Source organism: Stenotrophomonas maltophilia group sp. msm4, assembly GCF_032025605.1.
GTDB classification, from domain to species: domain Bacteria; phylum Pseudomonadota; class Gammaproteobacteria; order Xanthomonadales; family Xanthomonadaceae; genus Stenotrophomonas; species Stenotrophomonas sepilia.
Genome location: NZ_JAVSKK010000001.1, coordinates 1,360,238 through 1,417,908, shown reverse-complemented (window position 1 = coordinate 1,417,908; position 57,671 = coordinate 1,360,238). Strand labels below are relative to the sequence as shown.

Sequence of the window (57,671 nt, the reverse complement as noted above, 5' to 3'; positions counted from 1 at the left end):
CGCCGTCGAACAGCGGTTGCACGGTGGTGTCGACCACGTAGAGCACGCCGCCCTTGCCGAGGTTGGGCACGATGCCGGTCCAGGTCTTGCCGGCCTTGATGGTGTCCCACATGTCCTTGTAGACCGCCTTGGGCACGTCCGGGTGGCGCACGATGCTGTGCGGCTGGCCGATCAGTTCCTCGCGGGCGAAGCCGGTGAGCGTGCAGAACAGGTCATTGGCGTAGGTGATGTTGCCCTGCAGGTCGGTGGTGGAGATCACCATGACGTTCTGCAGCGCATTCACGAGCTGGGCGTTGTCGGGGGAGTAGCTCATCGCAGGGTCCTTGTAGAGGCCGGCTGCGCCGGCGTGTTCGGGTTCTGCATAGGAATACGCCCGCGTGGCAGCGGGCGGTTTGACATTGGTCAAGCGCGTAGCGCGAAGGCCTGCGACCGGGTGTCGCAGGGTGAGTCTCTTTAGAGATCAACCCAGCCCGGCTCAGGCGGCACGCGGGATTGCCAGCAGCCGGGCGTGGGCTCGGCCCCATCGCAGGAGACACGGGCAGGAGGCGGGCGCATGTCATGTGTACTGAGCTCATGACGTGTTGTCACAAAGAAATCGCCATGGCTTCACGGTTGATTGATCGCATGCAGGGCTATTGTCGTCCTGAGCCTCTCGCTGGCGTCCCCCACGTCCTGCGTCGACTTCCTTCCCAGCATCAGCGCCTGTCCGGGCGCCGCTGGCGTCTGTCTGCCTGAAGCATCCGAGATCATCCCCATGGCCCGCGCCGCCCAGTCCGCTTCACCCGTTGCGATCTCTCCCGTCACGCCCGTGCCGATCGGCACGCGCCGCGGCCATTCGCAACCGTTGGATCTGCCGGAACTGGTGCAGCGCGTGTTGTTCGTTGCCACCGAGATGGCGGACTTCGTCAAGGCCGGTGGCCTGGGCGACGTCGCTGCGGCCCTGCCGCGTGCGGTGCGCGGTGCGTGTGATTCGCGCGTGCTGCTGCCCGGCTACCCGGAGGTACTGCAGCGCCTGCCACAGCTGCAGCGGGTGGGGCAGGTCAGCGCGCGGGCCGGCTTGCCGGCGTGCACGATCGGCATGGCGGTGCAGGCCGACGGCCTTCCGATCTACGTGCTGCTGTCGCCGGAGCTGTACGAGCGTGAGGGCTCGCCCTACGTGGACGGGCAGGGGCAGGAGTGGAAGGACAACGCGGTTCGCTTCGCGACGCTTTCGCATGCGGCGGCGGAGATTGCGGCCGGGCGTGCCGGGCTGGACTGGTCGCCACAGCTGCTGCACCTGAATGACTGGCCGGTGGCCATGGCGGCCGCCTACGTGCGTTGGGACCGGACGGCCGTGCCGACCCTGCTGACCATCCACAACCTGGCTTACCAGGGGCTGTTCCCCTACGCGCTTGCGCCGGTACTGGGCGTGCCGGCCGAACACCTGGATGAACTGCACTTCCACGGGCAGATGTCGTTCCTGCAGGGCGGCATCACCAACGCCACGCGGCTGAACACGGTCAGCCTTCGCTACGCTCAGCAGATCACCGCCCCGGATGAAGGCTGCGGGCTGCATGACCTGTTGGCGCGTCGCGCAGCCGGCGGGCACCTGAGTGGCATCGTCAACGGCATCGACGCCAGCTGGGACCCGCGCCGCGATATCCATCTCAAGGCCCACTTCGGCATTGGTGAGTGGACCGGGCGCGCCACCAACGCCCATGCGGTGCGCAAGGCGTTCGGCCTGGCACCGTCGACCGGCCCGCTGTTTGCGGTGGTCTCGCGGCTGGTGCACCAGAAGGGCCTGGACATCACCTGCGACGTGGCGCCCCAGATCGTGGCGGCCGGCGGCCAGCTGGTCATCATCGGCGGTGGCGAGCCGCAGGTGGAAGCCCAGGTGCAGGCGCTGGCCCGCCGCTACCCGGGGCGGGTGGGCGCCTTCATCGGGTTCGAAGAAGCGCTGGCCCGCCAGATGTTTGCCGGCGCCGATTTCCTGCTGATGCCTTCGCGCTTCGAACCCTGCGGGCTGAGCCAGATGTACGCGCAGCGTTTCGGCTGCCTGCCCATCGCACACGCGACCGGCGGACTGGTGGATACCGTGGAGGACGGCGTGACCGGTTTCCTGTTCCATGGCGCCAATGCCGATGGCCTGCGCCGCTGCGTGGAACGGGCGATGCGCACCTTCCGCCTGCCGGGGCTGCTGCAGGCCATGCGCCGCGCGGCCATGCTGCGGCCAGGTGGCTGGGATGCGGCGGGGCGCGCCTACCTGGCGTTGTACCAGCAGACCTGCCAGGTGGCCGCATGAGCCACGACAGCCTGCATCTGGCCGCCCTGGAGGATGAAACCATCGCGGAGATGGGATTGGATCAGCGCATCGCGCCGGCGCTGGAGGACCTCGTCCATGCACGCCCGGCCGACGCATTCGCCTGGCTGGGCCCGCACCGCCAGCCAGAAGGCGGACGCCAGCTGCGCGTGCTGGTGCCGCACGCGCAGCGCGTCGAGGTGATCGCAGACGACGGGCGGCGCTGGGACCTGTCCCCCGGCCCGTTGCCCGGCCTGTTCGAGGGCGCGGCCGGCGACGCGGCGATACCGCTGCTTGCCCTGCATTTCGAACAGGGCGTGGAGCAGGTGCACGATGCCTATGCGTTCGGTCCACTGTTGGACGAAGCCCTGCTGCAGCGGTTCCATGCCGGTGATGCCGATGCGGCGCGGCAGCTGGGGGCGGTGCCGATGCAGGTGCAGGGCATCGCGGGCGTGCGCTTCGCGGTGTGGGCACCCAATGCCCAGCGGGTCGCGGTGGTTGGCGATTTCAATGGATGGGATGGCCGACGCCATCCGATGCGGCTGCGTCACACCGCCGGCGTGTGGGAACTGTTCCTGCCGGGCGTGCAGGCCGGTGCCCGCTACAAATTCCGCATCGTCGGCGCCGACGGCCGGGTGATGCCCGACAAGTTCGATCCGATGGCGCGCTGGGCCGAGCTGCCACCGGCCACCGCTTCGCGGGTGCCTTCGGCGGCGCCGACGCAGTGGCACGATGACGCATGGTTGGCGGCCCGACGCCAGGCCGGAACCTGCGCACCGCTGTCGATCTACGAAGTGCATGCGGGCTCCTGGCAGCGCAGCGACGAGGGTGCGCCGCTGGACTGGGATGCCCTGGCCGACCGGTTGATTCCGTACGTGGCCGGGCTGGGCTTTACTCACATCGAGCTGCTGCCGGTCAGCGAGCATCCCTTTGGCGGTTCCTGGGGCTATCAGCCGCTGGGCATCTACGCGCCGACGGCGCGCCATGGCACGCCGCAGGCCTTCGCGCGCTTCGTGGACCGCTGCCACCAGGCCGGCGTGGGGGTGGTCTTGGACTGGGTGAGCGCGCACTTCCCGAACGATGCGCATGGCCTGGCCGGGTTCGATGGGACTGCGCTGTACGAGCATGCGGATCCGCGCGAAGGGGTGCACGCCGACTGGGACACGCTGATCTACAACTATGGCCGCAATGAGGTGGCCGCCTACCTGATCGGCAGTGCCTTGGAGTGGGTGGAGCGGTTCCACATCGACGGTCTGCGCGTGGATGCCGTGGCGTCGATGCTGTACCGGGATTACAGCCGGGCCGAGGGGGAGTGGATACCCAACGAGCAGGGCGGGCGCGAGAACCTGCAGGCGGTCGCGTTCCTGCGGCGGATGAACCAGACGCTGCGCGAGCGCTTTCCGGACGTGCTGGTGATCGCCGAGGAATCCACCGCGTGGCCGGGCGTGACCGCGCCGGTGGAAGCGGGCGGGCTTGGCTTCACCCATAAATGGAACATGGGCTGGATGCACGACACCCTGCAGTATATGGGGCGCGACCCGATCCATCGCCCGCATCACCACAGCGAGATCAGCTTCGGCCTGGTCTACGCCTTTTCCGAACGGTTCGTGCTGCCGCTTTCGCATGACGAGGTGGTGCACGGCAAGGGGGCGCTGCTGGCCAAGATGGCCGGCGAGCCGGCGCAGCGGCTGGCCCAGCTGCGCGCGTACTACGGCTTCATGTGGGCGCACCCGGGCAACAAACTGCTGTTCATGGGCGGCGAGTTCGGCCAGGGCCACGAGTGGTCGCACGATGCGGCACTGGACTGGGCACAGGCGGCCAGCAGTGAGGGCCAGGGCCTGTCGCGCCTGGTGCGAGACCTCAACGGCGTGCTCCGCGCCGAACCCGCGTTGCATCGCGACGAGCGCGACGAACGCGGTTTCGACTGGAGCGTGGCCGATGACAACCGCAACAGCGTTTACGCGTTCATCCGCCGGGCTCCTGCCGGCAGCGGCCGCACCCTGCTGGTGGTGAGCAACTTCACCCCGGTGCGGCGCGAGGCGTACCGGGTCGGCGTGCCGCACCCGGGGCGTTGGACCGAACGACTCAACACCGACAGCGTGTACTACGGTGGCGGCAATAGCGGCAACCTCGGAGCGGCGCTTACCGAGCCCCGGCCGATGCATGGGCACGCCCAGTCGCTGCGGCTGACGCTGCCGCCGCTGTCCACGCTGTACCTGCAGGTTGATGCATGACGGCAGTGACGCCGCGCCTGGGCGCATGGCCTGTGGCCGGTGACGGGGTGGAGTTCCGCGTGTGGGCACCGGACGCAAGGACGATGGCGCTGAGCCTGCACGGCACGCAGCGGCCGATGCAACGCGACCCGGACGGCTGCCACTGGCTGCGAACACCGGCATCGCATGGCGACCGCTACTGTTTTCGCCTTCCTTCCGGCCTGGACGTGCCCGACCCGGCCTCGCGCTGGCAGCCGGACGGCATCGACGGCGACAGCGCGGTGGTGCTGGACAAGGACATGGTGCAACCCACGTGGCGCGGGCATGCCTGGCAGGACCTGGTGATCTATGAAGTACACATCGAGGCCGGCGGCGGCTTCGCGGCGCTGACCGCGCAGCTGCCGATGCTGGCCGCGATTGGCATCACCGCCATTGAGCTGATGCCGGTCGCGCAGTTTCCCGGCCAGCGCAACTGGGGCTACGACGGCGTGTTCCCGTATGCGCCGGCCCATGCTTACGGTGGGCCGGCAGAGCTGAATGCCTTCGTCGAGGCGGCACATGCCGCTGGGCTTTCCGTGTTGCTGGACGTGGTCTACAACCACTTCGGACCGCAGGGTAACCATCTGCGCCAGTACGCGCGGGGGTTCTTCCGTGATGACCGCAGTACTCCCTGGGGCGAGGCCATCGACTTCCGCCAGCCCTGGGTGCGGCGCTTCTTCATCGACAACGCGCTGATGTGGTTGCGCGACTACGGCTTCGATGGGCTGCGCCTGGATGCGGTGCATGCCATCGATGATGAGCGCTTCCTGCAGCAGCTGGCCGAGGAGGTACACGCGGTGGTGCCGCACGCGCACCTGGTGCTGGAGAACGAACGCAACCAGGCGCGATGGTTGCGCGGCGCCTACCAGGGGCAATGGAATGACGACTTCCACAATGCGCTGCACGTGATGCTGACCGGCGAGCAGGAGGGCTATTACGCGGCCTATGCCGGTCGCGCCGAAGCACTGCTGGCGCGCTGCCTGGCCGAAGGATTCGCCTGGCAGGGTGAACCGGACCTGCGCGGCGATCCCCGCGGCGAACCCAGCGCTGACCTGTCTCCCGCGCGTTTTGTGGCATTCGCGCAGAACCACGACCAGGTAGGCAACCGTGCTTTCGGCGAGCGCTTGTCGATGCTGGTGGATCCGGCGCGGCTGCGTGCGGCGCTGGCGTTGACCGTGCTGACGCCGATGATCCCGCTGCTGTTCATGGGCGAACCGTGGCAGGCGCAATCGCCGTTCCTGTTCTTCACCGACTACGCGCCGCCGCTGGACGAGGCGGTGCGCGAAGGGCGTCGCCGCGAGTTCGCTGGTTTCAGCGCCTTTGCCGACGCCGCCTCGCGCGCGCGTATTCCGGACCCGAACGATGCGGCGACCCTGCAGGCGTCGTACACGCCGCCGCCCGGCGATGATCCCTGGTCGCAGCACTGGCTGCGCTGCACGGGCGAGTTCCTCGGCCTGCGCAGGCGCTATCTGCAGCCGGGCCTGCTGCAGGCGCGGTCGCTGGGTGCGCGCGTGCTGGGCCAAGGCGCGGTGCAGGCGGGCTGGCAGTTGCCCTCGGGCCAATGGTGGATCGCGATCAACGTGGGCCCTGTGCCGGTGGCGCATGCGGTGCCGGCCGGCGACTGCGTCGTGGGGCCGGACGCGGCCGGGATGCTGCCAGCCGGCGGCGGCGTGCTGGCCTGCTGGATCGCCGCATGAGCACGGATGCAGCGGTGCGGGAAGCGGCCGGCCGTGCGGGCCTGCTGGTCCGCTGGACCGACGTGGCCGGTGCCGCGCGCGAGGTCGCACCGGACGTGCTGCGCGCGGTGCTGGAGGCGCTGCAGGGCGATGCAGCGCCCGAGCACGGTGGCCTGCGCACGGCTTGCTGTGGACAGCTGCTGGCGATGCCCCAGGCGGCAGGCGCAGCGTGCTGGGTGGATGAGCAGGGCGCAGTGCTGCCGGCACACCCCGATGCGCAAGGGCGCTGGCGCGTGCCGGACCAGCCCGGCTACTGGCAGTGGCGCCAGGGCGGACGGCAACAGGCGATTGCGGTGGCGCCACAGCGTGCCTGGTGGCCGCTGGGCTTGCTGCGCGGCTGGGGCCTGTCGGCGCAGGTCTACAGCCTGCGCGCTCGCGACGACGCCGGCATCGGTGACAGCGCCGGCTGTGCGCGATGGAGCGAACTGCTGCACCGTCACGGCGGCGATGCAGTGGCGTTGAGCCCGCTGCATGCCGGCTTGCCACCAGGGCCCGGTTACAGCCCCTATTCGCCCAGCGACCGGCGCTGGCTCGATCCGCTGCAGACCTCCCTGCCGCAGGTACTGCCGGAAGCAGCCGACGCCGTGCTGGCTGAAGACGAAGCACTGGCGACGGCCGTTGCAGCAGCCACTGCCGCGCGCCGCATCGACTGGCCGCACTCGGCGGCGTTGAAGTGGCGCTGGCTGCGCCAGGTGCGCCAGTGGCTGCGGCAGCAGGCGCCGGCTCAGTACGAACAGATGCAGACGTGGTGCGATGCGCAGGGCGAATCCCTGCTGCGCTATTGCCAGCACGCCGCCGACCGGTTCACTGGAAGCGCTGACGACCATGCGTTTGCGCAGTGGTTTGCGCGGCAGGGCTGGGCGCAGGTGCAGGCGGGATTGCGCGACGACGGCGCGTCGATCGGGCTGATCGCAGATCTGGCGGTGGGTTGCGCGCCGCAGGGCGTCGAGGCCCGGACCGGTGGCGACCGTCTGCTGCAGGGCCTTGAGCTGGGCGCGCCGCCGGATGCGTTCAATCCGCTGGGCCAGGCCTGGGGTATCACCAGCTGGTCACCCTCCGCGCTGCAGCGCGAGGGCTTTGAGCCGTTCATTCGCGTGCTGCGCGCCGTGATGGCCGGCCGTGGTGGGCTGCGCATCGACCATATCCTCGGCCTGCAGCGGCTGTGGGTGCTTCCCTGTGGCTCAGCCGCCGGACAGGGCGTGTACCTGCGCTATCCGTTCGATGATCTGATCAACCTGCTGGTTCTGGAATCGTGGCGGCATCGCTGCGTGCTGATCGGTGAAGACCTGGGCGTGGTGCCGCCGGGCATTCGCCAGCGGCTGGCAGCCCGCGGCATCCTGGGCATCGAGGTGCTGCCGTTCGCCCGCAAGGGTGAGCACTTCCTGCCTGCGCCACGGTGGCGCCGCGATGCGGTGGCCATGCCCTCCACCCATGATCTGCCACCGCTGTCCGGCTGGCTGCACGGGCGCGACCTGCGCTGGCGTGCCCGCCTGGGTGAGCTGACCGGGCTTGCAGCGGCGTTGCACGCGCGCGCCAGTGAGGTGCAGGGACTGTCCGCAGTTGCCCGAGGCGAGGGCGCGACGCTGGAAGCGCGTGCGCTGTCGCTGGTCGCGCACGCGCCTTCGCGGTTGGCGCTGCTCCCGCTGGAAGATGCGCTGGGGAGCCGCGCGCAGGTGAACCTGCCGGGCACCGTCAACGCCCATCCGAACTGGCGCCGGCGGCTACCGCTGGCATGGGAGCAGGACGCGGTTGACGCGCGTATTGCCCGGTTCAGCGCAACGCGGCGGAGGGAGCGGCGATGACTCCATTGCGTGCCACCGTACGCCTGCAATTGCATGCAGGCTTCGACCTCGAGGCCGCCGCGATGCAGCTGCCGTACTACGCCGCGCTGGGCGTCAGCCACCTTTACCTGTCGCCGATCGCCGCTGCGCTGCATGGGTCTACGCATGGCTACGATGGCATCGACCCGGCCTGCATCAATCCGGAACTGGGCGGCGAAGAAGCCTTCCGGCAACTGGCCACAGCGACGCGCGCGCACGGCATGGGCCTGATCCTCGACATCGTACCCAACCATCTGGCGGCGTCCCCGCACAGCCATTGGTGGAACGATGTGCTGATGCACGGGCGTCGAAGCCCGCACGCAGCATGGTTTGACATCGACTGGGAGGCGCCGGGCTGCGAGGGCCGGCTCTGGCTGCCTGCACTGGACCGGCCGTTGCACGACGCGGTGCGCGATGGCGTAGTGCGCGTGGTGGTGGACAACGCGCGTCCCGTGCTGCGCCACCATGGTCTGGCGTTGCCCTTGTCGCCGCGCAGCCATCCACTGGACCCCGCGCAGTGGCCGGCGTGGGCCGAGCGCTGCAACCGCAGCGTTGAACGGCTGCATACGCTGCTGCAGCGGCAGCACTACCGGCTGGCCTGGTGGCGCACGGCGGGCGATCAGGTGAACTACCGGCGCTTTTTCGATATCAATGAACTGGCCGCGCTGCGGGTGGAGCGCGATGACGTGTTCGAGGCGGTGCATGCGCTGCCGCTGCGGTTGGTACGCGAGGGATGGGTGGACGGCCTGCGTATCGATCATGTGGATGGCCTGTCTTCCCCGGGCACCTACCTGCGGCGCCTTCGTGAATCGCTTGACGCAGCCTGTGCGGCCGGCGGCCGTGATCCGCAGGCGGTGAGCCTGCATGTGGAGAAGATACTGGCCGAGGGCGAGCAGCTGCCCGACAGCTGGGCCTGCGACGGCACCACCGGCTATGACTTCATGGACCAGACCGGTGCCTGGTTGCACGATCCGGCGGCTGCACCCGCGCTCTCGCGCACGTGGCAGGCGCTGGGCGGTGATCCGCGCAGCTTCGACCGGATCCAGCAGGACGCTCGCGGCATGATGTTGCGCCAGGGCCTTCACGCAGACTTCCAGCGGCTGCTGCGCAGTGCGCAGCAGGTCCTGCAGCCCCGGCTGGCCGAGGCCGATATCGGAGTGGCTGCGCTGGCACGCGCATTGGCTTCATTGCTGCGGCATTACCGCACCTACCGGCCCTATTCGCTGCAGGGGGCGGGTGAACGAAAGGCGCTGGTGGACGCTGCAGCTGCTGCGCGCGAGGCGCTGGACGGTGCGGCATGCGCCGCGCTGGATCTGCTGCTGCAGGCACTTCCCGGCCAGGCGCCGGCTGAAACCGAGCTGCGCGTACGGTTCGGGCAGCTGGCCGCGCCGTTGAATGCCAAGTCGGTGGAAGATACCGGGTTCTATCGCTATTTCAGGCTGCTGTCGCGCAACGAAGTCGGCAGTGATCCGCAGCGGCTGGGCATGGAAGGGCGCGAGCTGCTGGAACATGCAGCCGGGCGCCTGCGGCGCCATCCCAGGGCGCTGCTTGCGCTGGCGACCCACGATCACAAGCGCGGGGCCGACAGCCGGGCACGGCTGGCGGTTCTCAGTACCTGCACGGTCGAGTGGCGGGACGCGGTGCGGCGCTGGGGCCGGATGGCGACCCGCGCCGGCGCGCCAATGCCATTGCCGAGTGCCGAGGCCTATGCGCTATGGCAGGCGCTCGTGGCCGCGTGGCCGATGCACGGTACCCCCGGCGCAGGCTTCGCATCGAGGATGGGGCAATGGCTGACCAAGGCGTTGCGCGAGGGCAAGCGGGTCAGCAGCTGGTCCGATCCCAACGTGGCCGTGGAGGAGGGCGCCGCGCAGTGGCTGCACGCGCTGCTGGATGGAGCGCCGTTGCAGCCGGTGCGGGAGGCGCTGGCGACCTTCGTGGCGCGCATCGCGCCGGCGGGCGCCTGCAACGGCTTGGCACAGCTGTGCCTGCAGCACTGCCTTCCCGGCGTGCCCGATCTTTACCAAGGCGGTGAAGGCTGGGACCTGAGCCTGGTGGACCCGGACAACCGGCGCGCCGTGGATTATCCAGCGCGGCAGGCGTGGCTGCGTGATGCGCGCGCGTGGCCCGCGCTGCTGGAGGACTGGCGGGACGGTGGGATCAAGGCATTTCTACTCCGGCGATTACTGGATTGCCGCCGCAGGCACCCGCAGCTGTTCCTGCACGGCGCGCTGCAGCCGCTGTCGGCGCCGGTGCGCTCACCGTGGCTGGCGTTCACGCGCAGGCATCAGGCGCAGATGCTGCTGGTGGTCGTGCGGCGTGGTTCGCCCACCGCCGTGCCTGGCCCAAGCCTGCATGCGCCGCGCGACGTCGGCAGCGATGTGACGCTGCGTGGGGTGCCGACAGGCCCCATGCGCAACGTCCTTGACGGGCGTATCGAACATTTCAACGCAACCACGGACGTGGCCAGGCTTCTGGCTGGCAGCCCGTTGGCGATATGGATCAACGAGGAGGCAGGTAGGGATGGACAGCAGGGAACGACGGCAGCGGATTGAGGCACTGGCCCACCAGATCTGGGAGGCAGAAGGGCGCCCGGATGATCAGCAGCAACGGCACTGGCACATGGCCGAGCGGCTGGTGGAGGCCGAGATTGCCGCCGCGCGCGAGGAGGAGGGCACCGATGGCGAGCCGTAAGTGGACGCAGACCTCGCGCGTGCGCGAAGGCCGGCCCTTCCCGCTGGGGGCGACCTGGGACGGGCTGGGCGTGAACTTCGCGCTGTACTCGCGGCATGCCACCCGGGTGGAACTCTGTCTGTTCGATGCACGCAACCGCGAAGTGGAACGCATCGCGCTGCCCGAGTACACCAACGAGATCTGGCACGGCTACCTGCCGGACGTGCGGCCCGGCCAGCGCTATGGCTACCGAGTGCATGGCCCCTATGCGCCGGAGGAAGGCCATCGCTTCAATCCCAACAAGCTGCTGCTGGACCCCTACGCCAAGCAGATTGTGGGCGAACTGAAGTGGGCCCCCCACCTGTTCGGCTACACCTTGGGCCACCGCGATGGCGACCTGAGCTTCGACCGCCGCGACAGCGCCAGCTACATGCCGCGCTGTGCCGTGATCGATCCGGCCTTCAGCTGGGGTGCCGAGCGGGCACCTGCCACGCCCTGGGACCGGACCGTGATCTACGAAGCGCACGTGCGCGGGCTGACCATGCAACACCCCGATGTTCCGCAGGCCGAGCGTGGCACCTTGTCTGCCCTGCGCCATGACGCAGTGGTCGACCACCTCAGCCATCTGGGCGTGACCGCCATCGAACTGCTGCCGGTGCACGCCTACGTCGATGACCAGCAGCTGCTCGAGCGCGGGCTGCGCAACTACTGGGGGTACAACACCATCGGCTTCTTCGCGCCGCAGCCGCGTTACCTGTCGCTGGGCACCGTGGCCGAGTTCAAGCAGATGGTCGCGCGGCTGCACAATGCTGGCATCGAAGTGATCCTGGATGTGGTCTACAACCACACCGCCGAAGGCAATGAGCTGGGCCCTACGCTGTCCTTCAAGGGCATCGACAACGCCAGCTACTACCGCCTGGCTGATGATCGCCGCTACTACATCAACGATACCGGCACCGGCAACACGTTTGACCTGACCAATGCCGGTGCACTGCGCATGGTGATGGACTCGCTGCGCTACTGGGTGACCGAGATGCGGGTGGACGGCTTCCGCTTCGACCTGGCGACCATTCTCGGCCGTGAACGGCATGGGTTCGATGCCTCGGGCAGCTTCCTCGACGCGGTGCGCCAGGACCCGATCCTGAGCCAGGTGAAGCTGATCGCCGAGCCCTGGGACATCGGCCCGGGCGGCTACCAGCTGGGCCAGTTCCCGCCGGGCTGGGCCGAATGGAATGACCGTTTCCGAGATACGGTGCGCGCGCTGTGGCGCGGCGATGGCGGCCAGCTGCCGGAATTCGCTACCCGCTTCACCGGTTCGGCCGACCTGTTCGATCACCATGGCCGGCGACCCTCGGCAAGCATCAACCTGGTGACCGCACACGACGGCTTCACCCTGCACGACCTGGTGAGCTACAACGACCGCCACAACGAAGCCAACGGCGAAGACAACCGTGATGGCCATTCGCACAACCTTTCCAGCAACCATGGCGTGGAGGGTGAGACCGATGATCCGGCGATCCTCTCCGTACGTGCGCGGCAGATGCGCAACCTGCTGGCCACGCTGCTGCTGGCGCAGGGCACCCCCATGCTGCTGGCCGGCGATGAGTTCGGCCATTCGCAGCAGGGCAACAACAACGCCTACTGCCAGGACAACCCGCTGAGCTGGATCGACTGGGAGCGTGCGGCGCAGCCGGCAGCCCAGGCGCAGGTGGCGTTCGTGCGGCGGGCGCTGTCGCTGCGCCGACGCTATGGCCTGCTGCGCAGGAACCGGTTCCTGCGCGGCGAATACGATGAGGCGCTGGGCCTGCGCGATATCGACTGGCGGCATCCCGATGGTCGCGGCATGGAGGAAGCGGACTGGCATGACGCAGGGCTGCGTGCGCTGCTGATCATTTTGGACGGTCGCAGTCCGGACAGTGGCCTGCGCGAGCCCGGGCGGCATGTCAGCCTGGCCCTGTTGTTGAACGCCGGGGAGCAGCCGCAGCGGTTCTGTGTGTCAGACGACGCCCTGTCGTTCCGGCGCGTACTCCTGCAGACCGACGAAACGCCGTTGGAGCCGGATGAGGAAGGCGCCTGGACGCTGCCGCCGCGCAGCCTGTGCCTGCTGGCGGCAAGCAGCAGCGCTTGATTGCATCGCGGCGCCACTACGGTCCGCCGGGCGTTGCCCGGCGTACCGGTAGCTACCCCATCAGATAACGCAACACACCCGCCGAGACCACGCCGATCAGCACCGTCAGCAGCATCGACAGCCGCGTGGCGGCCAGCAGGGTGATCGCCAGTGCAGCCAGGTCGGCCGGCTTGTCAGCGACGAAGTCCGGGGCGATCACCGAGATCAGCACGCAGCCCGGCGCGGCTTCCATCACCGTCACTGCGCGTTTGCTCAACGTGCGGTTACGCAGCGCGAGGAAACCGACAATGCGGGTCAGGTAGGTGGCGGCGGCCATCAGCACGATGGTCAACACCGAGGTCCAGTGGATCAGTCCATTGAAGATCATGCCGGGTCCTCCGCCAGCAGCCAGGCTGCGGCCAGGCCGGCCAGTGCGCCGCTGGCCACGTACCACGCACCTGGCACCAGCAGGTAGGTAGCGGCGGCGACGACCAGGCTGACCAGCCACGGCCGCGCAGCCTTCATGCCCTGCCACATGCCGCGCAGCAGCACCAGGAACACGGCGGGGAAGGCCATGTCGAAGCCGTAGGCGTGGATGTCGCCCAGCATCGGGCCGACGATCGCGCCCAGTGCGGTGCAGGCCACCCAGACCGTGTACAGGCCGGCCGACACGCCCAGGTAGTAGGCCAGGCTGAAGCCCAGCGCGCGTCGACGCGCATCGGCCACGCCCATTGCCCAGCTTTCGTCGCACATGAAGAACAGCGCCGGCAGCACCCGGCGGCGCGGCAGGTGTTGCAGCAGCGGGGCCAGGCTGGCGCCCATCAGCAGGTGGCGGCTGTTGACCAGCGCGGTGATCGCCACGATCAGTGCGATGTGCGGTGGCGAGGTCCACAGTTCGACGGCGGCGAACTCCGAACCGCCAGCGAAGTTGAGGCCGGTCATCAGCGGTACTTCCAGTGCGCTCAGGCCCTTCTGGGCCGCCTGCGCGCCGAGCACCAGGGCGAACGGAATGAAGCCAATCATCACTGGTGCGGCGGCACGCAGGCCGCGCAGGAATTCGGCACGCGGCGCGGTATCGCAGGTGTTAGGCAGGGGGAGGGTGGTACGGGCGTCCATGGAACGGCACGACGAGGTGGGGGTGGCCCATGCTAGCGGTCCGATCACGAAATCGGGTTGCGTTGATGCCACTGGATTCTGGATGATTGATATTCCATGCGGCCAGAGTCGACCAGGACGAAATTGCATGCAGTACCAGCTCGACAACCTTGATCGCCGCATCCTCGACGCCCTGCAGCGCGACGGCCGCCTGCAGAACCTGGAGCTGGCCCGTCTGGTCGGGCTGTCGCCGTCGGCCTGCCTGCGCCGGGTGCGGCTGCTGGAGGAGGGCGGTTACATCGACCGCTACGTGGCGCTGTTGAACGAGGCCAAGGTGGGCCGCGGCTTCACCGTGTTCGTGCGGGTGTGGCTGCGCGGGCAGGACGAGGACACCACCAACCACTTCATCAACAGCATCAAGTCTTTCCCGGAAGTGCTGGAATGCCATCTGATGGCCGGTGACTGCGATTTCCTGCTGCGGGTGGCGGTGGCCGACCTTGATGCCTACCGGCAGTTCCAGATGCAGCACCTGAACCGGATCGCCGGCGTGCAGAACACCAAGACCGAGATTCCGATGCAGCGGATCAAGCAGACGACCCAGCTGCCGCTTTGAGGGATGGGGTTTGCGGCCGGGTTGCACCCGGCACCCGCGGGTAGTGCCGGCTGCTGGCCGGCAACCTCAACAGCAACAGCGGGCCTGCTGAGGGATGGCGGGGTGGGTCCGGTTGCGGGGGACGCTGCAAGTACGTCCATGTAAGCTCGGTCGCCGCATCCATGCGGCTCACGCCCCCGCAACCGGACCCACCCCGCCTTCGACAGATTTCCACGATCTGCCGGAACGGCATGAGCTGCTCTTGGTGGGTGTCGACCTTGGTCGACACGTCTGGGTCGGCACGGGGTCGAATCCCGTTGCTGCGCAACGGGCTCTGACCCCAGGCATGGATGAGGTGGTCTGTTCGATTTATTGATTCCTGATGGGTGACTGGCTTCAGGTCGGCTGTAGGCGGCGGTCATCGCAATGACATGTGCCCCCGGTACGGTTTGAGCCCGCTTGCGGGTCGCGCGTGGGCCGGGGTTCCGGTTGTGGTGCGCGACCGTTGCAGCTGCTGTCGCTGCCGAGGGTCATGTGTTCTACGTCAGGGGGCTGAATGGACACCATGCGGTCAGAACTTGGAAGGTGGCCATCGCCGCATGGCTGCTGCTGTCCTTTGCCGCTGCCGCACAGGACGCGGTTCACGCCTACGACATCCCTGCGCAGCCGCTGGAACAGGCGGTCGAGCGCTTCAGTGTCATCAGTGGGTGGTCGGTGATGTATCCCGGCGACCTTGCTTCGGGCCGCAGCAGCCATGCGCTGCGCGGGAGCCTGGCGCCGCTTGTGGCGCTGGAGTCGCTGCTGCAGGACACAGGGATCGAGGCCGAGGTGATCGGCGAGCAGCGTGTGGTGCTGCGCCGGGGCAAGCCCTCGGCCGCGGAACCCGATGTTGGCGCGGGGCTGCCCGAGGCCGAACGCCGGCGTCGCTACGGCGGGTTGCAGCAGCGGCTGCGTGCGGCGTTCTGTGACGACCCGGAGATTGCGCCCGGCCGCTATGCCGCAACGCTGCGCTTCCGCATCGACGGCGCGGGCCAGGTGAGCGAGCCCGAGCTGCTGTCCGGCAGTGGCAGTGATCGCCGCGACGCACGCCTGCTGCAGGCGCTGCACGGCCTGGTGCTGGCGGCCGACGCCGCCGCGCTGCCACAGCCGGTGACGCTGCAGATCCGTCCTTCCGGCACCGACCACGACTGTGGCCGGCGCGCGCCCCTTCCATGACTTCAAGGATTCGAACATGAACAACGGTACGGCTGGGGCGGTTGATCTGATGGACCACCTTCTGGGTGCCTACGACGAGCTGAAACGCCGGTTGGTGCGCAAGCTCGGATCGGAAGAGCTGGCCGGCGACGCGCTGCAGGACACGTGGATGCGCCTGAGTGCGCGACGTGACCGCCTGGACGCGGTGCAGAACCCTGCGGCCTACCTGCTGCGGATGGCGATGAACACCGTGATCGACCGCCAACGGGCAGACCACCGCCTGCTGAGCCTGGAGGAGGTGGATACGCTGATGGACATGGCCGACCCGGGGCCGGGGCCGGCACAGGCGGCCGAGCTCGACTTCGCGCTGGAAGACATGGTCGGCCTGCTGCAGCGCATGCCCGAGCGCCGTCGTCGCATCCTGCTGGCGATCCGCGTCGATGGGCTGCAGCAGCGCGACGTGGCCGACCACCTCGGTGTGTCGCTGCGGTTGGTGCAGCGGGAGCTGAAGGCAGCCCAGGACTACCTGGCCGAACGCAGTGGGCAGGGGCGCCAGGTGCGGTTCTGAGCGACGGCATCCGTCTACACTTTGACGCCGAGCAGAACCCCGCAGCGTGCGGGTCCGGCATGAGCTCCCATGGATCCTGACGACCGCCCGCAACGCCCGCTGGATGCCGTTGAGCGTCAGGCCCACGCGTGGGTGGTGCGGCTGACCTCGGGCGAGGCGACCGCTGCCGATGGGCGACGGTTCCGTGCATGGTGCGAGTCCGACCCGCGTCATCGTGAAGCGTTTGGCCGTGCGCGCCGGCAGTGGGAGCAGGTGCAGCTGGCCGGCGAGCGACTGCCCGCCGCCGCGCGCCAACCGGTCGCGCCGACGCCGGCCCAGCGCTGGAGCCGGCGAGCCTTCCTGGGCGCTGCGGTGGCGGCGCCGGCCAGTCTGGTGGTGGTGGCGGCGCTCCGCCCGCCGCTGGGATTGTGGCCGTCGGTGACGGCGATGGCGACCGATTTCCACACCGGCACCGGTGAACGACTACAGATCGCGCCCTCGCCGCAGCTCAAGATCGAACTGGATACGCAGAGCAGCCTGCGCCGCCGCGCGCACGCGCAGGGCGAGGGCTTCGAGCTGGTGCAGGGCCAGGCCGCGATCGAAACCGGTGCTGGCCTGCGCCTGGCACTGTTCGCGGGCCCGGGTTGCGTGATTGCCGATGAAGGTGCGGTGCGCCTGGACGTGCGCAACACCCACGGGCAGGTACGGGTGACCTGCGTGCAGGGTAGCGCCCGTATCGAGCACCCGCAGGGCCGCCTGCAGCTGCAGGCCGGCCAGCAGACCCGGTTCGACGAGCGCCTCAGTGGCGTCGTGGCCGAGGCCGTAGCTTCGGAAGTGAGTGCCTGGACCGAAGGCATGCTTGTGTTCCGCCGCGCACCGCTGGGCGAGGTGGTGGACGAGATCAACCGTTACCGGCGGGGCAAGGTACTGCTGGGTGAATCGGCATTGGCGCGCGCGCCGGTCAGTGGCCGCTTCCGCATCGATGATCCGGATGCGGCGCTGGAGCAGCTGCGACTGACGATGTCGCTGGATCTGCGTCGCTTTCCGGGTGGCATCGCCGTCCTTGGATAGATGAAGGCGCTGGCCGTGCGCGCCGCGCAGGGCTGTTGCAAGCGAGGAGAAGCCAAGGATGCGCAACGAGACCATCGGTGTGCTCGATCTGCGTCGCAATCTGTCTGCATTGCTGGAAACCACCCAGCGAAGGCCCCTGATGGTGCATCGTTATGGTTCGCCCTGGGTGTGCGTGGTGTCTGACGCGCAGTGGCAGCAGCAGGCGGTGCTGCTGGACTTCAATCCGCAGTCACACCCCTTGGCGATGTTGCTGCGGTTGCAGCAGCAGGAGATGCCCTTGGTCGAATCCGGGGCGCTGCCGCCTGCGGCGCTCGCACGCGCACTGCTGTTGGCGGACATGCATGGCATCGACGATCTCACGCAGCTGCATGAGCAGGTGCTGCATCATCGGCTCTGGCACTGGTTCGTGGCGGGCGCCCATGGGGTGATGGACGGGTGGCAGCTGCCCGCGCTGCGCGTCGCGCTGGCGTCATGGTGCGATGACGTGGACATGACCGATGCACTGGTCGCATTCGCTGCCCGCAGCGACGTGGCGGTACTGGCCCGCCGTTGTGGGGGTGACGCGCCGCGGCTGCAGCGCGAAGCCTGCAGGCGGATGACGCTGCGATGACGTTGCCGATGAAGCGCCATCCCGTGCACAGAGTTGCATTCGCGGTGTCGCTTCACCTGCCTTGCTGACGTCTTCTCCAGAGTACGACGCACCACGCGTCGCGGAGCACGGGCGGCGCAGATGGAAGACAGTCGCAGGATCGGCATGCTGGAGCTGGATCGCCACCTGAGCCAGTCACTGGAGCAGGCACGGCACACGCCCCTGAACGTGCAGCGTTACGGGCGCTCGTGGGTCTGGGTGCTGTCCAGTGACGCCTGGGCGGACGCGGCGCGCTGGGCGGCACTGGACAGCAGTGCGCATCCACTGGCGGCACTTCGAAAGGCCCTCGACCTGCGGATGCGGCCCTGGCCCGACGCGGCCATGAGCGCGCTGCCGCTTGGCGCAGCCGATGCGCGACTGCTGCAACGTGCGGCCCTGCTGGTGAACGTGCGTGACCTCAACAGTGCGCAGCGTGTGTACGACGACCTGCGCTACCACCAGGCCTACCGCATGTTCATCGGCCTCGACCACGGCACCGCGTGGTCGCCGACACAGTGCGTGCGCCTGCTGCAGGCGTGCGTGCATCCGTTGCTGCGCGAGTGCATCGACCAAACACTGGCCAGCGTGCCGCCGCACCTGCTCGAGGCGGCACGCGTGCCGGCTGCACGTGCGCCCGCACAGGCAACCGCGCAGCGAATCGCAGGCGGATGTTTATCGTACTGACACATGCACCGCTGACCATGGTGCAGCGGTCTCTTCCGGGATGACGAGGGCGGAACAATGGCAAGGCAGGCAGGTGGTCGCAGGGCTCGGCAGCAGGGCTTCAGCCTGATCGAGATCATGGTGGTGGTGGTGATCATCGGCATCCTTGCCGCGCTGATCGTGCCGCGGTTGATGGACCGTCCGGACCAGGCGCGCGTGGTGGCGGCGCGCCAGGACATCGCGGCGCTGATGCAGGCGCTGAAGTTGTTCAAGCTGGACAATGGGCGCTATCCCAGTGCCGAACAGGGCCTGCAGGCGCTGGTGAAGCCGCCGCAGGGCAGTGGTGCGTTGCCGGTGACGCCGTACCTGGATCGCCTGCCGAATGACCCGTGGGGCCATCCGTACCAGTACCAGGTTCCAGGCACTCATGGCGACATTGATGTGTTCTCGCTGGGTGCGGACAGCAAGCCCGGTGGCGACGCCGGGAACGCAGACATCGGCTCCTGGCAGCTGTGAGGCGTGCTGATGGCAGCCCCGACGCGTTCGGTCTCGTGCACCCGCCAGCGTGGCATGGCGGTGATCGTCGCCCTGCTGGTGGTGGCGTTGGTGGCCGTGATTGCCACCGCGCTGCTGACCCGGCAGTCGGCGCAGCTGCGCGCGCTGCGCGGCGACCAGTTGCGCGCGCAGGTGCGCATGGCGGTGGACGCCACGCTGGAGCGTGCGGCGCAGCAGCTGCGTGAGGATGTAAAGGAACAGCTGACCACGGTGCGCAGCGGGCGCTGGGCGCGCCCGTTGCAACTGCAGGCGCCGTTGCCGGTGCAGCTGCAACTGGTCGATGCGCAGTCGTTGTTCAACCTGCGCAACCTGCTGGCACAGGGCAGGCCGGACCCCGAGGCGCGGCGCGCGTTCATCGCGTTGTGTGCTGCACAGGGGCTTGGCCAGGGTGCCTGCGCATCCGCGGCGGACCACATTCAGGCGCGCCTGCGCGACGGTGACATCCAGGCACAGGCCCCACTGCCGCGCGAATCACTGATCGCGCAGGCACTGGCCGGTGCCGATCCGGTGGCATTGCAGGCGCTGGCGCGACGCACCGTGGTGCTGCCGGCGCAGACCCTGGTCAACACCAATACCAGCGACCTGAGCGTTCTGCAGGCGGTGACGCCTGCGGTCGAGCCCGCACGGCTGCAGGCGCTGCTCGCTGAGCGCGACGCCGGCCACTGGCTGCTCAACCGCGGTGACATCGCCAACCGACTCCAACTGAGCAACGAACAGATGGCCGTGCTTCCACTGGGTATCCATAGCGAGTGGTTCCTGGCCGTGGGCCGGGTGCAGGCTGACGGCAGCGCGGTTGATTTTCGCGCGCTGCTCTGGCGCGAGTACCGCGACGACGGGGTACGTGTACAACGGGTGTGGACGAGGATCGGCGCATGACGGTGCAGCTTCGGGTGCGCCTGCCGCCGTTGGCGCAGCTGCGCGCCGACAGCGCGGTGGACTGGGCGCGGCTTCACAAGGACGAGGTAGTGGCACACGGCCGCGACACGCTGGCCGCGCTGGGCCTGCGGCATCCGCGGGCGGCGGTGCATGCCTGCCTTGACCCGAACGACCTGATCCTGCTGGAACTGCAGCTGCCGCCGCTGTCCGGGCGCCGCCTGCAGGCGGCGTTGCAGGGCGAGGTGGAGGCCATGCTGCTGGATGACCTGCAGGAGGTGGCGCTGGCCCACGGTGCGCAGGCGGCAGACGGTACGGTTCCGGTGGCCTGGCTCGGCCAGCAGGCCATCGCGCAGGCGCAGCAGCTGCTGGCCTCGTGTGCGCTGCAGCTGCAGGCGTTGTATCCGACGCCACTGCTGCTGCCTTGGCAGGACGGCCACGCCACGCTGCAGGTCAGCGGCGAGCATCTGCTGGTGCGCAGCGGGCGCGATCGGGGACTTGTCCAATGGTATGGCGGACGTGACGCGTCTGCGGTGATGCAGGCGTTGGCCACCCGCCTGCAACAGGCCGGCGTGCAGGCCGTGCAGTGGATCGGCAGCGTGCCGCCGACGTGGCCGGACAGCCTGCCGGGCACCGCCGTCGCGCATGAACGGCAGGCCTGTGGCCCGTTGCCGGGGTGGTCATTGCCGCTGCCCGGCGCAGGCCGTCAAGCGCCGCGACTGGCGATCGGCCTGGCACTGGCGGCGGTGCTGCTGGCTGCACTTGGCCTGCAGTGGCAGGTCTCGCGTTGGCGGGTCGAGGGTGAGGCGCTGCAGCAGGACATGGCACGGCAGTTCAGCGCACGCTTTCCGGAGATCACCGACGTGGTGGACCCGGTGTTGCAGGCAAGGCGAGCGCTGGCGGTTCCGCCGCCAGCGCCGCCGTTGCCGGCGCTGCAGCGCCAGGTCGCCAGCACGCTGCATGCGGTTCCGGAGCTGGCGGGGCAGGTGCACAGCCTGCACTACCAACCCGGGCAGGTGTACCTGGAGCTGGACGCCGATGCCCAGGCATTGGCTGACGATCCACAGCGGCTTGAGCACTGGCAGCAAGCGATGCAGGCGCAGGGGCTGCAGCTGGCGCGCGACGCCGGTGGACGCCTGCGGGTGAGCGGAGCGGGACAGTGACGACCCGAACCCTGCGGCTGGGCGAGGGGCTGGCGGGCCTGCAGCAGCGCTGGCAACGCCTGCCACCGCGCGACCGGCTGATGCTGTGGGTGATGGTTGTGGCGCTGCTGGTGGCGGGCCTGTGGTCGTCCTGGCTGGAGCCCCTGCTGAAGCAGCGCACGCACTGGCAGGCCGAACTGCCACGGCTGCAGGCGCAGCATCGCGCACTGGCACCGCTGCTGCGCGCCCGTGAGCGCCAGCAGCTGGCGCAGGGCCAGCATCCGACCCTGGCCGGGCTGCGTGACCAGATCAAGTCCGCCGGTCTGGCTGGCGGCTTGCATATCGAAGCGCGCGACGGGTGCTGGCACCTGCAGGTACGGGCCGTTCCCGCCGATGCGCTATGGAACTGGCTGCTGCCGCTGCTGGCCGATCCGGCCATCGAGTTGCAGCAGTTGCAATTGACACGCACAGGGGATGCGAACATGCCGGCGGCAAGGATTTCCGGAAACATCGTGATGGTGGCTCCTGCGGGTGCCCATCCATGAGGGCGATGCGCAGCCTTGCCTGCAGTGCCGCATTGGCACTGATCGTGGGCATGGCCCACGTGCCGGCGCCGGTGGCGGCGCAGGACACCCGCGATGAGCCGGTGCAGCTGAACCTGGTGGATACCGATATCGGTGGCGTGCTGCGCATGGCGGCGCGCTTCACCGGGCGCCAGTTCCTGGTCGACCCACGCGTGACCGGCAAGATGACGGTGGTTTCCGATGGCCCGGTCAGCCGTACCCAGGCCTACCAGCTGCTGCTGGGCGCACTGCGCATGAGAGGCTTCGCCGTGGTCGAGAACGGCGGCGTCAGCCGGGTGGTGCCGCAGGCCGATGCCAAGCTGCTCGGTGGCCGGGTGGGCAGCGGTGGTGCAGGGGGCGAGATCGCCACGCGTACGTTTGCGCTGCGCTATGAGAGTGCGGCGGCGCTGGTGGCTGTGCTGCGGCCGATGATCAGCCCGGACAACCCGATCACCGCCAATCCAGGCAACAACACCCTGGTGATCACCGACTACGCCGACAACCTGGAGCGCATCGCGAGGGTGATCGCCAGCGTCGACACGCCCGCCGGCATGGACACCGATGTGGTGAAGCTGCAGCAGGGCATTGCGGTGGAGGTGGCGGCCATGGTTGCGCCGCTGCTGGATGCGCAGGGCGCCGAGCCGGGCCAGAAGGTGGTGGTGATGGCCGATCCGCGCAGCAACAGCGTGCTGCTGCGTTCCAGCAGCCCAGGCCGCACCCGCCTGGCGCGGCAGCTGGTGGAGAAGTTGGACCGTGCCCAGGACGAGTCCGGCAACCTGCATGTGGTCTACCTGCGCAACGCCCAGGCCAACCAGCTGGCCGGTGTGCTGCGTGGCGTGGTGGCCGGACAGAGCGATGCACCGGCCATGGGCAGCAACGAAGGCATCACCCCGCTGCCGGGTGACGCCAACCGTTCCACGCCCATCCAGCCGTCGCAGCCGCAGCAGGCCAAGCCCGGAGGCAATGCGCTGGAATCGCAGCGGCTGGACCCGAGCCGGCGCGACCCGATCGATGCAGGAAGCACCGGCTTCAGCCATAACGGCATTTCGGTACAGGCGGACGTGGCCACCAACACCCTGCTGATTTCGGCGCCGGAGCCGGTGTACCGCAACCTTCGGCGGGTGATCGACCAGCTCGACGAGCGCCGTGCGCAGGTGCTGGTGGAAAGCCTGATCGTGGAGGTCAACCAGACCGACGCGGCCGAGCTGGGCGTGCAGTGGATGCTGGGCAATGGCCGTACGTTTGGCGGCACCCATTTCGGGGGCGCTACCGGCGGTAGCGGGCTCAATACCGGTGCGCGTACCACGCTGGACGTGCTGCCCAAGGATGGCCTGAAGATCGGCGTGATCGACGGCACCATCAACCTGCCCGGTGTCGGCCAGATCCTCAACATGAAGGCGCTGGCCACTGCGCTGCAGAGCAAGGGCGGCGCCAACATCCTGTCGACGCCGAACCTGATGACGCTGGACAACGAGGCAGCCAGCATCATGGTCGGCCAGACCGTGCCGTTCGTCAGTGGCCGCTACGTGACCGACGGTGGCGGCGGCAGCAACAACCCCTTCCAGACCATCGTGCGCGAAGACGTGGGCCTGAAGCTGCGGGTGCGCCCACAGATTTCCGAGGGCGGTACGGTGAAGCTGGACATCTACCAGGAAGTCAGCAGCATCGACGCGCAGAGCGCGAACAGCACGGCCGGCATCATCACCAACAAGCGCGCACTCGATACCAGCGTGCTGCTGGACGATGGCCAGATCATGGTGCTCGGTGGCCTGCTGGAAGACAGCGTCAGCCATGGCCGTGATGCGGTGCCGGGGCTGGGGAAGATCCCGGTGCTGGGCGCCTTGTTCCGCAGCGACACGCGCAAGCGCGCCAAGACCAACCTGATGGTGTTCCTGCGCCCGCACGTGGTACGCGACCCGGCCGCCGGACAGCGCCTGACCCGCGACCGCTACGACTACATGCGCAATGCGCAGGCCGGCGCGCAGCCCGTACAGAGCTGGGCCTTGCCCGCGCTGTCGGCGCCGCAGCTGCCACCGCAGGACCTGTCGGTACTCGGCCAGGGCAATGCGCGCGATGGCCACGGCCAGCCGTTGCAGAACACCAGCCTGGCAGCGTTGTATCCGGCCGGTGACGGCGATGCGCAGCTGGTGCAGTTCGCACAGGGGCTGGAGCCGAGCCGTGCCAGCCAGGGCGTGGCGCAGGTGCGGGCGCTGGGCCTGCAGGCCTACGCGGAGGCGACGCCGGGCGAGGGTGGGCAACGCCTGCGCGTGCGGTTGCCGCGTGATCCGGCGAAGTTGGATCCGGCATTGCAGCAGCTGCGCGGGCTGGGCTACACGCCGGAACTGGTGATCGGGCCGTGAGCGCCGTTGTGCCGCTGCCATACGCGTGGGTGCGCAGCCACGGCGTGATGCTGTCCGAAGCCGGTGGCGAGCCGGTGCTGCTCGGCACGGCCGACACGGCGGCGTGGGCCGTGGCCGAGCTGCGCCGCCGGCATGGCCCGCTGCCTTTCCATGCCCTGGATGCGGCGACCTGGCAGCAGCGGTTGGGTGAGCAGTACCGTGACGGCGGTGATGCCGCGGCCGTGGTCGGTGCCGCCGAAAGTGAAGTCGATCTGGACCGGCTGATGCAGGACATGCCGGAGGTCACCGACCTGCTGGATGCGCAGGATGATGCGCCGGTGATCCGCATGATCAACGCGCTGCTGGCACAGGCTGCACGCGACGGTGCCAGCGATCTGCATATCGAGCCGTTCGAGACCCATTCGGTGGTGCGCTACCGGGTGGACGGCACGCTGCGCGACATGGTGCAGCCTCGGCGCGCACTGCACGCAGCGCTGGTGTCGCGCATCAAGATCATGGCCCACCTGGACATTGCCGAGAAGCGCCTGCCACAGGATGGGCGCATCGCGATCCGCGTGGGCGGGCGGCCGCTGGACATCCGTGTTTCCACGGTACCGACCGGGCATGGCGAGCGCGCCGTGCTGCGATTGCTCGAAAAGGATGCCGGCCGCCTGCAGCTGCAGCGCCTGGGCATGGCCGATGACACCCTGGCCACGTTCACCGGATTGATCCGGCAGCCGCACGGGATCGTGCTGGTGACCGGGCCGACCGGCAGCGGCAAGACCACGTCGCTGTACGCCGCGCTGGGCCAGCTTGACAGCAGCACCAGCAATATCCTCACCGTGGAAGATCCGGTGGAGTACGACTTTGCCGGCATTGGCCAGATCCAGGTCAACGCGCGCATCGGCATGAGCTTCGGCACCGCGCTGCGCGCGATCCTGCGCCAGGACCCGGACACCATCATGATCGGCGAGATACGTGACCTGGAGACCGCACAGATCGCGGTGCAGTCGTCGCTGACCGGGCACGGTGTGCTGGCTTCGCTGCACACCAACGATGCGATCTCGGCGGTGACCCGCCTGGCCGACATGGGCGTGGAACCGTTCCTGCTGGCCTCGTCGCTGCGCGGTGTGCTGGCGCAGCGGCTGGTGCGGCGGCTGTGCACGCAGTGCCGGCGTGCCGAGGTGGACGGCGAAGGCCGGACCGTATGGCGCGCAGTGGGTTGCACGGCCTGTGCCAACAGTGGCTATCGCGGACGCACCGGCATCCATGAACTGTTCGTGGTGGACGACCGGGTACGTGCACTGATCCATGAAGGGCAGGGTGAGCCTGCGCTACGCGAGGCGGCACGGCGGGCCGGCATGCGGACCCTTCGACAGGACGGCCAGCGCTGGGTCGACAGCGGGGTGACCACGCTGGAAGAGATCCTGCGCGTTACTGGCGACGACTGAGGCTTGCATGGCGCTGTTCGATTACCAGGCTGCCAATGCGCAGGGCCGCATCGAGAAGGGTCAACTGGATGCTGACAGCCCGCTCGGTGCGCGCCAGCTGCTGCGTGGGCGCGGGCTGACACCCGTGCAGGTGAGCGCGGCGCGCAGTGTCGGCAGTGGCTGGGGCGCTCGCCGCCTGTCGGCCAGCGAGTTGGCCTGGGCCACCCGCCAGCTGGCCAGCCTGCTGGCGGCCAGCCTGCCGTTGGAAGGCGCCTTGAGTGCGGTGATCGAGCAGGCCGAGCGCCCGCACGTGGCCCAGGCACTCACCGCTGTGCGCGCCGACGTGCGCGCCGGCCAGCGCCTGACCGTGGCGCTGGCCGCGCGGCCGCGCGATTTCCCGCCGATCTATCGGGCGCTGGTGGGTGCAGGTGAGGATTCCGGCGATCTGGCGCGGGTGATGGAGCGCCTGGCCGACTACATCGAGGAACGCAATGCGCTGCAGGCCAAGGTACTGACCGCCTTCATCTACCCGGCGGCGATCAGCCTGGTATCGGTGGCGATCGTGATCTTCCTGCTCAGCTACGTGGTGCCGCAGGTGGTGACCGCGTTCGTGCAGGCGCGGCAGACGCTGCCGATGCTGACCCAGGTGATGCTGGCCGCCAGCGCGTTCGTGCGCAGCTGGGGCATGTGGGTGGGGCTCGGCATCGCTGCGCTGGTGGTGGCCTGGCGGTTGGCCCTGCGCAAGGCCGGGTTGCGCCTGCGCTGGGACGCGATGCTGCTGCGGGTGCCGATGGTCGGGCGTTTCGTGCTGGGTGTGAACAGCGCGCGCTTCGCCTCGACACTGGCGATCCTGCTGGATGCGGGTGTGCCGCTGCTGCGTGCGCTTGAAGCTGCCCGGCAGACCCTGGGCAATGCGTTGCTGGCGCGCTGTGCCGGTGACGTGTCCGCGCGTGTGCGCGAAGGTGCCGCGCTTGGTTCTGCGCTGAAGGTGCAGAAGGTGTATCCGCCAATCCTGGTGCACCTGGTGGCCAGCGGCGAGAAGACCGGTTCGCTGGCGCCACTGCTGGACCGCGCCGCACAGACCATCTCGCGCGAGATCGAGCGTCGCGCGATGGCGCTGACTGCGTTGCTGGAGCCGACCATGATCCTGGTGATGGGCGGCGTGGTGCTGACCATCGTGCTGGCGGTGCTGATGCCGATCATGGAAATGAACCAGCTGGTGCAGTAGATCCACGCCATGCGTGGATGCACCGGACAGGACGCGCGTCGCTCGATCCATCCACGCACAGCGTGGATCTACGGGTGCCTGGATTTCTCCACACAATCCTCCACACCTTTTTCCGATCTTCCACAGGTTTCTTAAGCGGCCTGTCATCGGCGCGGACCAGCATGGACCCGTCGCCGCAGAGTGGGCTGGGAGGCCCTCGGCGGCAGCAGGCGTGTAGTGACCGTTCCTCCCTTGGCGTTTCCCTTCGCAGTAAACCCTTCAGGAGAAGATCATGACCAAGTACAAGACCCTGGCCGCGCTGGTTGCCACCGCGCTGCTCGCTACCGTGGGCGCCGCCTCGGCGCAGACCGTTACCGGCGGCGGTGCCTCGCTGCCGGCCGACCTCTACAAGGGTTCGGCCGACAGCATCCTGCCGGCGAACTTCACCTACGCCGTGACCGGTTCGGGCACCGGCAAGAAGGCCTTCCTGGAAAACAACTCGGCGCTGTTCTCGACCACCGGCACCGTGCATTTCGCCGGCAGCGATTCGGTGCTGAGCAGCACTGAGCTGAGCAACTACACCACCAACTTCAACCAGGCGACCAACGCCAACCGCTACGGCGCGCTGATCCAGGTGCCGTCCGTGGCCACCTCGGTCACCATTCCGTTCAACAAGGCCGGTTCGGCGGTGGACCTGAGCGTGGCGCAGATCTGCGGCGTGTTCTCGGGCGCGATCAGCGACTGGTCGACCATCGATGCCAACCGCAGTGGCCCGATCCAGGTGGTGTACCGTCCGGAAAGCAGCGGTACCAGCGAAATGTTCAGCCGCTTCCTGACCGCGGCCTGTGCCGCCGAGAACGCTGAAACCTCGAAGCTGGTGGGCGGCAAGTTCGCCATCAAGTCGACCTTCGCCGACCTGTACAAGCGCGATGCCAACGGCAACCTGCCGGCGTTCCTGGTGGCCGCCCCGGCCACCGGTGGCACCTCGCTGTACAACACGGTCTACGCAGCTGAAGGCCGTATCGGCTACGTCGGCCCGGACGTGATCCCGAGCCTGACCGATGCGACCAAGGTCGCCAAGGTCAAGGGTTTCTCGCCGGACCAGGTGAGCGTGCAGGCCACCCTGGACACCGTTGCTCCGCCGACCGGCACCGATGCTGAGAACCCCGCCAACTGGGTGCCGGTGTTCGGCAACCCGTCGGCTGGCTATCCGATCGCCGGCTACACCAACCTGGTGATCGGCCAGTGCTACAAGGATTCGAGCGTCGCCACCAGCCTGCGCGGCTTCCTGGCCCGCCACTATCCGGCGACCTACACCGTTGCGTATGAGAAGTCGATCACCGACCACGGCTTCATCCCGCTGACCAAAGCGTGGCGCGATGCGATCCGCAACCGCTTCGTGCTGGCCAGCAGCACGGCCGGCCTGAACAACCCCAGCACCTGTGCCGGCATCGGTCGTCCGCTGTAATCCGCAGTACCGGTTGAATCCTGCTTGACGCGACGCCGGCCTCTGGGCCGGCGTCGCCATTTCCGTGATGGTGCCGCCGCCGCAGTGTTTCACTGTCGGCTTCGTGTCACGTGAACCGTCTATCAGTGGCAGGGCATGCGTTGCGCGTGCCTCCCCGATCGTCGCCGCAGCCGCGGCCCACCAGGTTGATGAGGTTCCGATGTCGCACCCGCTCCCGTCCGTTGTTCGTCCAGCCGCGTCGATGCGCCGCAATCATCCGATGGCGTGGGCCATCGCAGTCGCACTGGGGAGCATGGTGGCCCCGGCCAGCCAGGCGCAGCAGGCGTTCAGTCCGGGCTGGTTCGCCGAACGGGGCGCGGCCCAGGGCAGCGCGGCACAGAGTGGCCGCATGCCCAACGGCGTGCCGATCCAGTTCCAGTTGCCGGCCCAGCAGCAGGATGCAGCACGGCAGAAGCTGCAGCAGTCGATCGACAATCTTGGCACGGCGGCGCAGGCGATCGCCCTGCAACAGCGCCTGCAGGAACAGGCGCGGCAGGCGCGCCGCGAGGCTGGCTTCATTGTTGCCGATGGCCTCGGCAAGGACGGCCTGAGCGTCGACCAGAACCCGCTGACCCGCGGCTGGCTCAATGCGCGCGAGGCGATCCAGTCGCAGGGCAGCGACGGGCGGGTGCAGGTCACGGTCGAGCAGACCGCGGACAAGGCGATCCTGAACTGGGAGACCTTCAACATCGGCGGCAACACTACGCTGAACTTCCTGCAGAGCCCTGACTGGGCAGTACTGAACCGCGTCAACGATCCGCAGGCGCGGCCCAGCCAGATCCTGGGCCAGCTGAAGGCCAATGGCACGGTGTTCGTGGCCAACCGCAACGGCGTGGTGTTCGGCAACAACAGCCAGGTCAATGTACGCAATCTGCTGGCGGCTGCAGCACGGATCAGCGATGCGCAGTTCCGCGACAATGGCCTGTACAGCCCCGACGCCAGCAGCAGCGCGCTCAGCGATGCATTCGGCAAGGTGACGGTGGAGCAGGGCGCCCGCATCGCGACCCATGAGCCGACCAGTGCGACGCGCGGCGGTGGCTACGTACTGCTGGCCGGGCACAGCGTGGAGAATGCTGGCCATATCGAGGCGCGCAAGGGCCAGGTGCAGCTCGCTGCGGGTGACAGTTTCGTGATCCGGCGTGGCGTGGGTACGGCCACCAACACCAGCTCCACCACCCGGGGCAATGAGATCGCGCCGCGCTTCATCGCTGGCAGCACGGCTGGTGGCGTGCGCAACACCGGCCTGCTGCGCGCGCTCGAGGGTGACGTGACCCTCGCCGGGCGCAGCGTCGAGCAGGCCGGTGTGGCCGTGGCCAGCACCACGCTCGCACAGCGCGGCACCGTGCATCTTCTGGCCTCGGCCAGCGATGCCGGCAGCAGCGTCACGCTCGCCGATGGAGCCACCACGGCGGTGCTGATCGAGGACGACGGCAAGGCCACGGCGCTGGATACGCAGCGCGACAGCCTCATCAAGGAGTCGGCAGAGCAGGACGCGGTCCGCGCTGGCGCGCGCTCGGCCACCTTCGACAATCTGTCCCAGCACAATGATCGCCGGGACCAGTCGCGGGTGGAGATCGTCTCGGGTGGCAACATCCATTTCAGCAGGGATTCGCTGACGGTCGCCACGGGCGGCCAGATCATCGCCGATGCGGCGGCCCGCAGCTACGTGGACGACGCCGCGCGCGTGGACGTGTCCGGCGCAGTGGGCGTGCAGGTGTCAATGGAGAGCAACAATGTCCAGGTCAAGGTGCAGGGCAACGAACTGCGCGACGCCCTGGACAACCGCGACAGCGGAAAGCTGACCAGCAGTGAAGTCTGGGTCGACCGCCGCAGGCTGGTCCACGTTCCGGCCGGAACCGGGGGCTACGAGGGGGAGCGCTGGTACGCTGCTGGCGGCCTGCTGGAAGTGGGGGGCTACCTCGACAACCAGGGGCACTCGATCGGCGAATGGGCCGCGCAAGGAGGCACCGTCCTGCTGGGCGGCAGGGAAGTGATCACGAACGGTGGCTCACGCATCAACCTTGCCGGCGGCAGCCTGGATGTGCAGAGCGGCGTGGTCCGGCAGAGCTGGGTGCGCGGCGTCGACGGCCAGGTCTACCGCCTTGATGAGGCGCCGGCGGAGATGCTGTTCGATGGCCTGTACAGCGGCCATGAAGTGAAGCAGGAACGCTGGGGCATCACCCAGACCTTCCGTGATCCGATCGTATTCGCGGCGCAGCGTGTCGACAACGGGTACACGGTCGGCCGCGATGCAGGACGGCTGATCGTCTCCGCACCGACCGCGGTGCTGGATGGGAAGGTTGAGACGGCCACCTTCCAGGGCGCGCAGCAGAACCGCAGGCCGGAGGCCGCACTGGATGGCTATGCGCAGGCGCAGACGGCGGTGGCGCGCAATGCGCAGCTGTACCTGGGGCGCTACGACGGCCAGGGCCGCAGCGGTGTGTTCGGCTCGGATGTGCGCCTTGATGACAAGGCTCCGGCGAAGGCGGCGTGGTCGCTGCTGGCTCCGGTCGACGAGGACCGGCGTGACACCGTGTGGCTGGATATCGCAGCGGCGAGTGCCCAGCAGTGGGGACGGATCGACCTGGCGACCGCCGATCGCATCCGCGTCGATGGCAGCCTTCGGCTTCAGGCAGGCGGACAGCTCAACCTGACCGGCAGCGAGGTGGAACTGGCAGGCGACATCGGCATTGCCGGTGGCCAGCTGTCGGCGGGCAACCTGCTGGATGTCCAGGGCCGGCCGACGGCGCTGCTGCACGATGGCCGCGCCCGCACCGCCATTGCCGACGGCACGCGGATCGATCTCTCCGGTGAATGGAGCAACGCGTCACTGGCGATGCCGCTCGACGCCAGCGGTGCCTGGACGGATGGCGGCCGCCTGAGCCTGAGCAACAGTCATGACGTGATCGTGGGCGCCGAGGCAACGGTGGACGTCGAGGCCGGCGCCGCGCTGGACCTGCGCGGTGAAGGCCGCATCGGCAAAGGGGGCAGCGTCAGCCTGCAGGCCAACAGCAGCACGGTTACGACCGACGGCAGTGGCCGGGTGCAACTGGGCGAGGGGAGCCGGTTCAGTGGCCGAGGACAGGGCAGTGGTGCCTTCTCGCTGGGAACAGGTGGCCACGTTCGGGTGGGCGATGCGGACCTGGCGGGCGCGTCGCTGCGACTGGACCCCGGCCTGTTCGGCAGTGGCTTCGCACAGTACGACATCAACGGCCACCAAGGCGTGGAGGTGGCCGACGGCGCGCGGCTGGTCGCTGCCCTGCCAGGCCTGCGCATGACCCAGGACGCGCAGACGGCAACCGATCGGGCGTCCGCACTGGCGGCATGGGATGCGCCGCTGTACAGCGCCGATCCGTCGAGCGGGCGCGTCAACCAGCGCGCCGGTGCGAGCATCAGCCTGCGTTCGGACCGCAACGGCGTGGGCGGTGACCTGCGGGTCGGCAAGGATGCACTGGTGGCGGTCGATCCAGGGCAGACGATCTCGCTGCTGGGTGCAGGCAACATCGATGTTGAAGGCACACTGCGTGCGAAGGGCGGTCGCATCGTGATCGACGATGTGCGTCCGCAGAATGCGCTGTACGCCGGGCAGCGCACCGAACGCAGCTGGCGTTTCGCCGAAGGCGCGCTGCTGGATGCCGATGCGGACGCGATCTCGCTGCCCGATGCCAGCGGCCGCCTGCGCGGGCAGGTGCCCGCGGGTGGACGCATCGAGATCGGCGGGGCGCTGGACTGGGAAACCACAGCATTCGTCGACAACCGACCACCGGAAGCCTTCGTGGTGGTCGAACGCGGTGCGCGCCTGCAGGCACGGGGTACGTCGGCCGAGCTGGATATCGACGGTCAGGGCCGTGTACGCGTGGACAGCGACGGCGGGCAGATCGTGCTGCGCTCGGCCAATGCGCTGTATCTGGAGGGCGGGATGGACGCGGCCGCCGGTGGTGCCGGCGCACGCGGCGGCACGCTTGGGCTGGCCTTCGGCGGCAGCATCCATGCGCGTGGCGCCAGCGAGGAGGTACTGCGGGCACGTGCGATCACCCTCAGCCAGCACAGCGCACCGATGCAGCCACTGCCGGACGCATTGGAGTACGGCCACGCCGCGTTGTCGGTCGAGCAGCTGCAGGCGGGCGGCTTCGACAACCTGTCCGTGTTCGGTGACATCCGCGCCGTTGGCGATGTCGACCTGCGCCTGGCCCAGAGCCTGCGCATCCATGGCCAGGGCACTTCGAGCCTGGGCATGGCCGTGGATGCCGGGCCGTCGTCGGCGTTGCGGCTGAGTGCGCCCTACGTCCGCCTGGCGCAGGCGCGCTGGGGCCAGCTGGCGGGCGAGAACCTGCAGGGTACCGTGGCGGTCGCTTCGGCCGGGCCGGACGATCACGCGCTGGCGGTGCAGGCCGCGCTGATCGACATCCGCGACGTCACCTGGCTGCCCGGGTTCGACCACGTGGCGCTGGAAAGCCGCAGTGACGTGCGCCTGACCAACGGCATTGCCAGCACTGGCAACACCAGCGCGTTGATGACGGCCGGTTCGATGGACGTGACCGCCGCCCGCCTGTACCCCACCGCAGGCGCGGTCGGCACGCTGGTGGCCGGCGCTTCGGCGCAGACCGTGCAGACCGCTGATTACTGGGCCGATCCAGCTGCCGTTCTGCGAATCCACGGCACAGGTGCGGCCACGCAGCCGGCGCCGGAATCGGCGCTGGGCACGCTTCGCCTGGTGGCTGCCACGGTGCAGCAGGGCGGCAACGTGCAGGCGCCGATGGGCACGCTGCAGCTGGGCGGCCTGATCCAGAACGGAACCATCGGCAGCCGGGTGGAACTGCTGCCAGGCAGCGTTACCTCCACCAGCGGTGCCGGCCTGTCGCTGCCCTATGGTGGCACCGTCGACGGTGTCGACTGGCGGGTAGGCACGCGCAGCCTGAGCTCGCTGACGCCGGCCGGCATCTCCTCGATGGGGGTGACCCTGAAGGCCAACGCGATCGAGGTGGCGCCGGGGGCACTGCTGGACATGTCCGGCGGTGGTGAGTTGACCGGTGCCGCCTTCGTGTCCGGGCGCGGCGGCTCCGTCGACGTGCTGCGCACGGCGTTGGCCGACGCCAATCCGCGCTACGCGTTCAGTGCGTCGGGCAACCCGGTGTACGCGATCGTACCGGGACGCGCCGAGGCGTTCGCCCCCAGCGGCGAAGAAGGATTCTCAGCTCCGGCGGTGGGCCAGCAGATCACCGTGCCGGCTGGCGTGCCCGGCCTGGCGGCCGGCACCTACACGCTGATGCCGGCAAGCTATGCGCTGCAGCCCGGTGCATTCCGGGTGGAGCTGGGCGCTACCGGCACCTCCGGCATCGTGCAACCGATTGCGACCGGCACCGGCACCTGGCGTGTGTCCGGGCAGCAGCGCACGGCGCTGGGCGCGGCATTCTCGCCGTTGCTCACCGACATCCTGCTGACGCCCGCCGCAGTGGTACGCCGGCACTCGGGCTACAACGAAACCTCCTACAACAGCTTCGCGCAGTCGGTGGCCGACCGCCGCGGCGAGTCGCGTGGCTGGCAGACCATCGATGCGCTCGGGTTGACCCTTGCGCTGGGCGAAGGTGCAGGTCGTGCAGACACGCCTGCCATCCGCTTCGCCGGCACCGCGCGGTTCGGCGCCGCCACCGACAAGGGGCGCGGCGGCACGCTGGCAGCCACGTTGGCGAGCCCGGCGGTCGGTTCACTGGAGATCGTTGACGGTAGCGCGCAATCGCAGGCGCGTGATCGCGGTGCCACCTTCAGCGACGACGCGCTCAATGCCTTCCTGCCGGCGCGGATGATCATCGGCGGGCAGTTCAGCCAGGAGGCCTCGCAGGTGGCGGTGACCGGCCAGGCGCGCAGTGTGGCGATCCGTTCCGGCGTCACCTTGAACGCACCGGAAGTGCTGGTGGCAGCGGCCTCCGGTGGCAGCGGCGTACTGGTCGAGGCCGGTGCGACCCTCGATTCACTGCCGTTCGCGACCGCCAACGCGGGTGCCAGCGCGACGCTGCCTTACCAGGTCTCCGGCGGTCTGCTTGCAGTGTCCAACCAGCGCCTGAACCTGATCACCGGCACCACGGGCGTGGAGGCCGGTCCGGTGGCGATCGACATCGGGGGGTGCCAGGCGGCGTGCGACGGCCAGGCCCGGCTGGTTTCCGATGGCAGCATCGCGGTAGCGACCGATGGCACGCTGCAGATGCGCGACTCGGTCAGCTATGGCACCCGTCAGCTCGGCCTGAGCATGGCGGCGCTGAACCTCGGCAGTGCCGAAGCGATCGCACAGGCCGCAGCGGCAGGGGCGCTGCCCAGTGGCATGACCATGAACCAGTCCGTGCTGCAGCAACTGCTGCGCGGCGATGGCGCCACCGGCGCGCCGGCGCTGGACACGCTGAGCCTGGTCGCGCGGGAGTCTGTCAACGTGTTCGGCAGCGTCGACCTGGACGCGCGCGACAGTGCCACCGGCCGCAGTGGCCTGCAGACGCTTGTGCTGGGTGCGCAGGCCATCCGCGGCTACGGCGCGGCGACCGACCGTGCGCGCATCCTGGTGGACACGCTGGTCTGGGACGGCGCATTGGCGGCGAGCCAGGCGGCGGGCAGCGACGCGTCGGTGCCGCCGGCCGATCCGATGGTGGACCGGCTCGGCGCCGGGCAGCTGGACATCGTCACCCGCCAGCTGCAGCTCGGGCGGGCGCCATTCAGCCGTCCCAGCTCTGAAGTACCTGCGAACCGGCAGGTGCTCGGATTCAGTGCGCTGAACCTGAGGGCTTCGGAGCAGCTGTCGTTCTCCGCGCAGGGCACGCTGGACGTGTTCCAGCAGCGCGGCGACTATCTGGCCGACAAGGGCTGGCAGTACAGCGGAGGCAGCCTGGGTATCGATACACCGCTGTTGACCGCCGATCCCGCCGCGCAGCTGCGCGTGCGCTCCGGCGGCGAGTTCCGCCTGCACGGGGGTACCGGCAAGGCGGGTGGCGATGCACTGGGCAGTGAGCTGAGCATCGACGCCAACCGGATCGCGCTGGACAGCACGATCGCGCTGGCGTCAGGACGGCTGTCTGCGAACGCGCGTGAGGGCATCGCGCTTGGTAGCCGGGCGGCGCTGGATCTGGCCGGGCGCAAGGTCCCGCTGTACGACGTGGACAAGTTCAGCTGGGGCGGCGATGTCGTGCTGTCCACCGACACGGGTGACATCCGCGCCGATGCGGCCTCCCGCATCGATGTTTCTGCCCGCAACAACCGCGCCGGGCGCATGACGGTCACCGCAATGGCCGGCCAAGCCGATCTGGCCGGTGTTCTGCAGGGTGCCGCCAGTGGCCGCTACGATGCCGGCGGCACGCTGGTGCCCTACGACGGTGGTGAACTTGTGGTGCGGGCACGCCAGCTGCAGGACTTCGCCGGCCTCAACCAGCGATTGACCGCCGGCGGTGTCGTCGGCGGCCGCAGCTTCCAGATTGGTGAAGGCGATCTGAGGATCGGCGACGAAGTGAAGGCGCGCCGGGTCGACATCAGTGTCGACGCGGGCAGCCTGACCGTGGCCGGCCGCATCGATGCCAGCGGCGAGCAGGTCGGCAGCATCCGCCTGTACGCCCGCGACCAGCTGCAGGTGGATGGCACGCTGGACGCGCACGGTACCGGCCTGCGCGTGGACAGCCATGGCAAGATCATCGACAGTCCGAACCGGGCCACGATCGCCCTGGGCAGCGCCGAAGGCGCCGTGGGTCTGGGCAGCGCGGCGCACCTGGACCTGCGTGCCGGCAGCGACGTTGCCGTCGGCGACGGCCCTGGACAGAACGACGGCATGGCGCGGGGCTCGCTGAAGATCGATGTGCCGCGGGTGGGCAGCAACGACGCGGCGATTGCCGCGGCCAATGGCCTGCGCATCGATGGCGCGGCCGACATCCAGCTCAATGGCGTCCGCCGTTACGACGATGCGCCCCTGGTCAGCACCGCTGATGTGCGCGGCAACCGCGCGCAGCTGGTCACCCAGCAGTGGCTGGACCAGGTGGTCGATCCGCACAGCGTGGCGTGGATCGATGGTGCGCTGGGCAACCCGGACCTGCAGCAGCGCACGCGCGCGCTGGGTGACGTCCGCCTTCGTCCCGGCGTGCAGGTGGTGGCACGGCGCAGCGACGCCAACCCGGACGGCGACCTGACCATTGCCGGCGACATCGATCTGTCCGGCTACCGCTACGGGCCCGAAGCCAACCGCGCCGATCCATCGCGGCGTGGCTTCGGCGAATCGGCCTCGCTGGTGCTGCGGGCCGAAGGCAACATCAACGTCTACGGCAGCATCAACGATGGCTTCGCACCGCCGCCGTCCACGCCGGATGAGGGGGGCTGGCAGCTGTATGAGGGTCGCAATGGCAGCGCCGGGCACACCCCCTTCGGCAGCGGCCTGGTGGTGCCGGTGGACGGAGTGAAGCTGCAGCCCGGCACCGAGTTCCAGGCCGGCACCCGCCTGAACTACGACGTGCCGGTCGAATCGGTAACGCTTCCGGTTGGTACCGTGCTGCCCGCGCCGATGGTGATCTCGCAGACCCTGCGCCTGCCAGCGGGCACCGTACTGGGTGCGGCGGTGACCACCGACTCCGGGCAGACGCTGGCGGCGGGCACCGTGCTGCAGGAGCCGCTGGTGCTGGCGGCAGGTGCGCGGCTGGGAGCCGGCTTCCGCCTGCGCAGTGCGGTACAGGTGGCGGCACAGGAGTGGCCCGCCGGCGCGGTGCTGCCGGTTGCGCTGCGCCTGGCACGGGAAGTCGCGCTCAAGGTGGGCGCGTACATTCCTTCGTTGACCAAGGTGGAACTGCCCGGCGACGCGCCAGTGAATCTGCGGCCGGTCGATGCCAACGGCAACCAGGGGCGCAACTGGGCGCTGGCGCCGATGCTGGCCGAGGGCACCAGCTCCTGGGACTTGACCGTGGTTGCCGGTGCCGATGCTGGGGCGGCCGATCCACGCAGCCGGCGCCGGGGCAGCGAAGGCAGCGTGGTGCTGGCCGATACCCACCAGGGCTCGATCGGCACGGTCAAGACCGAGATCATCTGGGTGGGTGATCGTGCGTTGACCGAGCGGGCATCGCTGGACTGGATCGGCGACACGTCCTATGCGGGCCGTCCGATCGCGGAGCTGGCCGACATGTTCGGCTTCACCGAAGATGAGTTCTGCGCGATGTCGGCCGACTACTGCGGCCCGGCACCCCGCCAGGTGGCCGCGCAGGGCTCGCTGGATTACTGGGGTGACGAGTCCTACGTGGGCACCCCTGCGAAGGACTTCGCCGCGATGTTCGGCATGACCGAAGACGAGTTCTGCAGTACCGCGCCCAGCTACTGCGCCGGCGGCGGCACGCAGACCGAAGTGACCACCTACGGCAAGCGCGCGGGCACGCCGGCGTGGAGCGTACTGCGCACCGGCAAGGGTGACATGGAACTGCTCGCTGCCGGTGACGTCGTGATGAAGTCAGGCTTCGGTGTCTACACCGCCGGCACTCCCACCGCGCTGGGTGGGGGCCACGACGCTGCCTTCAGTTCGCCCCGTGCAGCGGCTCCCTGGAACAACACCGCACTGCTGGGGCCGAACCTGGTGCCGGGCAGCTATGACGCAGCGATCGCAGGCTACCAGGCCTGGTATCCCGATCATGGTGGCAACCTGCGGGTCGAAGCCGGGCGCGATATCGTCGGCGACGCCTGGACCGCGCGCGCGGAGTCGGGCACCAGCGAGCGCGACTGGGCGCTGTACTCCAGTGCCGCGGTCGGCAATTGGCTGTGGCGGCAGGGAACCGGCAGCACCACCGGCGTGGAGCCGGTGCCGACCAGCTGGTGGGTGAACTTTGGCACCTACACCAACGTGTCCGCTGCCGCTGGCGCCTCTCCGCGGATGGTCGGCTTCACCGGCTTCGGCACCTTGGGTGGCGGCGACCTGACGCTTGAGGCCGGGCGCAATGCCGGCGTCCGCGATCCGATGGGCGACGCGCTGGGCTCGCTGAGCGCACCGCGCTCGGGCGCGATCATCGCGGCGGTGGGATCGACCGGCCGCGTCAGCAATGGCCAGCTGCACCTGACCGGTGGCGGCGACCTGCGGTTGCGCATCGGTGGCGCACTGAATCCGAATCTGCAGGCGACGATCTCCAGCCTCAATCCCTCCAGGGCGGGACAGAATCTCGACCTCAACGGTACCTTCAGCAATCTGCGTGGCAGCCTGCAGCTCGATGCCGGGCGCATCGGTGCAATGGGCGTCACCCTGGAAAACTACGCGACGCTGCGTCAGCAGCGCGCCGCAGACCTGTTTGCGCCCGACGCCGCCCGCGCGATGGGCGGACCGGTGCTGGTGCTGGGCGATGCGGTCGCGCAGCTGCAGGCACGGGGTGATGTGGTGCTCGGCGGGGTCGCCGATGCAGGCCGGGTGCCGCTGGCGAACTACAGCGCGGTGCTGCAGGATGATGGCGCGCGCGCTGCAGGCAGCACGTGGTTTTCCCTGTGGACCGCCAGCACGGCCGTGGATCTGTTCAGTGCCGGTGGTGACCTCGCGCCAGGCCTCGCCGGGCCGGATAACGTGACCGGTAGCAATCTGTGGCGCGAGCAGGTCCAGCTTGTTGTGCGTGGCAGTGATGATCTGCTGAATTACTGGCTCTATCCTTCGCGCTTCAGCGCCATTGCTGCGCAGGGCGACATCAAGCTGGACCGGATCAGCGCCACGCCGGGGACGCAGGATGTGATCCTGCTGGCACCCTCGGCAACAGGACGGCTGGACGTCCTGGCCGGTGGCAGCATCTTCGCCCAACGTGGCGCGACCCAGATCGCGCGCTCGGGCGCGGATGCGCGCCTGCCGGGACCCTTCGACCCCGCGTTCCTGGCCCAGCAGGGGGATTCCGGCGGCAATGTGACCCGCTCGCGGCACAACCTGTCGGTCGACGGCAACATTGCATCGCCGGACGCGTCGCTTCCGCTGTTTGCGTTCGGTCCGAATACTCCGCTGTCCACCGTGTCTCCGGCCCTGGCGCCGAGCCGCTTCTACGCGATGCAGGGCGACATCATCGGTCTGGCCACCGGCGCCCGGCGCACGCTGAATCCCAACGTGGGGCAGCGCACGCAGCTGAACTGGTTCGAGGCCGCCGGCGCCGTGCAACTGCGGGCAGGCCGGGACATCCTCGGGGTGTCGATGACCGCGTTGAACACCGCGCCCACCGACATCACGGTGGCGGCGGCGGGCCGCGACATCGTGCATCTGAACGCGACCATCGCCGGCCCCGGCAACACCGAGATCAGTGCCGGCCGCCAGCTGCGCCAGGAGGATGCGGGCAGCATCGTCAGCCTCGGTGGCATCGTGCAGGGCGACACCCGTCCCGGCGCCAGCATCGCGCTGACGGCCGGCAACCAGCAGATCGATTACGCGGCCCTGCGTGCCCGCTATCTGGACCCCGTCAACCTTGCCGATCCCGCGCAATCGCTTGCGTCGCAGCCGGGCAAGGCAGTCAAGGTCTACGACCAAGAACTGAAGCAGTGGCTGCAGCAGCGCTTCGGCGTGGCCGCCGACGGCGACGGGGCGCTGGCTGCCTTCGATGCGCTGCCGCAGGAACAGCAGCACATCTTCCTGCGCCAGGTCTATTACGCCGAGCTGCGCGAAGGTGGACGGGAATATACCGATGCAGAAGGGCCCCGCTTCGGCTCCTACCTGCGTGGGCGCGAGGCCATCGCCACGCTGATGCCAGACAAGGCTGCGACCGGCGCGACGATCGACCGTACCGGCGATATCGTGATGTACGGTGGCTCCGGCGTGCGCACCGAAGCGGGTGGCAACATCGAGCTGATGGCGCCGGGTGGGCAGATCGTGATCGGTGTGCAGGGCGTGGTGCCCCCGGCCAGTGCCGGACTGGTGACCCAAGGGCAGGGCGATATCCGGCTGTTCAGCCAGGACAGCGTGCTGCTGGGCCTGTCGCGGGTGATGACCACGTTCGGCGGCGACATCCTGGCGTGGTCGGAGCAGGGTGACATCAATGCTGGTCGTGGTTCGCGCACGACGTTGCTGTACACGCCACCGCGCCGCGTCTATGACGGTTGGGGCAATGTGATCCTGTCGCCGCAGGCCCCGGCCAGCGGTGCTGGCATCGCGACCTTGAACCCCATCGCCGAAGTGCCGCCGGGCGACGTCGACCTGATCGCACCGCTGGGCACCATCGATGCGGGCGAGGCCGGTATCCGCGTCTCCGGCAACATCAACCTGGCCGCGCTGCAGGTGCTCAACGCGGCCAACATCCAGGTACAGGGCGAGAGCAAGGGCCTGCCGGTGCTGGCATCGGTCAACGTCAATGCGCTGGCCGCGGCCAGTGCGGCAGCCAACAGCGCCAGCCAGGCGGCACAGGACGTGATGCGCAAGAGCCAGGACGACGCACGGCGCAACCAGCCGTCGGTGATCAGCGTGCAGATCCTGGGCTTCGGCAGCGGCACCAGCAGCGTAGCGCCGCCGGCGCGTGGCACTACCGCCAACAGCGGCTACGACGCCGACAGCGCATTCCAGTTCCCGCAGGCCAGCCGCGACGACGGCACGCAGCGCCGCTAGGTGCCGACCCTGGTCGGCACGATCGCGGCCGGCAGTAGATCCACGCCATGCGTGGATGGGACTGACCAGGAAGAACGGACAGCATCGGGCCAGCCGCCAGGGAACGGTGGCGGCCCCAGCCAGGACGGCACGGAGGGCAGGGAGCGGCCATCGGCGGTGAGGACCACCGACACGGCGCCGCCGGGCGCAGGAAAGCACCCGGCGGCAGGCTCGGCAGTAGGTCCACGCCATGCGTGGATGGCTGGGCCAGCATCAGTGCCGACCAACGGTCGGCACCCACCAGGGCAGGCCGGGCAGTAGAAGCCGCTCGGCAGTAGATCCACGCCATGCGTGGATGGCTGGGCCAGCATCAGTGCCGACCAAGGTCGGCACCCACCAAAGCAGGCCGGGCAGTAGAAGCCACTCGGCAGTAGATCCACGCCATGCGTGGATGGCTGGGCCAGCATCAGTGCCGACCAAGGTCGGCACCCACCAAAGCAGGCCGGGCAGTAGAAGCCGCTCGGCAGTAGATCCACGCCATGCGTGGATGGTTGGGCCAGCATCAGTGCCGACCAACGGTCGGCACCCACCAGGGCAGGCCGGGCAGTAGAAGCCGCTCGGCAGTAGATCCACGCCATGCGTGGATGCGGTGACACGAACGAATCCTAAAGCTCCAGCACCCGCCGGTAACTCAACGGCCCGCGCCCATCGCGCAGGCCCAACCGCAGTTCCAGCCCGGTGGCCGGCAGCACTACGCCTTCGCTCGGCAACAGCGCCCACCCCGCGCCCGGCTGCCAGGCGCGTACCTCGAACCGCTGCACATCCCTGGCCACCGCAATGGCTTTCGACGGCTCAGGCGCGGGCAGGGGGTATCGATCCGTCGCCGCGCCACTGGCCCGCCACAGCGTAGTGCCCTGCCGCCACCAGCGCACCCGCTGCCAGCGTAGTCCATCACTGCCGACACTGCGGGTGATCTCCAGCGCAAAGCTGCCGTCCGGGTGCCGTTCGCTTACCAGGGACGGAGGCAGCAGCCGCTGCGGTTGATCGGCCGGACGCACTGCACCATTCATCAGCGCGTCGTCCGCGCGCATTTCGATATCGCGCTGGAACTGCTGCAGGATGCGCATCGCCGTCGTGCTTTCGGCGTCGGCCCGGCGCAGGCGCTGGTCGCTGCTGGCCACGCTGTCCAGCGCACGCCAGCAGATCAGCGCCAGCACACCCATGATGGTGATCGCGATCATCACCTCGATCAGAGTGAAGCCACGTGCGGCGTGCCTCATGGCGCTGCCGTCCACGGTAGCTGCACCCGCGCCAGCGACTGCCGCGGTGCATCTTCGGCCACCACGCTGAGTTCCAGTTGCGGCTGTCCGTCACTCCCCGTGCCGACATGTTGCAGCACCAGAAACGTGCTGCGCCCCTGCACGCAGCGCTGCCGTGCATCCTTGAACGGCTGCGCGGCCAGGCGCAGCTCCTGCCAGCGGTCCTGCGCGCACATCAGTGCCAGCCGACGATCGCGCAGGCGCGACTGATCGTCGGTGGCCACCGCCACCGAACGCATCACCGCCGCCAGTGCGATTGAAACGATCGCCAATGCGATCAGCACTTCGATCAGGGTGAACCCGTGCCTGTTCCGCTTCACTGCATGACCTGCAACTGTCCGCTGCCATCATCACGAAGACGCAGCTGGCGGCCCTGCAACGACAGCGTCACCTCCCACGCCACGCCAATCCATTCGGGGCTCAGTTCAATCGGCGTGCTCGGCTGCACCGCGATGCCCGCCGGCTGCCATGGCTGTGGTCGCAGCTGGTCGTCGCGCTGCACATCCACCCAACGGGTGCCTTCGCGGCGGCTGAAGCGGTAGCCGGCGGCGTCGGCCTGCCAGCGCCACGGACGGCCATCGATGCGCGCCTCATCGCGTGCCACCTGCAGGCGCTGTGCCAACCGTTCGGCCTCCTGTCGCAGCTGCCGGCCCGGGTCGAGCAGGCTGCCCAGGCCCAGCCCGATGCCCGCCGTGCAGATACCGATGATCACCAGCACCACCATCAGTTCCAGCAGGGTGAAACCACGCGGCATGCGCTGCATCGACGTTGCCTCCTGTGCTGGCCGATGCCTCCCAGCATAGGCCCGCATGATGAAACAAAAGCGTCAGCTGCAGCTGCTAGCGTGGGCAGGGACGAACGTGGCGATGGTGCGGAACATGGATGGCAGGCGCTGGGATCGCAATCGCATACTGACCCTGCTGGCGGCAACGTTGCTGCTGGCCGTGGTGGCCTACTGGGGCGTCACTCTGTCTGCGGTAGCGCCGGCGGCTGTGGCCAGCGAGGCGAAGACCGAGGCGGCGGTGCGGCCGATGTTCGATGCAGTGGCCAGCCTGCCGCTGGTGCGCCTGTTGTCCCCCGGCGCAGTGCAGACCGAGGTGGTGGTGCTGGGCGTGATGGCCGGTGACCATGCGCCATTGGCCCTGCTCTCGGTGGATGGACGCCCGGCGGAAGCGTATGCGCCCGGCCAACGGCTCGGGCCCTGCACGGTGCTGGCCAGCATCAGTGCCAACACGGTGGAGCTGAACCAGGCAGGGCAGCCGCGCAGCCTGGCGGTGCCCACGCTGCCACCGGTGCCGAGCGATGGCATCGTGCCGGCTGCCCTGTAGAGCCGAGCCTGCGCTCGGCTGTTTCAGCTTGGCCTCGCCGACGGATACAAAGACAGCCGAGCATGGGCTCGGCGCTACAGAGGCGCAGGCTCAGCGCGCAGGTCGCTGCGGCACCACCGAGCGACCGAACGCATCGCCCATGCGCTGCCGCGTGCCTTCCAGGTTGTACTGCATCAGCTGGTTGCCGGGCTGCCGCATCAGGCGTTCGGCTTCGGGGAGCGCTGGCGACTTCGCCGGCCTTGTCGCAGGAGCCAGCTTGCGTTGCAGGCAGTCCCAGGCCGGAATCCGCTCGCCGTTGACCTGCACTTCGATGCAGGGCGTAGCTCCTTCCTGCTTCTTCACCTCGTCGGCGCGACCCGATGGCAGCGCCAGCAGCAGGGCGAGGGCGAGCGCAGCGCGCAGGCCCGGCATCAACGATTCACGCATCTCGAATCTCCCGCAGCAATCGATGTTCTGCAATGAAGACGGGTGGCCAAGGCAGGGCCCGCCTGCGTGCGTTGCGGCGCTGTCAAAAGATGACGGCGCTGTCACAAAACTGTTGGCGGCTTTGACGCGATGTACACGTCCTGTTGGTAGATCCACGCGCCGCTCCCTGGCCCCTCCCTTCGATACGACGCGATGCCTTCGATGAATCCTGTTCCGTGCCGAGCCGTTCGCCTTCCGCTGCGCCTGCATCCGTTGATGCTGGCGCTGGCAGCGCTGCCGCTGCCGCTGCTCGCGCAGGAGGCAGCACCCGCGCCCAGCGTGAACATCAACGAATACATCGTGCGCGGCAACACAGTGCTCGATCCGCGGGAGATTGAACGTGCGGTGGAACCGTTCCTCGGCCCGGGCAAGACCCTGGCCGATGTCGAGAAGGCGCGCGATGCGGTCCACGCGCTCTACCAGCAGGCCGGCTACCAGTCGGTCTACGTCGAGTTGCCCGAGCAGCAGGTCAGCGGTGGCGTGGTGCTGCTGAAGGTGCAGCAGACGCCGATCGGCCAGCTCCGCGTCGTCGGTACCCGCCACGAATCGCCCGAACGCATTCGTGAACGCGTGCCGGCATTGGCGGAAGGCAAGGTTCCGGACTTTGACCAGGCCCAGAAGGAACTGACCGCACTGAACGAAGGCGGGCGTCGCCAGGTGATGCCGCTGGTGCGCGAAGGCCAGGTGCCGGGCACGATGGATGTGGACCTTCAGGTCGAGGAGAAGTCGCCGTGGCGTGCCAGTGCGTCACTCAACAACGACCATGGCGCCGACACCGAGAAGCTGCGCCTGAGTGCATCGCTGGCCTACGACAACCTGTGGAAGCGTGGGCACAGCGCCAACCTTGGCGTGTATCTGGCGCCGGAAGATACGAAGCAGGCCAAGGTGTTCTCGGCCTCGTACACAATGCCGTTCGAAGGCACGCCGTGGAGCCTGGAAGCCTCCGGCTACAGATCCGACAGCCGCGTGTTGGATGCAGGTGGGCAGGTCGGCACCGGCACCGGCACCAATGTGATCGGCAACGGCCATTCGATCGGCCTCAAGCTCAACTACCGCCTGCCGGGCAGCAGCCAGTGGTGGCGCCAGCTCAGCCTCGGCGTGGATTTCAAGGACACCGAGGAGGACACGCAGATGGGCAAGGACAGCCTGAAGACGCCGCTGAAGTACGCGCCGATCACGCTGGCCTTCGTCGGCGTGCGCCAGGGCGAGCACGATCAGCTGAGCATCAACACCCAGCTGGTGGCCGGTACCCGCCGCCTGTTCGGTTACGGCAGCGACGCCACTGCGTTCGGGCAGAAGCGCTACTGGGCCGACCCGAGTTTCGTGGCGTTCAAGGCCGACGTGGCCAACACGCATACCTTCGGCAGCGACTGGCAATGGTATGCGCGCGGCTCGCTGCAGGTAACCGATGCGCCACTGGTGTCGGCCGAGCAGTTCGCCGCAGGTGGCATGTACACCGTGCGCGGCTACCTGTCGGCCGAGGCGATCGGCGACTACGGCGGCCTGGCCAGCCTTGAATGGCGCACGCCTGCGTGGTCACTGTGGCGCGGCGCCGACCTGCGTGTCTACAGCTTTGCCGACGCAGCCTACCTGCGCCTGCGCCAGCCGCTGCCCGAACAGCGCGACAAGTACAACCTGGCCTCGGTCGGCCTGGGCGCGCAGCTGCGCCTGGGTGAACACCTGCAACTGCGCCTGGACTACGCCTGGCCGTATGCCGATGGCCCGGTCACGCGCAAGGACGATCCGCGCCTGCATTTCAACATCAGCACCAGTTACTGACCCTTCCCTTGAACATGCGTTCTCCGGAGACCCTTCGCATGGACCGTTTGCTTTCCCGAGTGTTGTTGCTGCTGGCCGCGCTGATTGCGCTGCCGACGGCTGCGGCCGATGCCAATTGGTGGCAGGCCGAATGGAAGTACCGCAAGCCGATCACCATCGACGCCGGACCGCAGGGCGCGGGCCTGGCCGGTGACCCGGGCCGCACGCCGCTGCTGCTGCGCCTGCATACCGGCAACTTCGGCTTCGACGGCACCCAGGATGCGGGCAACGACCTGCGCTTCGTCTCGGGTGATGGCCGTACCGTGCTGGCCCACCAGATCGAACAGTTCGATCCCAAGATGGGCCTGGCCCTGGTCTGGGTGGACGTGCCTGCGTTCAGTGCCGCCGCGCCGCAGACGATCTGGATGTACTACGGCAATGAAAAGGCCCCGGCCAGCGGCAACGGCCAGCAGGTGTTCGATCCGGACTATACGCTGGTCTACCACTTTGCCGAGGCCAACGCCCCGGCGCGTGATACCACCGCCTACGGCAACAACGCCGGTGCCGTGGCACCGCCGGCGGAAGGCTCGGTGATCGGTCGCGGCGTTCAGCTGGGCACCGCGCCGCTGCCGCTGCCGGCCAGCGCCTCGCTGGCACAGGAAGCGGGTGCACCGCTGACCGTCTCGGCCTGGATCAAGCCCGGCAGCAACACCGCTGCGCAGGCCATCTACGCCCGCCGAGATGGCGCGTCCGAACTGGTGCTGGGCATCGAGAACCGCGTGCCGTTCGTGCAGCTCAATGGCCAGCGCAGCACGCCCGCGCAGCCGGTTCCGGAAGGACAGTGGGCACACGTTGCACTGACGGCAGAGAAGGGCGCGTTGCAGCTGTACCTCAACGGGCGCGTCGTTGCCCAGCTGAGCGGTGCGCTGCCGGCGCTGGGCACGGCTCCGGTGGTGGGTGCCGATGCGCCGGGCGCGGTGCAGCCACTGGCCAACTTCGAAGGTGCGCTGGATGAACTGCGCATCTCGCGCGTGGCACGGCCGGCCGCGCTGCTGCTGGCCGATGCCACCGCACAGGGTGCCGATTCGCGGCTGATCAGCTACGGCGCCGACGAGCAGTCCGCCGGCCAGAGCCACTTCGCCTTCATCCTCAAGGCGATGCCGTTCGACGCCTGGGTGGTGGTCGCGATCCTCGGCCTGATGATGCTGCTGTCGTGGGCGATCATGATCGCCAAGAGCCGCCACTTCGGCCGTACCAGCAAGGCCAATGCGGTGTTCACCGAGAGCTTCGGCAAGCTGTCCGGCGTACCGCTGCGCACCCTGTCCGACATGGACCGCCAGGGCAAGGCACCCACCGCGATGCACGACGGTTCGCTGTGGCGCATCTACCAGGTGGCCATCGACGAAATGCAGCAGCGCCATCAGCGCGACGGCAACAGTGGCTACCTCAGTGGCGCCACCATCGCGGCGATCCGCGCGTCGATGGATGCGGTGATGGTGCGTGAGCAGGAGGCAATGGCACGACGCATGAACTGGTTGTCGACCACCATCGAGGGAGCCCCGTATGTGGGCCTGTTCGGCACCGTGATCGGCATCATGCTGGTGTTCGTGGTGGCGGCGATGGCCGGCGCGGTCGACATCAACTCGGTGGCACCCGGCATGGCCGCAGCGTTGCTGTGTACGGCGGCCGGCCTTGGCGTCGCGATCCCGGCACTGTTCGGCTACAACTACCTGGGCGCGCGTGCCGAAGCGATCGGTGCGGACATGGCAGTGTTCATCGACGAGTTCGCCGCACGCCTGGCCGAAGAGCAGGACGGGCGCGGCCCGGCCGCGGTGCAGGGCTGAGGGGCGCGCCATGGGCCAGAAGGCGAAGTTCGGCATCAAGAAGCGCGAGAAGGGCATCAACGTGACGCCCTTCGTCGACGTGCTGCTGGTGGTGCTGGTGATCTTCATCCTGACCAGCAACGCCTCCATCCCCGGCATCGAGGTCAACCTGCCGAAGGCGAGCAACAGCGTCGCGCTGGAGAAGCCGAAGACCAAGGCGATCACCATCGACCCCAGCGGCCAGGTGTTCCTGGATGCCTACCCGGTGACGATGGCCGAGCTGGAAGATCGCCTGCGTACCGAACGCGCGACCACGCCGGATTTCCCGGTGATCGTGCGCGGCGACGCACAGGTGCAGTATGCCCGCGTGGTCGAGGTGCTGGACCTGCTGCGGCGCCTGGAGCTGGCCCAGGTCGGCCTGGTCACCGGCAAGGCGCAGGGCTGAGGCATGACCGCCCATCAACCCCCTCGGCAGGAGCCCGGCATGCGTGGCCGCCCGTTGCTGGTGACCGTCGCGCTGGTGCTGGCCGCGTTGCTGGTGCTTGGCGTCGCGCTGTGGTGGCTGTTGTTCAAGGACACCGCAAGCACCCGCCGGCCGGTGGTGCAGCCGCCGATGCTGGCGTTGCCGCCACCGCCTCCGCCACCCCCGCCGCCGCCGGAGAAACCGCCGGAACCGGAAACGCCGCCGGAAGAGGCGATGCCCGAACCGGAGCCGCTGGATCAGCCGACGCCGGCCGAAGAGCCGACGCCGACCCCGGACAACAGCGATCCGGTGACGATGAATGCCGACGCGCAGGCCGGTGGCGACAACTTCGGCATCCAGTCCGGTAGTGGTGGCGGTTCGTCCGGTGTCGGTCGTGGCGGTGCCGGCAATGCCACCTATGGGCGCTACCTCGGCTACCTGATGCAGCAGGCGATCTCGCGCGACGACAAGGTCAAGCGCCTGGCGTTCCAGTTGCAGGTGAATGTGTGGCTGGCCAGCGATGGTCGCCTGGAAAAGGTCGAGCTGGTGCGTGGCAGTGGCAACGAGGAGGCCGACGCGGCCGTGCTCGATGCACTGCGTCGCATCGGCAAGGTCGACCAGGCACCGCCGCCGTCGCTTGATTTCCCCGCCCACGTCCTGATCCAGGGCCGCCGGCCCGGGGCCTGATTCCTCGAACTCCGTGATTTCCCTTCATTCGATGAGAACCGTGATGAACGACCACGTCCGCGCACGAACCGATTCCCGCCGCCCGCGGCCGGCCCGACGGGCGCTGCTGTGCTGCGCCGTGCTGCTCAGCCTGGCCGCCCCGGCCGGTGCGATGGCCGCCGAAACCACCATGGTCAAGCTGATCAAGGGCTTGATCGCCAGTGGTGCGCTGAAGCCCGAAGACGGCCAGGCATTGCTGGTGCAGGCGCAGGCCGAAGCAGCGGCGTTGCAGCACACCGCGGCCGCCGGGACACCGGCCGCCAGTGGTGGCGTGGCCCTGGAGCCCGGTGACGTGCGCGTGCCTTACGTACCGCAGAGCGTGCGCGACGGCATTCGTGACGAGGTGCGCCAGGAGGTGATGACGCAGGCCAGGTCCGAGGGCTGGGCGGCGCCGAACGAAGTGGCTGAGTGGACCAAGCGCATCAAGGTCACCGGTGACATGCGCGTGCGCAGCGAGTCGCGCTTCTTCTCCGAACGCAACAGCGACATCGTCAGCAACTGGTCGTCGATCAATTCCGGCAACGGCTTCGACACCAACACCAACACCAACCTGCAGCTGCCGCCGCTGCTGAACACCCGCCAGGACCGCCGTAACCTGTGGCGCATCCGTGCGCGCCTGGGTATCGAGGCAACCATCGGCCAGCACACCACGGCCGGCGTGCGCCTGGCCAGCGGCAGCAGCAATGGCCCGGTGTCGACCACCGAGCAGCTGGGTGGCGGCCTGAGCAAGAAGGACGTGTGGCTGGACCAGGCTTGGCTGGCCTACAGCCCGGCGGACTGGGTGACGGTGCGCGGTGGCCGCTTCGGCAATCCGTTCTGGACCAGCGACACGCTGTTCTCCAACGACATCAACTTCGATGGCCTGGCTGCGAACCTGAAGTATGACTTCGATGACGGCGACCTCGATCTGTTCGGCAACCTCGCGGTGGTGCCGCTGGAGTACACCTCCGACAGCTCGCCGAGCCAGAGCCGGGTCAAGACTCCGAACGAGAACAAGTGGCTGTCCGGTGCGCAGGTCGGCGTGAACTGGCGTTTCAACGATGACAACGCGCTGCGCGCGGCGCTGGGTTACTACGACTTCAAGAACATCAGCGGCCGCCTGTCCTCGCCGTGCGCGCTGTACGCAGGCGCGGTCGGCTGCGACACCGACTGGTCGCGCCCGGCCTTCATGCAGAAGGGCAACACCCTGATGCTGATCCGCGACATCGCACGCAACCCGCTGGATCCAGCCAACACGCCCACCCCGCAGTACGTCGGCCTGGCCTCGGCATTCCGCCTGGCCACGCTGAACCTGCGCTGGGATACGCAGCTGGCCCAGGGCATCGGCCTGCGCCTGGACGGCGACTACATCCGCAACCTGGCCTACGACAAGCAGGCGATGTTCAGCCGCGCCAACAACGGCATCGTCAACAACTACGGCGCCGGTGGTACCGCCAGCATCGACACCTTCCGCAGCGGCGACACCGCCTGGATGGTGCAGGCCACCTTCGGTGCCACCGACCTGAAGGAGAAGGGCCAGTGGCAGGCGCTGCTGGGCTACAAGCGCATCGAGGCCGATGCGCTGCCGGACGCCTACAACGACCCGAACTTCCACCTCGGAGGCACCAATGCCCGCGGCTACTACGTGGGCGGCGCCTACGCGCTGGACGCGCGCAGCTGGATCAGCGGCAAGTGGATGGCGGCCAAGGAAGTGTCCGGTGCTCCACTGTCGATCGACGTGTTCCAGCTGGAGTTCAATACCGGGTTCTGAGTGACGGCGTGATGTGGATCACGTAGTGCGTGGCGGGGGTGCAGCGATGCGCCCGTCTAGGGAAAGGAGACCACGCGCTGCACATAAGGAGGAGTGGATGAGCCGTCGCAAGCTGTTCGAAAGTTCCGAACCGTCCAGCCGATCACTGGGCATCGGCCCGGCCTATGTCTCGGTGGAGGGGCTGCGCCAGCACCTGGCGGAGTTCCTGCTGTATGCGGGCCGGCCGGTGGTGATCATGCGCGGGCGCAGCGAAGTGGGTTACTTCCTGCCAGCGCGCTGCTGGCGCCAGCGTGAGGATGATCCGCTGGCCGCCGCCGCCGCCGACCAGCTGCTGGACGCGGCCGGGTTCCAGGCCGAGGATATCCAGCAGGTAGAGCAGGAATTCAACGCGATGCGCCAGCGCACCGTACTGCATTCACGGCGCTGAGCCTTTTGCAGAGCCGGGCATGGGCTTGGCTCTACAGTAGATCCACGCACCCTCGCGCATCACCAGGGTCACCGGGGTCTTCTCCACCACCTCCAGCAACCGCTGCCACTGCGCATCACTCAGCTCGGCGCTGGCATGCAGCACGCGGTGCACGTGGAAACGTCCATCCTCGTCACGTTCCGAGCGCAGCTCGGCATGGAAGCTGCAATGCCGGAGTGAATGCGCCGCGGTTGCGATCTTCATCGATCATCACGCGCCCTTGTAGCCCGGTTCGCGCATCCTACGACCGTTGCGGCGGAGGTGGGCCGCGTGTATCGAGGAGCGCCGGTCGTGCTGGAAGCGGGCAACAAACCAGAAGGCCTGAAAGGGTTGAGAGTACTGGTGGCGGAAGATGAATTCGCCATCGCGATGTTCCTGGTGGACTACCTGGAGTTGAAGGGCGCGCAGGTGGTGGGGCCGGCCGGGGACCTGCAGGCACTCGGCCGGCTGCTGGATGACAACCCCATCGATGTGGCCCTGCTGGACATCAACCTGGGCGGTGAACAGGTGTACCCGCTGGCCGACCGGTTGGCCGAAGCGGGTACGCCGTTCATGCTGACCTCTGGCTACGATGACAACCTGCCCAGCCGCTTCGCGGATGCGCCACGCTGCACCAAGCCCTATCACATCGAGGCCCTGGTCCAGCAGCTGGCGGGACTGGTGGCGACGCCGCAGGCCCCTGCGGGCATCGCCTGATTGCGCGGCATGTCGCGCCACACCGAAGGCCTCCGGGCCGTTGAGCGCCCGGCGGGCATGCCGCCGTCGCTGCAGGCGCATGCGGGCCATGACGGCATGGCCGCCCGTATTGCCCGGCACGACTGGTCAGGCACGCCACTGGGTGCGATCGAGCAATGGCCGCCGCACCTGCGCGCCACCGTCGACCTGATGCTTGCGCACGGCTTTCCGATGATCGTGCTGTGGGGCGAGCAGCTGGTGCAGCTCTACAACGATGGCTATGCCGAGATCCTGGCTGACAAGCATCCTGGCGGACTGGGCCAGCCGACGCGAGAGTGCTGGCCCGAGGTCTGGCACATCAACGGCCCGATCTATCAGCGTGTGTGGCAGGGCGAGACCATCACCTATGAGGACAAGCTCTATCCGCTGGCGCGGCGGGGGCGCTTGGAGGATGTCTGGTTCACCATCACCTACAGCCCCATAAGCGGAGAGGACGGGTGCATCAACGGCGTGCTGGTGACCATGTTCGAAACGACGGCCGCGCACGTTGCGCAGGCGGCCCGCGAACGTGAGGAACAGAAGCGCCGTGAGAGCGACCGCCGGTTGGCGCTGGCCTTCAAGGTGCTGCCGGTGGGTGTCTGCATTGTCGATGCCGACGGCAACCTGCAACTGTCCAACGACCAGATGCGGACCTATCTTCCCACCGGCAAGGTGCCCTCCACGGATCGCCCCAACCACTACCGGTGGCAGGGTACGCATCCCGATGGCTCGCGCATCGAACCCCACGATTTCGCCATCGCCCGCGCCCTGCGGGGGGAGACGATGGTCCCAGGCCTGGAGTTCCAGTTCATCCATGACGATGGGCGCGCGCGCTGGACGCGTGTCGCCGCCGCACCGCTGCGTGATGCCGATGGCGGGGTGAGTGGCGTGTTCGCGATCGCCGTGGACATCGACGACCTCAAGCGTGCCACCGAGCGCCAATCGGTGCTGCTGGCCGAACTGCAGCATCGCGTGCGCAACATCATGTCGACCATCCATGCCCTTGCCTGGCGGACCCGCGCATCGGTCGGCAGCGTGGACGAGTATGCCGAGCGCCTGTGCGCGCGGCTGATGTCACTGGCGCGCACGCAGAGCCTGTTGACCCGTGGCGCCAATGTAGGGGTCTGCCTGCGCGGCATGCTCGAGGAGGAGATCGCGGCGCAGACGCCGGCCGCCGCCTATCACCTGCAGGGTGAGGATGTGCTGTTGCCACCGAAGGCGGCCGAAGTACTGTCGCTGGCCATCCATGAGCTGACCACCAATGCGTTGCGGTATGGCGCGCTGGCCCACGAGGACGGCCGGATCGATGTCTGCTGGCACCTGCAGGTGCAGGATGGGCAGCCGTGGCTGGGCCTGCACTGGTGCGAGCGCCATGCCGAGGTGGCGGGGTGGGAGATGCCACGCCAGCGTGGCCTGGGCCGGGTCCTGATCGAGCAGCGGGTGCCCTATGAACTGGCCGGAAGCGGCGAGCTGCGCTTTGCCCCGCAAGGCCTGGATGCCTGGATCCGCTTCCCGCTGCGCGAGCGCGACAGCCTGCTGCAGACCGACGCCCCGGACACCGGGCTGCCTGGGTAAAAGGGTATTTATCTCCAATTTGGCCAAATTGGGTATAGTGTCGCTTATCCACCCCGCCTGGAGCCGTGTGATGACCCTGCCGCTGGATCTGCCTGGCCTCGAGAAGGCCCCGGCCTCGTCGGTGAAGACCCGGGGCTGGCCGAGCCTGATGCGCACCGTGCGCGAAAAGCAGGCGCTGGTCATCACCAACCACAATCACCCCGAAGCGGTGATCGTGGATATCCGCACCTACCAGGAGCTGCTGGCCAAGGCTGCCGGCGGCGATGCCGATGAGCGCAGCGAGGAACTGCTGCGCCTGCGCAGCGAGTTCGACCAGACCCTGGCCGGGCTGCAGCGCGGAGAAGGGCTGGGCAAGGTACTGGACCAGCCGATCCGGCGCGGCCGCAAAGTCACCCTCGGCCGTCCGCTCTGATCGATGGGACGCATCCTGGCGCTGGCCGGCGTCAATGGCGCCGGCAAGAGTTCGCTGCTGGGCACCTGGCTGGACGCCGAAGGACTGAGCTGGTTCAACCCGGACTCGTTCACCCGTCGCCTGGTCGACGCCGGCTGGCCGCTGCCGGAGGCCAACGCGGAGGCATGGCAGGAAGGCACCCGCCGCCTGCGCCAGGCCATGGCTGATGGCACCGACTTCGCCTTCGAGACCACACTCGGCGGCAATACCATTCCGCACCTGCTGCGTGAGGCCTGCGAACGGCATCAGGTGGCGATCTGGTTCTGTGGGCTGGCCGATGTCGAGCTGCACATCGCCCGTGTTGCGGCGCGGGTGGCCGCTGGCGGCCACGATATTCCGGTGGAGAGGATCCGCGCGCGTTTCGATTCCGCGCGCGCGAACCTGCTGGAGCTGCTGCCACACCTGGCCGAGCTGCATGTCTACGACAACAGCGCACCGGCCGACGCGCAGGGCTGCGTGGTGCCGCTGCCGGTACTGGCCATGGCTGCAGGCGAACTGCAGTACCCCATTGCGGTAGCCGACCTGCTGCACACGCCCGGCTGGGCCAAGCCCATCGTGATGCGCGCGATGGAATTGAACAGTCCGCGCGATTGAGGGCGCGTGCGTTGTAGAGCCGAGCCCATGCTCGGCTGATTCCCCGAAGGGCAGCCGAGCGCGTGCTCTGCTCTACAACGCAGGCTTCACCTGCTCGGGGTCTGCAACGTCCGGCAGCGGTGGCAGGGTCCGGTCCACGGTCACCGGTGCATCGCTCAGCAGCAGCGCAGCGGCTTCCTTCCTGCAGCCGACCGCCGGCGGTGAGCCACGCAGCGGCAGGCCGGCGGTCTCCTTCACGAACAGCATGGTCACCAGGCCGATCACCGCCGCGCCCATCAGGTAATAGGCCGGCACCAGCGGGTCGCCGGTACGTTCCACCAGCCACGCGGTCACCAGCGGCGTGGTGCCACCGAACAGCGACACCGAGACGTTGAAGGCGATCGACAGCGCGCTGTAGCGCACCGGGGTATAGAACAGCGCCGGCAGCGTGGACGGCATCGAACTGGTGAAACACACCAGTGCCAGTCCCAGCAGCATCAGCCCGAGGAAGATCAGCCCGTCATGGCCGCTGCCGACCAGCAGCAGGCACGGAATGGCCAGCACCAGCAGCGCGATACACGCGCCGATGATCATCGGCCGGCGGCCCAGCCGGTCACTGAACACGCCACCGACGATGTTCAGCGGCATCATCACCAGCATCACGATGATGATCAGCAGCAGGCCCTTGCTCTCGGCATAGCCCATGGTGACGCTGAGGTAGCTGGGCATGTAGGTCAGCAGCATGTAATCGGTCACGTTGAACACCAGCACCAGGCCCATGCATACCAGCAGCTGGCGACCGTGCACCTGGAACAGCGCGCGCAGCCCCGGCCGGTCGTGTTCGCGCTTCTCGGCTTCCTCGGCGAAGGCGCGAAACGCCGGGGTTTCCTCCAGCTTCATGCGCATATACAGGCCGAGCAGGCCCAGCGGGCCGGCCACCAGGAACGGAATGCGCCAGCCCCAGTCCAGCATCTGTTCGCTGCTCAACAGCATGTGCAGCGCGGTCACGGTACCGGCGCCGGCGATGTAGCCGCCCAGCGTGCCGAACTCCAGCCAGCTGCCCATCAGGCCGCGGTTGCGGTCGGTGGAATACTCGGCGATGAAGGTGGCCGCGCCGCCGTACTCGCCACCGGTGGAGAAGCCCTGCACCACGCGCGCCAGCAGCAACAGCACCGGCGCCCAGATGCCGATGCGCTCGTAGGCGGGAATCAGGCCGATCGAAAAGGTGCCCAGCGCCATCAGGATCATGGTGAACGCCAGCACTTTCTGGCGGCCGTAGCGATCACCCAGCGGCCCGAACACCAGGCCGCCCAAGGGGCGCACCAGGAACGCCACGGTGAAGGTAGCGAACGCGGCGATCACCTGCGCGGTGGGATTGCTGGAGGGGAAGAACACCTGGCCGATGGTGACCGCCAGATAGCCGTAGACACCGAAGTCGAACCACTCCATGGCATTGCCGAGTGCGGCCGCGCCGACGGCGCGCTTGAGCATGGGCTTGTCGACCACCGTGATCTCATCGACCTTCAGGTGGCGGCGGCGCTTGAACCAGCCAAAGTGGGCGTGTGCATCGGGGGTGTCCTGCATGGGCACTCCTTGTTGAGTAAATACGGTGTGGAATAGACGGTGTGGTGTGTCCCGAGAAACGGAAACGGCGATGCAGGCGCAGGTGGCGCAGGGGCATCGAGGGCAGGGAGAAAGTGCGCACGCACGGCGCCACGCGCACCACAATGCACCGCCGTAACGGTAGACATTCGGAAACAGGACCACTGCAGCCGCGCAATCAGCGGCCAGCGGTCACGTCAGCGTGGGAATGCAGGCAGAGCGCCTGCGGGCGTCATCCGCCGGGGTCCAGCGCGAGGCGGTGGAAGGGCAGGGCGGGAGCCATCGTGGCAAGCGAAGCGCCGGTCGGCAGTGCTTCCCACGTAATAGGTGCGCCCGTCACGTAGTGGGTCTTGTCGATCATCGGTTCATGATAACGGCATCGGCGTGAGCATGCGGAGAAGCGGGCTGATCTGCACGGTGTGTTCCATGGCGCCTGTTCATCCGCAACGCATGCGATGACACGCGTTGAACGAACCCTGGCCGCAGCGCTCACGCAGTGCTGTCTACGGTAGTGCCGAACGTAATCGAGAAGGAGCATCGCATGACCCGTCGCATTCCCGAAGGCACGCTGATCATCGTCGCCGATGGTGGTTCGGCCCGCGTGTTCACCAACGTTGGCGACGAACATCAGCTGACGTTGAAGCAGGAAGGCGAACTGCGCCTGCAGGACATCAGCGAGCAGGGTATCTCAGGTCAGGGGCCGGCCGGTGCGGTGCCGAAGGACATGTCCATTTCTCAGCTCAACGAAGCGACGTTCGCCAAGCAGGTGGCTGAGCAGCTCAACGAAGATGCCTTGAATAATCGCTATGCACACCTGGTACTGGTGGCAGACCCGACCACGCTGGGCCGTATCCGCCCGCTGCTGCACAAGGAGGTCCAGGCGCGCCTGCTGGGCGATATTGCCAAGGATCTGACCAATTCACCGGTGGAGGACATCCAGAAGGCCTTGGCGGGGTAACGACCATGCCGTTCATGCGTGACTACCCGGCGGCGGAGCCCGCCGGCGCGGACGTGGAAGCTCAGGCGGGCTGGCTGCTGCTCGAGTTCGGTGCACCCTGGTGTGGCCATTGCCAGGGCGCGCAGCCCACACTCCAGGCGTTTGTGGACGCCCATGATCTGGTGCATTGGAAGATCGAAGATGGCAAGGGAAAGCCACTGGGGCGTGCTTTCAAGGTAAAACTGTGGCCCACAGTGGTGCTGCTGCATGACGGCCAGGAAGTGGCGCGGGTGGTGAGGCCGGTCGACAGCGCCGACCTCGCCACGTTGCGGAGCGCGTTGCCGGGTTGAGGGCAGCAGTCGCTGCCTGCGGCCCGCACGGCGACGAGCAGGCTTGGCTGCATCGCGGTCTAGTGATAGGTCACCTTTTCCGCTTCCGCGCGCAACTTCTGCAGCAGGCAACGCCCATGCTGGCTCAGCATGACCATCGCATTGGCGATCTGCTTGGCGTCGTAGCCTATCGGCGCGGGAGGTTTCGGCTCGGGGCCGTATTGCTCGCCGATGAGGATGGCCATGCCTTCGGCGCTGTTGAGTGCGTGTTCGATGCGCTGGAACAGCGACTCCATGGCCGGGCTGAGCGGGCGTGGGTGTTTCATGCGGAAACTCCTTGGGTGCGAGGGCCACCGCAAGGGTGGCGGGCGATGCGTGCTTGGAACTCCCGGAAGGAACAGAGAAAACCGGAGGGCCTGACGGCCACACGCATCGCCCGCCGTAGTTGCGACGGGCTATCTCTGTCCTTCCTTTCGGGGGTTCCAATCCCGGCAGCGGCATGTCCGCTGCGGCGCCATCCTGTACGCATCACGACGTGGAACGCTCATTGATGGTGTCTGCCGAACGGGCAGAATCGAAAGGTCACATCACTCACCG

Annotated in this window: 45 protein-coding genes and 1 pseudogene (1 of these 46 cut by a window edge); 35 read left to right on the top strand and 11 right to left on the bottom strand. The window is 68.3% G+C overall.

Translation table 11 applies throughout. The features are described from left to right. Positions 1-313 carry the 5' portion of a PAS domain-containing protein gene (locus ROV93_RS06715; protein WP_069138376.1) on the bottom strand. Its footprint begins 116 nt before the window's first position, so 313 of the gene's 429 nt are visible here — the first part of the coding sequence; the start codon lies at positions 311-313; its stop codon lies off the left edge, out of view. A 441-nt stretch (positions 314-754) separates the two neighbouring features. Between ROV93_RS06715 and glgA the strand changes: the two genes are divergently transcribed. Genes glgA through glgX form a run of 7 tightly spaced genes read left to right on the top strand, consistent with a single transcriptional unit; the run spans position 755 to position 12,884 of the window. Further along, complete coding sequence (gene glgA / locus ROV93_RS06710; protein ID WP_080376923.1) at positions 755-2,281, top strand: glycogen synthase GlgA; 1,527 nt, start codon at positions 755-757, stop codon at positions 2,279-2,281. Beyond that, positions 2,278-4,512: a 1,4-alpha-glucan branching enzyme gene (locus ROV93_RS06705; RefSeq protein WP_072167571.1), complete on the top strand. Its 2,235-nt coding sequence runs from the start codon at positions 2,278-2,280 to the stop codon at positions 4,510-4,512. The genes glgA and ROV93_RS06705 overlap by 4 nt, the downstream gene beginning before the upstream one ends. After that, on the top strand, positions 4,509-6,227 hold the full coding sequence (treZ, locus tag ROV93_RS06700) for a malto-oligosyltrehalose trehalohydrolase (RefSeq protein WP_072167572.1): 1,719 nt from the start codon (positions 4,509-4,511) through the stop codon (positions 6,225-6,227). The genes ROV93_RS06705 and treZ overlap by 4 nt, the downstream gene beginning before the upstream one ends. Next, positions 6,224-8,068, top strand: a complete 1,845-nt coding sequence (locus ROV93_RS06695) for a 4-alpha-glucanotransferase (RefSeq protein WP_072167573.1) — start codon at positions 6,224-6,226, stop codon at positions 8,066-8,068. Before treZ ends, ROV93_RS06695 begins: the two co-directional genes overlap by 4 nt. Beyond that, positions 8,065-10,638, top strand: coding sequence for a malto-oligosyltrehalose synthase (gene treY, locus ROV93_RS06690; protein ID WP_072167574.1), 2,574 nt, complete (start codon positions 8,065-8,067; stop codon positions 10,636-10,638). Before ROV93_RS06695 ends, treY begins: the two co-directional genes overlap by 4 nt. After that, positions 10,607-10,777 carry a DUF2934 domain-containing protein gene (locus ROV93_RS06685; protein WP_072167575.1) on the top strand — a complete coding sequence of 57 codons (171 nt, stop codon included), beginning with the start codon at positions 10,607-10,609 and terminating at the stop codon, positions 10,775-10,777. The genes treY and ROV93_RS06685 overlap by 32 nt, the downstream gene beginning before the upstream one ends. After that, positions 10,764-12,884, top strand: a complete 2,121-nt coding sequence (gene glgX / locus ROV93_RS06680) for a glycogen debranching protein GlgX (RefSeq protein WP_072167576.1) — start codon at positions 10,764-10,766, stop codon at positions 12,882-12,884. The genes ROV93_RS06685 and glgX overlap by 14 nt, the downstream gene beginning before the upstream one ends. Before the next feature lie 52 nt (positions 12,885-12,936). Here glgX and ROV93_RS06675 read toward each other — a convergent pair whose 3' ends face one another. Both ROV93_RS06675 and ROV93_RS06670 read right to left on the bottom strand, forming a co-directional pair. Further along, positions 12,937-13,251, bottom strand: coding sequence for an AzlD family protein (locus ROV93_RS06675; protein ID WP_072167577.1), 315 nt, complete (start codon positions 13,249-13,251; stop codon positions 12,937-12,939). Then, on the bottom strand, positions 13,248-13,979 hold the full coding sequence (locus ROV93_RS06670) for an AzlC family ABC transporter permease (protein ID WP_072167578.1): 732 nt from the start codon (positions 13,977-13,979) through the stop codon (positions 13,248-13,250). Before ROV93_RS06670 ends, ROV93_RS06675 begins: the two co-directional genes overlap by 4 nt. Positions 13,980-14,106: 127 nt before the next feature. Between ROV93_RS06670 and ROV93_RS06665 the strand changes: the two genes are divergently transcribed. From ROV93_RS06665 to ROV93_RS06595, 15 genes are all read left to right on the top strand, one after another. Then, the gene (locus tag ROV93_RS06665; RefSeq protein ID WP_005413654.1) at positions 14,107-14,571 is read left to right on the top strand and encodes an Lrp/AsnC family transcriptional regulator; all 465 of its coding nucleotides are present in this window, start codon (positions 14,107-14,109) and stop codon (positions 14,569-14,571) included. 513 nt (positions 14,572-15,084) lie between these two features. Beyond that, a complete protein-coding gene (locus tag ROV93_RS06660) occupies positions 15,085-15,765 on the top strand; it encodes an STN domain-containing protein (RefSeq protein ID WP_072168847.1) in 681 nt (226 codons plus the stop codon). 16 nt (positions 15,766-15,781) lie between these two features. Next, positions 15,782-16,312, top strand: a complete 531-nt coding sequence (locus ROV93_RS06655) for a sigma-70 family RNA polymerase sigma factor (RefSeq protein WP_061479455.1) — start codon at positions 15,782-15,784, stop codon at positions 16,310-16,312. A gap of 69 nt (positions 16,313-16,381) precedes the next feature. After that, on the top strand, positions 16,382-17,362 hold the full coding sequence (locus ROV93_RS06650; protein WP_072168846.1) for a DUF4880 domain-containing protein: 981 nt from the start codon (positions 16,382-16,384) through the stop codon (positions 17,360-17,362). Between the two features lie 58 nt (positions 17,363-17,420). Next, on the top strand, positions 17,421-17,972 hold the full coding sequence (locus tag ROV93_RS06645) for a hypothetical protein (RefSeq protein ID WP_072168844.1): 552 nt from the start codon (positions 17,421-17,423) through the stop codon (positions 17,970-17,972). 120 nt (positions 17,973-18,092) lie between these two features. After that, the gene (locus ROV93_RS06640) at positions 18,093-18,674 is read left to right on the top strand and encodes a hypothetical protein (protein WP_072168843.1); all 582 of its coding nucleotides are present in this window, start codon (positions 18,093-18,095) and stop codon (positions 18,672-18,674) included. Between the two features lie 57 nt (positions 18,675-18,731). Beyond that, positions 18,732-19,169 carry a type II secretion system major pseudopilin GspG gene (gene gspG, locus ROV93_RS06635; RefSeq protein WP_005416799.1) on the top strand — a complete coding sequence of 146 codons (438 nt, stop codon included), beginning with the start codon at positions 18,732-18,734 and terminating at the stop codon, positions 19,167-19,169. A gap of 9 nt (positions 19,170-19,178) precedes the next feature. Then, complete coding sequence (gene gspK, locus ROV93_RS06630) at positions 19,179-20,084, top strand: type II secretion system minor pseudopilin GspK (protein WP_072168852.1); 906 nt, start codon at positions 19,179-19,181, stop codon at positions 20,082-20,084. After that, a complete protein-coding gene (gene gspL, locus ROV93_RS06625) occupies positions 20,081-21,244 on the top strand; it encodes a type II secretion system protein GspL (RefSeq protein WP_072168842.1) in 1,164 nt (387 codons plus the stop codon). The genes gspK and gspL overlap by 4 nt, the downstream gene beginning before the upstream one ends. Next, entirely contained in the window at positions 21,241-21,768 is a 528-nt protein-coding gene (gene gspM, locus ROV93_RS06620; RefSeq protein ID WP_072168841.1) for a type II secretion system protein GspM, read from the top strand. Before gspL ends, gspM begins: the two co-directional genes overlap by 4 nt. Further along, a complete protein-coding gene (gene gspD / locus ROV93_RS06615; RefSeq protein ID WP_072168840.1) occupies positions 21,765-24,146 on the top strand; it encodes a type II secretion system secretin GspD in 2,382 nt (793 codons plus the stop codon). The genes gspM and gspD overlap by 4 nt, the downstream gene beginning before the upstream one ends. Further along, positions 24,143-25,576: a type II secretion system ATPase GspE gene (gene gspE / locus ROV93_RS06610; RefSeq protein WP_072168839.1), complete on the top strand. Its 1,434-nt coding sequence runs from the start codon at positions 24,143-24,145 to the stop codon at positions 25,574-25,576. The genes gspD and gspE overlap by 4 nt, the downstream gene beginning before the upstream one ends. A 7-nt stretch (positions 25,577-25,583) precedes the next feature. Next, positions 25,584-26,783 carry a type II secretion system inner membrane protein GspF gene (gene gspF, locus ROV93_RS06605; protein WP_072168838.1) on the top strand — a complete coding sequence of 400 codons (1,200 nt, stop codon included), beginning with the start codon at positions 25,584-25,586 and terminating at the stop codon, positions 26,781-26,783. A gap of 271 nt (positions 26,784-27,054) precedes the next feature. After that, the gene (locus ROV93_RS06600) at positions 27,055-28,230 is read left to right on the top strand and encodes a substrate-binding domain-containing protein (RefSeq protein ID WP_072168837.1); all 1,176 of its coding nucleotides are present in this window, start codon (positions 27,055-27,057) and stop codon (positions 28,228-28,230) included. A 199-nt stretch (positions 28,231-28,429) separates the two neighbouring features. Further along, positions 28,430-40,816 carry a filamentous haemagglutinin family protein gene (locus ROV93_RS06595; RefSeq protein ID WP_072168836.1) on the top strand — a complete coding sequence of 4,129 codons (12,387 nt, stop codon included), beginning with the start codon at positions 28,430-28,432 and terminating at the stop codon, positions 40,814-40,816. Positions 40,817-41,460: 644 nt separating this feature from the next. Here ROV93_RS06595 and ROV93_RS06590 read toward each other — a convergent pair. The 3 genes from ROV93_RS06590 to gspH are packed head-to-tail and all read right to left on the bottom strand — an operon-like array spanning position 41,461 to position 42,877. Further along, on the bottom strand, positions 41,461-42,075 hold the full coding sequence (locus ROV93_RS06590) for a prepilin-type N-terminal cleavage/methylation domain-containing protein (RefSeq protein ID WP_072168835.1): 615 nt from the start codon (positions 42,073-42,075) through the stop codon (positions 41,461-41,463). Beyond that, entirely contained in the window at positions 42,072-42,434 is a 363-nt protein-coding gene (gene gspI, locus ROV93_RS06585) for a type II secretion system minor pseudopilin GspI (RefSeq protein WP_312538909.1), read from the bottom strand. Before gspI ends, ROV93_RS06590 begins: the two co-directional genes overlap by 4 nt. After that, positions 42,431-42,877 (bottom strand): type II secretion system minor pseudopilin GspH, encoded by a 447-nt coding sequence (gspH, locus tag ROV93_RS06580; protein WP_072168833.1) that lies wholly within the window; start codon positions 42,875-42,877, stop codon positions 42,431-42,433. The genes gspI and gspH overlap by 4 nt, the downstream gene beginning before the upstream one ends. Positions 42,878-42,980: 103 nt before the next feature. Here gspH and ROV93_RS06575 point away from each other — a divergent pair, with 103 nt between their 5' ends. Beyond that, positions 42,981-43,442, top strand: a complete 462-nt coding sequence (locus ROV93_RS06575; RefSeq protein WP_176698796.1) for a general secretion pathway protein — start codon at positions 42,981-42,983, stop codon at positions 43,440-43,442. A 90-nt stretch (positions 43,443-43,532) separates the two neighbouring features. Here ROV93_RS06575 and ROV93_RS06570 read toward each other — a convergent pair whose 3' ends face one another. Continuing rightward, positions 43,533-43,868: a hypothetical protein gene (locus ROV93_RS06570; RefSeq protein ID WP_072168832.1), complete on the bottom strand. Its 336-nt coding sequence runs from the start codon at positions 43,866-43,868 to the stop codon at positions 43,533-43,535. Positions 43,869-44,069: 201 nt separating this feature from the next. On the opposite strand from ROV93_RS06570, the gene ROV93_RS06565 reads away from it, so the two are divergent. From ROV93_RS06565 to ROV93_RS06540, 6 genes are all read left to right on the top strand, one after another. After that, on the top strand, positions 44,070-45,686 hold the full coding sequence (locus ROV93_RS06565; protein ID WP_180890784.1) for a ShlB/FhaC/HecB family hemolysin secretion/activation protein: 1,617 nt from the start codon (positions 44,070-44,072) through the stop codon (positions 45,684-45,686). A 38-nt stretch (positions 45,687-45,724) separates the two neighbouring features. Beyond that, complete coding sequence (locus tag ROV93_RS06560) at positions 45,725-47,509, top strand: MotA/TolQ/ExbB proton channel family protein (protein ID WP_072168830.1); 1,785 nt, start codon at positions 45,725-45,727, stop codon at positions 47,507-47,509. 10 nt (positions 47,510-47,519) lie between these two features. Then, positions 47,520-47,933: a biopolymer transporter ExbD gene (locus tag ROV93_RS06555; RefSeq protein ID WP_005409874.1), complete on the top strand. Its 414-nt coding sequence runs from the start codon at positions 47,520-47,522 to the stop codon at positions 47,931-47,933. A gap of 39 nt (positions 47,934-47,972) precedes the next feature. Next, entirely contained in the window at positions 47,973-48,638 is a 666-nt protein-coding gene (locus tag ROV93_RS06550) for a cell envelope integrity protein TolA (protein WP_072168829.1), read from the top strand. 43 nt (positions 48,639-48,681) lie between these two features. Beyond that, positions 48,682-50,427, top strand: a complete 1,746-nt coding sequence (locus tag ROV93_RS06545; RefSeq protein WP_072168828.1) for a putative porin — start codon at positions 48,682-48,684, stop codon at positions 50,425-50,427. 97 nt (positions 50,428-50,524) lie between these two features. After that, complete coding sequence (locus ROV93_RS06540) at positions 50,525-50,854, top strand: hypothetical protein (RefSeq protein WP_065196391.1); 330 nt, start codon at positions 50,525-50,527, stop codon at positions 50,852-50,854. Here the strand turns inward: ROV93_RS06540 and ROV93_RS06535 are convergent. Continuing rightward, positions 50,843-51,055: pseudogene (locus ROV93_RS06535) on the bottom strand (OsmC family peroxiredoxin); the annotation flags it as partial. The gene ROV93_RS06540 and the pseudogene ROV93_RS06535 overlap by 12 nt on opposite strands. Positions 51,056-51,184: 129 nt before the next feature. Here ROV93_RS06535 and ROV93_RS06530 point away from each other — a divergent pair. The 4 genes from ROV93_RS06530 to ROV93_RS06515 all read left to right on the top strand — a co-directional run bounded on the left by ROV93_RS06530 (position 51,185) and on the right by ROV93_RS06515 (position 54,227). Then, positions 51,185-51,589: a response regulator gene (locus tag ROV93_RS06530; RefSeq protein ID WP_005416747.1), complete on the top strand. Its 405-nt coding sequence runs from the start codon at positions 51,185-51,187 to the stop codon at positions 51,587-51,589. Positions 51,590-51,598: 9 nt separating this feature from the next. After that, positions 51,599-53,182, top strand: a complete 1,584-nt coding sequence (locus ROV93_RS06525; RefSeq protein WP_072168827.1) for a PAS domain-containing protein — start codon at positions 51,599-51,601, stop codon at positions 53,180-53,182. 70 nt (positions 53,183-53,252) lie between these two features. Continuing rightward, the gene (locus ROV93_RS06520; RefSeq protein ID WP_072168826.1) at positions 53,253-53,594 is read left to right on the top strand and encodes a type II toxin-antitoxin system prevent-host-death family antitoxin; all 342 of its coding nucleotides are present in this window, start codon (positions 53,253-53,255) and stop codon (positions 53,592-53,594) included. Positions 53,595-53,597: 3 nt separating this feature from the next. Beyond that, positions 53,598-54,227, top strand: a complete 630-nt coding sequence (locus ROV93_RS06515; protein WP_072168825.1) for a hypothetical protein — start codon at positions 53,598-53,600, stop codon at positions 54,225-54,227. Between the two features lie 72 nt (positions 54,228-54,299). Here ROV93_RS06515 and proP read toward each other — a convergent pair whose 3' ends face one another. Together proP and ROV93_RS06505 are read right to left on the bottom strand one after the other, a co-directional pair. Then, entirely contained in the window at positions 54,300-55,790 is a 1,491-nt protein-coding gene (proP, locus tag ROV93_RS06510) for a glycine betaine/L-proline transporter ProP (protein WP_072168824.1), read from the bottom strand. A gap of 250 nt (positions 55,791-56,040) precedes the next feature. Further along, positions 56,041-56,169 carry a hypothetical protein gene (locus ROV93_RS06505; protein ID WP_258012624.1) on the bottom strand — a complete coding sequence of 43 codons (129 nt, stop codon included), beginning with the start codon at positions 56,167-56,169 and terminating at the stop codon, positions 56,041-56,043. Positions 56,170-56,349: 180 nt separating this feature from the next. Here ROV93_RS06505 and ROV93_RS06500 point away from each other — a divergent pair, with 180 nt between their 5' ends. Both ROV93_RS06500 and ROV93_RS06495 read left to right on the top strand, forming a co-directional pair. Next, positions 56,350-56,766 (top strand): host attachment family protein, encoded by a 417-nt coding sequence (locus ROV93_RS06500; RefSeq protein ID WP_072168823.1) that lies wholly within the window; start codon positions 56,350-56,352, stop codon positions 56,764-56,766. Between the two features lie 5 nt (positions 56,767-56,771). Further along, positions 56,772-57,095 carry a thioredoxin family protein gene (locus ROV93_RS06495; protein ID WP_072168822.1) on the top strand — a complete coding sequence of 108 codons (324 nt, stop codon included), beginning with the start codon at positions 56,772-56,774 and terminating at the stop codon, positions 57,093-57,095. Between the two features lie 59 nt (positions 57,096-57,154). On the opposite strand, the gene ROV93_RS06490 is transcribed toward ROV93_RS06495, so the two are convergent. Next, positions 57,155-57,400 carry a hypothetical protein gene (locus tag ROV93_RS06490; protein ID WP_072168821.1) on the bottom strand — a complete coding sequence of 82 codons (246 nt, stop codon included), beginning with the start codon at positions 57,398-57,400 and terminating at the stop codon, positions 57,155-57,157. Positions 57,401-57,671 lie beyond the last annotated feature (271 nt).

Bases quoted from the DNA above. Each gene is read 5' to 3' on its own strand.
- gspF (WP_072168838.1), top strand. From the start codon at position 25,584: ATGGCGCTGTTCGATTACCAGGCTGCCAATGCGCAGGGCCGCATCGAG.
- ROV93_RS06550 (WP_072168829.1), top strand. From the start codon at position 47,973: ATGCGTGGCCGCCCGTTGCTGGTGACCGTCGCGCTGGTGCTGGCCGCG.
- ROV93_RS06555 (WP_005409874.1), top strand. From the start codon at position 47,520: ATGGGCCAGAAGGCGAAGTTCGGCATCAAGAAGCGCGAGAAGGGCATC.
- gspK (WP_072168852.1), top strand. From the start codon at position 19,179: ATGGCAGCCCCGACGCGTTCGGTCTCGTGCACCCGCCAGCGTGGCATG.
- glgA (WP_080376923.1), top strand. From the start codon at position 755: ATGGCCCGCGCCGCCCAGTCCGCTTCACCCGTTGCGATCTCTCCCGTC.
- treY (WP_072167574.1), top strand. From the start codon at position 8,065: ATGACTCCATTGCGTGCCACCGTACGCCTGCAATTGCATGCAGGCTTC.
- ROV93_RS06650 (WP_072168846.1), top strand. From the start codon at position 16,382: ATGGATCCTGACGACCGCCCGCAACGCCCGCTGGATGCCGTTGAGCGT.
- proP (WP_072168824.1), bottom strand. From the start codon at position 55,790: ATGCAGGACACCCCCGATGCACACGCCCACTTTGGCTGGTTCAAGCGC.
- ROV93_RS06575 (WP_176698796.1), top strand. From the start codon at position 42,981: ATGGTGCGGAACATGGATGGCAGGCGCTGGGATCGCAATCGCATACTG.
- ROV93_RS06600 (WP_072168837.1), top strand. From the start codon at position 27,055: ATGACCAAGTACAAGACCCTGGCCGCGCTGGTTGCCACCGCGCTGCTC.
- ROV93_RS06675 (WP_072167577.1), bottom strand. From the start codon at position 13,251: ATGATCTTCAATGGACTGATCCACTGGACCTCGGTGTTGACCATCGTG.
- ROV93_RS06525 (WP_072168827.1), top strand. From the start codon at position 51,599: ATGTCGCGCCACACCGAAGGCCTCCGGGCCGTTGAGCGCCCGGCGGGC.
- ROV93_RS06565 (WP_180890784.1), top strand. From the start codon at position 44,070: ATGAATCCTGTTCCGTGCCGAGCCGTTCGCCTTCCGCTGCGCCTGCAT.
- ROV93_RS06500 (WP_072168823.1), top strand. From the start codon at position 56,350: ATGACCCGTCGCATTCCCGAAGGCACGCTGATCATCGTCGCCGATGGT.
- ROV93_RS06590 (WP_072168835.1), bottom strand. From the start codon at position 42,075: ATGAGGCACGCCGCACGTGGCTTCACTCTGATCGAGGTGATGATCGCG.
- ROV93_RS06655 (WP_061479455.1), top strand. From the start codon at position 15,782: ATGAACAACGGTACGGCTGGGGCGGTTGATCTGATGGACCACCTTCTG.
- ROV93_RS06685 (WP_072167575.1), top strand. From the start codon at position 10,607: ATGGACAGCAGGGAACGACGGCAGCGGATTGAGGCACTGGCCCACCAG.
- ROV93_RS06695 (WP_072167573.1), top strand. From the start codon at position 6,224: ATGAGCACGGATGCAGCGGTGCGGGAAGCGGCCGGCCGTGCGGGCCTG.
- gspH (WP_072168833.1), bottom strand. From the start codon at position 42,877: ATGCAGCGCATGCCGCGTGGTTTCACCCTGCTGGAACTGATGGTGGTG.
- ROV93_RS06545 (WP_072168828.1), top strand. From the start codon at position 48,682: ATGAACGACCACGTCCGCGCACGAACCGATTCCCGCCGCCCGCGGCCG.
- ROV93_RS06490 (WP_072168821.1), bottom strand. From the start codon at position 57,400: ATGAAACACCCACGCCCGCTCAGCCCGGCCATGGAGTCGCTGTTCCAG.
- ROV93_RS06665 (WP_005413654.1), top strand. From the start codon at position 14,107: ATGCAGTACCAGCTCGACAACCTTGATCGCCGCATCCTCGACGCCCTG.
- ROV93_RS06645 (WP_072168844.1), top strand. From the start codon at position 17,421: ATGCGCAACGAGACCATCGGTGTGCTCGATCTGCGTCGCAATCTGTCT.
- ROV93_RS06640 (WP_072168843.1), top strand. From the start codon at position 18,093: ATGGAAGACAGTCGCAGGATCGGCATGCTGGAGCTGGATCGCCACCTG.
- ROV93_RS06595 (WP_072168836.1), top strand. From the start codon at position 28,430: ATGTCGCACCCGCTCCCGTCCGTTGTTCGTCCAGCCGCGTCGATGCGC.
- gspG (WP_005416799.1), top strand. From the start codon at position 18,732: ATGGCAAGGCAGGCAGGTGGTCGCAGGGCTCGGCAGCAGGGCTTCAGC.
- treZ (WP_072167572.1), top strand. From the start codon at position 4,509: ATGACGGCAGTGACGCCGCGCCTGGGCGCATGGCCTGTGGCCGGTGAC.
- ROV93_RS06670 (WP_072167578.1), bottom strand. From the start codon at position 13,979: ATGGACGCCCGTACCACCCTCCCCCTGCCTAACACCTGCGATACCGCG.
- ROV93_RS06540 (WP_065196391.1), top strand. From the start codon at position 50,525: ATGAGCCGTCGCAAGCTGTTCGAAAGTTCCGAACCGTCCAGCCGATCA.
- gspD (WP_072168840.1), top strand. From the start codon at position 21,765: ATGAGGGCGATGCGCAGCCTTGCCTGCAGTGCCGCATTGGCACTGATC.
- ROV93_RS06515 (WP_072168825.1), top strand. From the start codon at position 53,598: ATGGGACGCATCCTGGCGCTGGCCGGCGTCAATGGCGCCGGCAAGAGT.
- glgX (WP_072167576.1), top strand. From the start codon at position 10,764: ATGGCGAGCCGTAAGTGGACGCAGACCTCGCGCGTGCGCGAAGGCCGG.
- ROV93_RS06505 (WP_258012624.1), bottom strand. From the start codon at position 56,169: ATGATCGACAAGACCCACTACGTGACGGGCGCACCTATTACGTGGGAA.
- gspL (WP_072168842.1), top strand. From the start codon at position 20,081: ATGACGGTGCAGCTTCGGGTGCGCCTGCCGCCGTTGGCGCAGCTGCGC.
- ROV93_RS06495 (WP_072168822.1), top strand. From the start codon at position 56,772: ATGCCGTTCATGCGTGACTACCCGGCGGCGGAGCCCGCCGGCGCGGAC.
- ROV93_RS06570 (WP_072168832.1), bottom strand. From the start codon at position 43,868: ATGCGTGAATCGTTGATGCCGGGCCTGCGCGCTGCGCTCGCCCTCGCC.
- ROV93_RS06560 (WP_072168830.1), top strand. From the start codon at position 45,725: ATGGACCGTTTGCTTTCCCGAGTGTTGTTGCTGCTGGCCGCGCTGATT.
- ROV93_RS06705 (WP_072167571.1), top strand. From the start codon at position 2,278: ATGAGCCACGACAGCCTGCATCTGGCCGCCCTGGAGGATGAAACCATC.
- ROV93_RS06520 (WP_072168826.1), top strand. From the start codon at position 53,253: ATGACCCTGCCGCTGGATCTGCCTGGCCTCGAGAAGGCCCCGGCCTCG.